The organism is Spongiibacter sp. (genome assembly GCF_041602295.1).
In the GTDB taxonomy this organism is placed as follows: Bacteria; Pseudomonadota; Gammaproteobacteria; order Pseudomonadales; family Spongiibacteraceae; genus Spongiibacter.
The window spans coordinates 1-56,536 of record NZ_JBFIGO010000004.1 but is presented as its reverse complement, the minus strand read 5'-3'; the positions used below and the strand labels follow the sequence as shown (position 1 = coordinate 56,536).

Genomic DNA, 56,536 nt, shown 5'->3' with positions numbered 1-56,536 from the left:
CGCTTGGGCGAAGGCAAATAGCGCCTCGCGGGTGCCATTGACGGGCAACACTTGACTGTCTGGGTCGAGAGCGGCGAGCGCAAAGCGGCGCGTCGCCCAGTCGGCGATGCTTTGGCGCAGTTCCGCAATGCCCTTGGTAGTGGGGTAGTTACTGAGCTTGGCCAATTCCCCGGCCAGGGTGTCGGCGACAAATTGCGGCGCCGGGTGGCGGGGTTCGCCTATCGATAGTGGTATTGGCGACAGGCTGCTCTGGCTGTCGCCGAGCAGGGCGCGCAGCTTCTCAAAGGGATAGGCGTGGAGTGTGTTTAAACGCGGGTTCATTTCGCTTGGTTGCTCGCTTTTTCGTCCAGTTCCCGGCAGATTGCCAGCTGAATTTGCTCGCATAGCTGGGGGTCGTTGATCGGCCGGTTGTCTTCGTCGGTGACGAAGAATACGTCTTCGACGCGTTCGCCGAGGGTGGCGATTTTGGCATTTTGCAGGCGCACGCCGTAGTCGTTAAAGATGCGCGCCAGTCGCGCCAGCAGGCCGGGGCGGTCGGGAGTGATTACCTCCAGCACGGTGTGGCCCTTGTTGAGGTCGGTGGCCATGCTGGTGCGCGTCGGCGTGGAGAACAGGCGCATTTGCCGGGGCATACGGCGGTTGACCAGTTCCTGGGAGTCCTCGGGGCTTTCCAGTTGCTGGGTGAGAAATTCGACAATTTCGCGGATGCGCTCGGGGTTGTCGCCAATCGGCTCGCCGTCTACACCCAGTACATAGAAGGTGTCCAGGGTATAGCCGGTACCGGCGTTATAGATCCGCGCATCCTGAATGCTCAGGTCCAGCTGTTCCAGTGCGCCGGCCAGCAGCGCAAAGGTGCCCTTGCGCGAGGGGGTGTGCACAAAAATCTGCGTGGCGCCCTCGTGGTCCAGCAAGCCACCTTCCTTTACCAACACCAGCGACGCGTCGGGCGAGGTGCGCTGGGCGATAGCGCGGCAGTGCCAGACAATGTCGTCGATTTGTTCGCGGATAAAGTAGTCTTCGCCGGTATTGCCCCACAGCGCGCGAATTTCACTCTCGGTAAAGCCGTAGTCTTCGAGCTTTTCAATCGCGCCGAGTTGGGTTTCGGCGATCCACTCCTGTTTGTCGATGGGGTTTTCCAGACCGCGGCGCAGGGCGCGGCGGGTTTCGGCATAGAGCTGGCGCATCAGCGATGCCCGCCACGAGGTCCATAGGCTGGGGTTGGTGGCATTGATATCGGCAATGGTCAGGCAAAACAGGTAGTCGAGATGTTGCTGGTCGCCCATTTGCAGGGCGAAGTCACGAATGACGTCGGGGTCTTGAATATCTTTGCGCTGGGAAACCGAGGACATCTCCAGGTGTTTTTCCACCAGCCAGGCCACCAGGTTGGTGTCGCGCTTGTTCAGGCCCAGGTATTGACAGAATTCCCGGGCGTCTACTGCGCCGAGGCTGGAGTGGTCGCCGCCGCGGCCCTTGGCAATGTCGTGGAACAGGCCGGCGAGAAATAGCAGCTCCGGTTTGGGCAGGCGCTGCATAATGCGACAGGCCATGGGGTAGACCTTGACCATGTCCGGGTAGCGGAAGCGACTGAGATTTTTGATCAGTTCAAGGGTGTGGGCGTCGACCGAGTAAATATGAAACAGGTCGTGCTGCATCTGCCCGGTGATTTTGCCAAAGGCCGGGATAAATTTGCCCAACACGCCAAAGCGCTTCATGCGGCGCAGGTTCAGCGCCACGCGCTGTGGCGCACACAGCAGCTCCATAAAAAAGCGCTTGTTGCGCGGGTCGTTGCGGAAGTTGTCGTCGATTAAATGGCGCGATTTGCGAATCAGCCGGATGGTGCTGGCGCGCACGCCATCGATGGCGTCGTGGTGGGCCATCAGTACAAAGATTTCCATCAGCGCCGAGGGCGTTTTTTCAAAGACCTTATCGTTGCTGACTTCAATGTGGCCGTTGCGGATGCGAAAGCGTGGGTTTAACTCCAGTACGGTTTCCGCCTCGCAGGCGCGCAAAATGGTTTCGTCAAAGTGCTGCATCAGCACATCGTTGAGTTCGCCGAGGTGCTGGGCCCAGCGGTAGTATTGTTGCATAAAGCGCTCGACGGCGAGTTTGCTGTCGTCGTCTTCGTAGCCAAACTGGGCTGCCAGGGTGCGCTGGTGATCAAACAGCAGGCGGTCTTCCTCGCGACCGGCGATGAGGTGCAGGGCAAAGCGCAGTCGCCAGAGGTAGTTTTGGCCATCCTTGAGGGTGTCCAGTTCTTCCTGGCTGAGAAACAGTCGTTCGCGCAACTCGTCGACAGACTGGGCGCCGAAGTGGCGCTTGATCACCCAGCCAATCATTTGAATGTCGCGCAGGCCGCCTGGTGAACTCTTTATATTTGGCTCTAAATTGTATTCGGTATTGGCGTATTTGCGATGGCGGCTGATTTGCTCATCCCATTTGGCGCGAAAGAATTCGGCGCTGGGCCAGATTTGATCGGGGCCAACCAGTGGCATGAGTTGCTGGTGCAGCGCCGGGTTACCGGCTAGCGGCCGCGACTCCATGAGATTGGTGACCACGGTGATATCTTCGATAGCGGCTTGGCGGCATTCGTCGATGCTGCGCACACTGTGACCAATTTCCAGGTTGATATCCCACAGGTGGGTGATCAGACCCTCGATGTTTTCACGGTAGTTGTGCTTGTTGTCGCTGGTGAGAATGAGTAGGTCGATGTCTGAGCAGGGGTGGAGTTCACCGCGGCCGTATCCGCCGACGGCAATTAGGGCAATATCCTCACCCCACTGGTACTGGTTCCAGAGATCGCTCAGCAGTATATCGATCTTGTCTGAGCGCAGCCGCACGAGCTTGTGGATTGCCTCGTCTGCAGTGAAGCGCTCCCGCAGCTCCTCCTGTAGCTCGCTGAGGTACTGTTTATAGGTCGCAACCAAGTTGTTGGAGCGGGCTGTGGCGTTTTGTAGCGCCTCGGTACTCAGCAGCGTGCTGCTCATGGTGGTTTAACCCTTGTAAAATGGCTCGTCGGGGCGGGCGGTCAGTACTTCGACGCCGTCGGCGGTGACGGCCATGGTGTGTTCCCACTGGGCTGACAGGCGGCGGTCGCGAGTGGTTACTGTCCAGCCGTCTTTTACATTGAGTTTGGTTTGCTTTTTGCCCGCGTTAATCATCGGTTCAATGGTAAAGGTCATGCCCTCGGCAAGCACTAGGTCGTTGCCACGGTTGTAGCCCTCGCCATAGTGGAGTACCTGCGGGTCTTCGTGGAAGCCCTGGCCGATGCCGTGGCCACAGTACTCTTCTACGACGCTGTAGTGGTTGCTGCGGGCGTGTTTGGCTATGACTTTGCCGATGTCGCTGAGCCGGCAACCCGGTTTTACCAGTTCAATCGCCTGATACAGGCACTCCTGAGTGACGACACACAGGCGCTTGGCGTGGTCGGCGACGTCGCCCACATAAAACATGCGATTGGTATCGCCGTGCCAGCCGTCTTTAATGACGGTGACATCGATATTGAGCAGGTCACCGTCTTTGAGAATTTTCTTGTCGGAGGGGATGCCGTGGCAAATCACCTCGTTGACCGAAGTGCATATCGATTTAGGGAAGCCGTTGTAGTTCAGGGGGGCGGGAATGGCCTGTTGCACATTAACAATATAGTCGTGGCAAATGCGGTCAAGCTCGGCGGTGCTGATGCCTGGGCGCACGTGCTCGGCAATCATTTCCAGCACCTCGGCAGCCAGGCGGCCGGCGACGCGCATGGCGGCGATGTCTTGCGGGGACTTGATGCTTACATTCATAGTGGAAAGGTCTGTTCGGATGGTCGGAAAACTCAAAGCAGGGCATTGTAGACCATCACCGCTGTGGAGGCGATTGTTGTGGCTGTGCAGTGCTGTCAAAAATGCCTTTGGGCTTTAGTTTGCAGGGGCGCTGTGGTATAAATACGCGCCCCGAAAGCAGGCCCCCTGCTGGTAGGGCATAAACGACGCGCATTTGCCGACACGTAATCCCGGGTGCTGCAGTATAGCTGTGGTTGGGTTGCGGGGCAGATGCAAGTTCCTAACCCGATGAAAATCAAGGAAAAATCATGTCTCATGTAAGCATGCGTGAAATGCTGCAAGCCGGTGTTCACTTTGGTCACCAAACGCGTTACTGGAATCCCAAGATGGCGCCCTTCATCTTTGGTGCCCGCAATAAGATTCATATCATTAACCTCGAGCACACTGTCCCTGCGATGAATAACGCGCTGGACGCGGTTGCGAAGCTGGCCGCTAACAAGAACAAGGTGCTGTTTGTAGGTACTAAGCGCGCCGCTAGCAAGATTGTTGCCGAGCAGGCGAGCCGCTCGGGTATGCCCTTTGTTAGCCACCGCTGGTTGGGTGGTATGCTGACCAACTATAAGACTATTCGCCAGTCTGTGCGTCGTCTGCGTGAGCTGGAAAGCCAAGCTCAGGATGGCACTTTCGACAAGTTGACCAAGAAAGAGGCGCTGATGCGTCACCGCGATATGGAGAAGCTGGAGCGCTCCATTGGTGGTATTAAAGAAATGTCTGGCCTGCCTGATGCACTGTTTGTGATTGATGTTGATCACGAGCGTATTGCTATCCAGGAAGCCAATAAGCTGGGTATCCCGGTTTTCGGTATCGTAGATACTAACAGCAACCCAGACGGTGTTGACTACGTGATTCCCGGTAACGATGACGCGATTCGCGCCATTAAGCTTTACGTGACTGCTGTCGCGGACGCGATCATCAATGCCAGCGCAAACGCTGCTGTCGCTGCTGACGAGTTTGTTGAAGTGGCACAGGAAGAAGGCGGCGCAGCGGCTGAGTAATCGCCCTGTGTAAACGCTGTAAAAGGGGGCACGGCCCCCTTTTTTTGGATATCTATTGAGCAGGCCTGTTAACCCGGCCCAGCATTAGCCCAAACAAGAGGATTTTAGGATGGCTGTTTCAGCAGCAATGGTTAAAGAGCTCCGCGAGCGTACGGGTCTTGGCATGATGGAGTGCAAGAAGGCACTGAACGAAGCCAATGGTGATATCGAGCTGGCAATTGAAGAGCTGCGCAAGTCCAGTGGTATGAAGGCTGCCAAGAAGGCCGGTCGTACCGCTGCTGACGGTGTTGTTGCCACTAAAGTGGCCGAAGACGGCAGCTATGCGGTTGTGGTGGAAGTAAACAGCGAAACTGACTTTGTGGCACGCGACGACGGCTTCCTGGCTTTTGTCGACCTGGTAGCCAACAAGGCTTTCGCTGACAAGCAAACGGATATTGCCGCACTGATGGCCGGTGAGTTGGAGCAGGCTCGCGAGGCGCTGGTACAGAAAATTGGTGAGAATATCTCTGTGCGCCGCGTAGAAGTGTTGACCGCTGAAGCGGGCGTGGTAGATAGCTACGTGCACTCCAACAACCGTATCGCGGTGTTGGTTGCTTTGAAAGGCGGTGATGCAGAGCTGGCACGCGATGTCGCCATGCATGTGGCGGCGGTAAATCCGCGCGTTGCTAAGCAGGCGGATATGCCTGAGGAAGAAGTGATTAAAGAGCGTGAAATCTTCACGGCTCAGGCGCAGGAAAGCGGCAAGCCGGCTGAAATCATCGAGAAGATGATTGAGGGTCGTATCCGCAAATTCCTGGCGGAAAATGCGCTGGTAGATCAGGCCTTCGTTAAGGAGCCGGATCTGACGGTTGGCAAGTTGCTGAAAAATGCCGGTGCCGACATTCAAACCTTTATCCGTTTTGAAGTCGGTGAGGGTATAGAAAAAGAAGAAGTCGACTTTGCAGCCGAAGTGGCTGCGCAGCTCAAGGGCTGAGTCGCGTTAGCGGGGCCTGAAGGCCCCGTTTTTCTTTGTGTTGAAAGATATGTGCGAAAGCGGGATTTACGGGGTGTAACATGTCTACTCAGAGTCGTGACAAAAAATATAAGCGCATTCTCCTTAAACTGAGCGGTGAGGCCCTGATGGGGCAGCTCGGTTTTGGTATCGACCCCAAAGTGCTCGATCGCATGGCCTTGGAAGTCGGGCAGCTGGTGGGTATTGGTGTGCAGGTTGGACTGGTTGTCGGTGGTGGTAACCTGTTTCGCGGTGCGGCCCTGCAGACCGCTGGCCTGGATCGAGTTACCGGCGACCATATGGGTATGTTGGCGACGCTGATGAATGCCTTGGCGATGCGTGATGCCTTGGAGCGCAGTAATATCAAGTCCTCTGTGATGTCGGCGATTCCGATGAGCGGTGTGGTTGATCACTACGATCGTCGCAAGGCGATTCGCGCGCTGAGTCGCGGCGAGGTGGTGATTTTTGCCGCAGGCACGGGCAACCCATTCTTTACCACCGATTCGGCGGCCTGCCTGCGCGGGATCGAAGTGGATGCCGACCTCGTGCTGAAGGCGACGAAGGTCGACGGGGTTTACAGTGCAGACCCGATGATCGACCCCGAGGCGCAGAAGTACGATCATCTGAGTTACGATGAGGTGCTGGACAAGAAGTTGGCGGTGATGGACTTGACGGCTATTTGTCTGTGCCGCGATCACAATATGCCATTGCGGGTATTCGCCATGGAGCAACAGGGTGCCCTGTTGAATATTGTCGTTGGCGGTAACGAGGGAACTTTGGTGTCGGCGGGCTGAGGCCGCGACGTCAATCGAGGAGAGTGAAACAGTGATAAACGAACTCAAACAAGATGCTCAAGAGCGCATGGCGAGGACCATTGAGGCCTTGGGCTCGAATTTCAACAAGATCCGCACCGGTCGTGCTCACCCTAGTCTGCTCGACAATATTCGCGTGTCTTACTACGGCTCGGAAACGCCGCTCAGCCAGCTGGCTAATATTGGTGTTGAGGATGCTCGCACGCTAACGGTCACCCCTTGGGAAAAAAATGTGGTGCCCGATGTTGAAAAGGCCATCATGAAGTCGGATTTAGGGCTTAATCCCAGCACTGCGGGTGCGGTGATACGCATTCCTATGCCAGCCCTGACAGAGGAAACTCGCAAGGGTTATATCAAGCAGGCTCGCCAAGAGGCGGAAAGCGCTCGTATTTCGATTCGCAATGCTCGTCGCGATGTGCTGGCTGATGTCAAAGAGCTGCTCAAAGAAAAAGAAATCAGTGAAGATGAAGAGCGTCGCGCCCAAGACGATGTGCAGAAAATTACTGATAAATACATCGCTGAGGTCGACAAGGCTCTGGCGGCTAAAGAAAACGATCTGATGGAAATCTGATCGGCTAAGAAGCGGTTTTCATGGCAGTTGATAATGGCCAGTGCGCCTCAGAACGCCCCGTCGCCCCACGTCACGTTGCCATTATTATGGATGGCAACAACCGTTGGGCAAAAAAACGTGGGCTTAAAGCCGCCGGCGGCCACCGCGCCGGCGTAGAAGTGATTCGTGGCTTGCTAGCCAGTAGTCGTAAACGCGGTGTGGAAGTCATCACCCTGTTCGCGTTTTCCAGCGAGAATTGGCAGCGCCCCAGCCTGGAAGTACAGGCGCTTATGCGGTTGTTTTCCAGTTATCTGGAAAGCGAGACCCGCAAGTTGCATGAGGATGGCGTGCGGATGCGCTTTATTGGCGAGCGCGATCGCTTTTCTGCCAGTTTGCGCAAGCAGATGGATTACAGTGAGCAGCTCACTCGTTTCAATCGCGATACTACCTTGGTGATTGCCGTGGATTACGGTGGCCAGTGGGACATCGTTAGTGCCACCCGACAGCTCGCGAAGCGCGTTGAGGCGGGAGAATTGCGCGCCGATGACATCGATATTAGTCTGTTTGATCAGTACACCGCGCTGGCCGACCTGCCTAAGCCTGATTTGTGTATTCGCACTGCCGGCGAGCAGCGCATTAGTAATTTTATGCTGTGGCAGTTGGCTTACAGTGAGTTCTATTTCTGTGATTGCTTGTGGCCCGATTTTGACGAGCTGGAAATGGGGCGGGCGCTGGATGCCTTTGCGAGTCGCGAGCGTCGCTATGGCGGCCGCAATAATGATAATGACAACGGCGAATAAAAACCGGAGATTTACCTTTTATGCTTAAACAGCGGATTATTACCGCCGTGTTGATTGTTGCCGCACTGTTTGTGGCAATGGCCTATTTGTCTGCCAGTCAGCTCGCCTTGTTATTTGCCGCGATTGTTCTGCTCGCGGCCTGGGAATGGGCGGATCTCAGCGACTTGTCAGCAGTGCCCGCTCGTCTTGGCTATGTCGCGCTGATTGCGGTGTTGATCGCCGCCTCCTATTGGCACCTTGGTGCAGTAGGCGAGTGGTCGCCGCTGCGTTTGCGTGAGTTGCTGGTTGCCGCCTGTGTTTGGTGGGCTGTGGCGTTGTTGTGGGTGAAGGCTTATCCGCAGAGTGCCGGGCTGTGGGGGGCGCGGCCGCTGAGAGTGATCATGGGGGTGTTGGTGTTGTTGCCGACCTGGTGGTCGCTGAGTTACTTGCGCAGTCTCGATGGTGGCGTGTGGTTGATCGTGATGTTGCTCGCCCTAGTTGCGGCGGCCGATGTTGGCGCTTATTTCTGTGGTCGCCGTTTCGGCAAGGCTAAATTGGCGCCCGCCGTCAGTCCGGGTAAGTCCTGGGCCGGATTTTGGGGGGGCTTGGTGTGCAGCGTCGTGCTGATGGCGGGGCTGTGGTTTAGTTGGCCTGGCGGTATGCCGGTGAGCTTGCCGGTGATGCTGTTGTTGGCGGCCATTACTGTACTGGCATCGGTGCTGGGCGATTTGCTGGAGAGTATGGTTAAGCGTCATCGCGGTGTTAAGGATAGCGGCCAACTCCTGCCCGGGCACGGCGGCATTATGGATCGGGTTGACAGTCTGACGGCGGCGTCGCCGGTGTTTACTCTGGGCCTGATGTCGGTGGGTTGGTAGGCATGGAACGGGTTACGGTTCTGGGGTCCACGGGCTCGATCGGAGTGAGTACGCTGGATGTGCTGTCGCGGCATCCGGCTGATTTTGAAGTCTATGCGTTAACCGCTAATACCAGTGTCGATGCGCTGTTCGATCAGGCCCTCGTTCACCGCCCCCGCTATTTAGTCTTGCGTGATGCCGCTAGTGCCGAGTTGTTGCAAGCGAAACTGCGCGCGGCCGGCAGTGAGTCGCAGGTGCTTAGTGGCGAGCAGGGGCTTTGCCAGGTTGCCGCCGAGGCCGATACGGTAATGGCGGCGATCGTCGGTGCAGCCGGTCTGTTGCCTACCCTGGCCGCTGTGCGAGCTGGCGGCAAGGTGCTGCTGGCCAACAAAGAGTCGTTGGTAATGGCCGGTCGATTATTTATGGACGCGGTGGACGCCCACGGTGCTACCTTGTTGCCCATCGATAGCGAACACAATGCCATTTTTCAGTGTATGCCGGGGGTGCATCGCGATGGCCTGGACGCCCAAGGCGTGCGACGTATTTTGCTGACCGGCTCCGGCGGTCCATTCCGGCAGCGGCCACTGGATACTTTTGCCTCGGTGACCCCTGATGAGGCCTGTGCCCACCCGAATTGGGAGATGGGGCGAAAAATTTCGGTAGACTCCGCGACCATGATGAATAAGGGCTTGGAGTTGATTGAGGCGTGTTGGTTGTTTCACTGCCCGCCATCGCGTATTGATGTCGTGGTCCACCCTCAGAGTGTGATCCATTCGATGGTGGAGTATGTCGACGGCTCGGTATTGGCCCAGATGGGGCAGCCTGATATGCGCACCCCCATTGCTCACGCACTGGCCTGGCCCCGCCGAATGAATTCGGGGGTGGCGAGTCTCGACTTGATACTGCAGGCGCGATTGGACTTCGAGGCGCCAGATGAGCAGCGTTTCCCCTGTTTGCGCTTGGCTCGGGAGGCGGCTGAGGCCGGCGGGATTGCCAGTGCGAGTCTCAATGCGGCCAATGAGGTGGCGGTTGATGCTTTTTTGAATCGGCAGCTGTCTTTTGCGGCCATTCCCCGACTTTTAGAGCGAGTCATCGAGAACGTTGAGAATGTTGAACCGCAGTCACTGGCTGATGTCCAAGCTGCGGATGCGCTGGCGCGGGAGCGTGCCCAGTCGCTGATCGGTGAATTTGGATCCTGAGGGAATACAGGTGTTGGATCTTTTACAGACCGTAGTGATTACTGTCGTGACCTTGGCCGTGTTGGTTGCCGTTCACGAATTTGGCCATTTTTGGGTGGCGCGGCGCTGTGGTGTGAAAGTGCTGCGTTTTTCGGTGGGTTTCGGCAAGCCGCTGCTTCGCTGGCAGGATGCCCAGGGCACTGAGTATGTTGTTGCCGGCATTCCCTTGGGCGGCTATGTGAAAATGCTCGACGAGCGCGAGGGCGAGGTGCCTGACGAGCAGTTGCATATGGCCTTCAATCGCGCAACACCAGCGCGGCGTATAGCGATTGCGGCGGCTGGACCCGCAGCTAACTTTCTACTGGCGATCTTTGCTTACTGGTTGGTGTTTCTCAATGGCGTCAGCGGCGTGGCGCCGATTATTGCTGAGGTGTTGCCAGGCTCTCTGGCCGAGCGGGCTGGCTTGGAGCGCGGCCAAGAAATCGTTGCTGTTGATGGCGTCGATACGGCTACCTGGGAGACGCTGCAGATGCAACTGTTGGAGCGTATCGGTGAGAGTGGTGAGTTGACTATTACCGTTAAAACGCCCAACTCGGCACTGGAATACCAAAACAGTGTCTATATCGATCGCTGGATGCAGGACGTCGATGAGCCAAAGCCTTTAGATGAGCTGGGCGTGAGTCTGTTTGTGCCGGAATTGTTGCCGGAGATTGGTGAGTTGGTGTCGGGCGGCGCGGCCGCGCGCGCAGGTTTGCAAGTCGGTGATGTGATCGTGGCGGTTAATGGCGAGTCGTTGCCGGACTGGCATAGCTGGGTGCGTATGGTACGCGCCAGTCCCGGTCAGCCCATGGCTCTTGAGTTGCTGCGCAATGGCGTGACAATGCGCTTGACGATGACACCTGAGCGCAAGTTAGAAGATTCCGGCACGGCAGTGGGTTTTGCTGGTGTTGGCGTGGCACTGCCGGAGTGGCCGGAGAGCATGCGCCGAGAGGTATAATACGGGCCAGTTGCGGCACTGCTTGCAGCTGCCGACAAAACTTGGCGAATGAGCCTGTTTACGCTTGAATCGATAAAAAAAATGATCACCGGTTTACTGTCACCGAAAAACTTGAGTGGTCCGATAACCATTGCTAAAGTGGCCGGCTCCTCTGCGCAGTATGGGTTTTTTGCCTGGCTGAGTTTTTTGGGCTTGCTGAGCATCAGTTTGGCGGTATTGAACTTGCTCCCGATTCCGATTTTGGATGGTGGCCATATCGTTTACGCCTCGATTGAAGGACTTATCGGCAGGCCGGTGACGGAACAAGTGCAGGCATGGGCCAATCAGTTGGGGCTGGCGCTGGTGGTTTGTGTCATGTTTTTTGCTTTATACAACGACGTATTGCGCCTCTGATTTTGGGCTTCGCGATATATTTTACCCAGTGCTCTGTCCGTCTTTTAGTGGGATAGGGCCCTAGCCGTGGTTGCTGGTTTTTGATGAAACGCTTTTTTCTTTACGCAGTATTTATTTGTTTGGCGAGCCCGCTGGCCTTGGCCCAGACCCGAATCAATGATATTCGGATTGAGGGATTGCAGCGCATCTCCGCCGAAACGGTGTTTTCGGCGCTGCCGCTGAATGTGGGTGACGTGCTTAGTCAGCAGGCCGTTGCGAAGTCTGCGAGGGCGCTGTTTGCCACGGGAAACTTTGATGATATTCAAATAGGTATCGATGAGGATGTGCTTGTTGTGCAGGTGGTTGAGAGACCTGCCATTAGCAAAATCAATCTCGAGGGTAATAAAGCGCTGGCGAGCGAGGCTCTGCTCGACGGTTTAAAAGGGGCCGGGCTTGCGGAAGGGCAGGTATTTAAGCGCGCGACCCTAGAAAATATGCGCATGGAGCTAACTCGGCAGTATGTGTCGCAGGGGCGCTATGATGCGAGTATCGAAACAGACGTTGTGGCCGAGCCACGCAATCGAGTGTCGATATCTATTAATATCGATGAGGGAAGTACCGCCTCTATCAAGCATATCAACATCGTTGGCAATAGCGTCTATGACGATGAGACCTTGCTGGACGAGTTTGAGCTGAAACCCAGCGGCTTTTTCTCCTTTTTTAGCAGTAGCGATAAATATGCCCGTGAAAAGCTTAAGGGTGACCTGGAAAAGCTTAATTCCTACTATTTAGACCGCGGTTATCTGCGCTTTAATACCGACTCGATTCAGGTGTCAATTAGCCCGGATCGCAAGTCCGTGTACTTGACGATTAATGTCAGCGAGGGCGAGAAGTACACGGTGAGTGGCGCGGAATTGTCCGGTGACTTAGTGCTGCCGGAAGAGGATCTTAAGCGCTTTGTCCTCGTTCGCGAAGGCCAGGTGTTTTCTCAGGCGCTGGTGACCAGTACTGAAGAGTTTTTGGTTAAGCGCCTGGGTAACGAAGGCTACAATTTTGCTAAGGTGCGCGGTATCCCTGAAGTGAATGATGAGGATAACACCGTTGCCTTAAAGTTCTTCGTTGATCCTGGTAAGCGCACCTATGTGCGCCGCATTAGTTTTGAAGGTAATGCCCGGACCTCTGACGAGGTGCTGCGTCGCGAGATGCGCCAGATGGAAGCGGCACCGGCTTCGGCAAATAAAATTGAGATGTCGCGAGTGCGCTTGGAGCGGCTGGGTTACTTTAAAGAGGCTAAGGTCGAGACTCTCGAGGTCCCCGGTAGCGACGACCTGATCGATCTGACCTATTCCGTGGAAGAGCAGAGTTCGGGAAGCCTTGGCGCCAGTGTGGGTTTCTCTCAGGACAGCGGCCTGTTGCTCAGTGCGAATATTCAGCAAAATAACTTTTTGGGCACCGGCAAACAGGTTGGTTTTGGGTTGTCGCGCAGTGATTTCCAGAGCAGCGCCAGCTTTAACTACCTGGACCCCTATTTTACCGAGGATGGTGTAAGTCGCGGTTTCTCAGTTTTTTACCGCGCTACAGACTTTGAAGAGGTCAATGTTGCCAGTTACACCACGGATACGTATGGCACCAGTGTTAACTTCGGTTACCCCATTTCTGAAACAGAACGCTTGGGCTTCGAGTTTGGCTACAGCTTGACTTCGATCGAAGCCGGTGTTCGTGCAGTAAAAGAGATTAAGACCAGTCCCCGTATTTTCGATGCGGTTGACCATTACTTTGTCAGTACTACTGACCCGAATACCGGCCGCTATACCGTCGCTGAAGTGCTCGAAGATATCGCTAATTTGCCGGATAGCGCTTTGACCAATAGTGAAGAGCCAGGTTTCCTTGACGAATTTGGCGACGAGTTTGGCAATTTCACGGCCGGGATCTCCTGGCGTCAGTCGACATTGAACCGTGGCTTGCTGGCAACCCGAGGCGCTTCGCAATCGTTGTCGCTGGAGGCGTCGATCCCGGGCTCTGATCTTGAATATTACCGCCTGACCTACAACGGCCAGCTGTATGTGCCGCTCAGCAGCAGTTTTACACTGCGCTTCAAAACGGAGCTGGGCTACGGTGACGGCTATGGCAACCTCGATAAGCTGCCATTCTATGAGCACTTCTATGCCGGTGGCTTTAGCTCGGTGCGAGGTTTCCGTAGTAATACCTTGGGGCCACGCAGCTCGCCGGCGGATATTTATCGCATTAGTCAGGCGGCGACAGCGATTGACGAAGATGGCAATGCCACGGCACTGTCGGCGCAGGCGGCCTACGTACTGGATCCGGCTACCGGTTTGTTGGTGGTCGATACGGCCGACTCCTTGGGTGATGAGGCCGACCCCTTCGGCGGCAATGTGTTAATGGAAGGCAGTATTGAATTATTGTTCCCGCTGCCTTTTGTCAAGGATCAGCGGTCGGTGCGCAGTGGCTTGTTTATTGATGCCGGTAACGTGTTTAGCACAAGCTGTAGTTCAACGCAGATCAACTGTTCTTCGCCAAATATCGATGAACTGCGTTACTCGGCGGGTTTCGGGGTTACCTGGATTACTGGATTTGGCCCGCTGACCTTCAGTCTGGGGCGCGCCCTGAATGATGTGAAAATCGACGAAACCGAGATATTCCAGTTCTCACTCGGTCGCACTTTTTAATCCACTTAGAATAATGTTTGGGAGTTTTACATGAAGCTGTTTAAATTTGCGGTACTGATGCTGGCCATGGCCTGGGGTTCTGTTGCCTTGGCACAAGGCCGCATAGCGGTATTTGATTTGGAGGCTGCGGTACTGAATACCGATGTTGCCAAGCAACGCTTGAATGCGCTGCGTAATCAAAAAGAATTTAAGAACAACCTTTCAGAGCTTGAGACCGTGCGTAAGGATTACGAAAAGCTGGTGGAAAAACTCCAGAAAGATATTGAAATCCTCAGCGCTGAACAGCGCCAATTGGCCAAGAACAAAATTGACTCCAAGCGCGCAGACGGTGAGCACTTGGCGCGTAAAATTGAAGCGGCTCAGCAGCAAGAAGTGCAGACCATCATGAAAGAGATTGGTCCGAAGCTGCAAAAGTTGTTGCCCGAAATTATTAAAGAAGAAAATATTGGTCTGTTGTTGCCTGCTAAGGCGGTGATGCACGCAGATGCCGGATATAACATTACTGCTAAAGTCGCCGATAAACTTAACCAGGCGAAGTAATGGCTGTGCAGAAATCACTGCGTCTCGCCGAGGTCGCCGGGCTTCTGAACTTGCCGCTGCATGGCGACGGCGACAAGTGGCTACAAGGGCTTGCCGCGCTGGACAGTGCGGGCCCGCAACAGCTGAGTTTTTTGGCTAATGTTAAGTACCGCAGCCAGTTAAACAGCAGCGCGGCCGGAGCGGTAATTTTGCATCCGTCTATGGTAGACGATGCGCTGGCCGCCAAGCCAGACCGCGCGCTGATCGTCGCTGATGATCCCTACCTTGCCTACGCCCGTGCCAGTGCCTTGTTTGATCCTGTGGAAAAACCGCGGGCGGGCGTACACCCCAGTGCTGTATTGGAGTCGGATAATGTGCACCCCAGTGCAAGTATCGGCGCCAATTGCGTTATTGAGGTGGGCGCAGAGGTGGGTGAGGGCAGTGTGATTGCCGCGGGCACTGTGATTGGCCGCGACAGTCGTATTGGCAAGCACTGTTTGATTCACGCCAATGTCAGTATTTATCACGGCGTTAGTATTGGCGATCACTGCGTGGTCCACTCGGGCGTAGTGATTGGCGGAGATGGTTTCGGTTTTGCCCCTTCGTCAGTGGGCTGGGTAAAAATTCACCAGCTGGGCGGTGTGCGGATTGGGAGTCGTGTAGAGATTGGCGCTAACTCCTGTATTGATCGCGGTGCTCTGAATGACACCGTGATCGGTGACGGAGTGATCATGGACGACTTTACCATGATTGCACACAACGTCGAAGTGGGCGACGGGACCGCGATGGCGGCTTGCTCGCAGGTGGCGGGCAGCGCGGTCATAGGAAAAAACTGCACCCTCGCGGGGAATATTGGCGTTGTCGGCCACATCCATATTGCTGACGGAGTCCATCTGACTGCGCGTAGTCTCGTGACTAAGTCTATTGATAAGGCGGGTTCTTATTCCAGTGGCGGTAGTCCATTGATGGAGTCGAACCGATGGCGAAAAAATACCGCTCGCCTGGCGAAGCTTGACGAGTTGTATCGCCGGGTTCAGGCGATGGAAAAACAATTACGAACACTGCACGAGGACGAAAATTGAGCACAGTTATGGACATTAATGAGGTTAAGGAATATTTGCCTCATCGCTATCCGTTTTTGCTGGTAGATAAAGTCGTTGAGTTGACACTCGGCGAGTCAATTGTTGCCGTGAAAAACGTCACTGGCAATGAAAATCACTTCAACGGTCATTTCCCTGGGCTGCCGATTATGCCCGGAGTATTAATTATTGAGGCGATGGCTCAGGCGGCGGGTATTCTCGGTTTTAAAACTCTGGATAAGAAGCCTTCAGACGGCTCGATTTACATGTTTGCCGGTGTTGATAATGCCCGGTTTAAAAAACAGGTCGTGCCCGGCGATCAGCTGATTTTGAAAGCGCAATATGTGTCGGATCGCAAAGGCCTCTGGAAATTTGATTGCCAAGCTTACGTTGACGATGTGTTGGCGTGTTCTGCGACTATTTTGTGTATTGACCGGAAAAAGTGATGGCAGGTCATATTGATGCCAGTGCGGATATCGATCCGCGCGCAATTATCGATCCTACTGCGGTGATTGCTGCCAACGTAAAAATTGGCCCCTGGACGGTCGTTGGTCCCGGCGTCGAATTGGGTGAAGGCTGCGATGTGCGCTCTCATGTGGTTCTCAAGGGGCCCACTCGGATCGGCAAGAACAACACCATATACCAGTTTTCGACAGTGGGGGAAGATACCCCTGATCTGAAATACAAGGGTGAACCCACTGAATTGATCGTCGGCGATAATAATATTATTCGCGAAGGCGTGACGATTCACCGCGGTACTGTACAGGACTTGGGTAAAACCGTTATTGGCAGCAATAACTTGCTTATGGCCTATGCCCACGTCGGTCACGATTCAATTATCGGTGATCACTGTATTCTAGTGAATAATGCCTCGCTGGCGGGGCACGTGGTTGTTGGTGACTGGGCTATTCTTAGTGGCTATTCACTGGTCCACCAATTTTGCGCAATTGGCAAGCATAGCTTCTCTGGCTTCGGCTGCCATATCAGTAAGGATGTGCCGGCCTATGTGACCGTTAGTGGCAGCCCGGCAGAAGCGAAGACAATTAATGTTGAAGGGCTTAAGCGACGTGGTTTCAGCAGTGAGGCTATTGCTGCGATTCGCCGCGCGTATAAAATTATTTATCGTCAGGGCCTGACGGTAGAGGAAGCCTTGAATGCCTTAGAACCGCTGATTGCGGATCACCCTGAGGTGCAGTGTTTAGCCGACTCCCTGAAACAATCACAGCGCGGCATCGTTCGTTAAACGCCGCCAATTCTGAGGCCGGTAACCCCGGTAAAGACTGCGATATGGCTTCTTTGAAAATCGGCTTAATCGCCGGAGAGGCGTCGGGAGATATTCTCGGTGCCGGCCTGATTCAGGCGATCCGTCAGCATTTTCCCGATGCAGAGTTTGAGGGCATTGGTGGCCCACTAATGATCTCGGAGGGTTTCCATAGCATATGTGATATGGATCGCCTTTCCGTAATGGGGCTTACCGAACCCTTAAAACGGCTGCCGGAGCTGTTGCGTATCCGCCGACATCTTAAGCGTCATTTTCTGAATTGGCAGCCCGATGTTGTGGTGGGTATTGACTCTCCCGACTTTACGCTGAATGTTGAGCGCAGCCTGCGCGAGCGTGGCGTGCGCACTGTGCACTACGTGAGTCCGTCGGTCTGGGCATGGCGGCAGGGACGCATTAAAACTATCGCCAAGGCGGTGGACCACATGTTGACCTTATTCCCCTTCGAAGAGGATTTTTATCGTCAGCACGGCGTTCCGGTGACGTGCGTGGGTCATCCTCTCGCCGATCAAATTCCGCTCGAAGATCAGCGTGAGCAGGCTCGTGAGTCGCTCGATATTGGTGCAGGCCACCCGGTAGTGGCATTGTTGCCGGGCAGTCGGGCCGGAGAGGTGTCGCAGTTAATAGGGGTGTTTTTAGATACGGCGCAATGGCTGCGTCGGGCCTTGCCAAACATCGAATTTGTGATCCCTGCTGCCAACGCCGATCGACGTCGACAGATCCTGGATGCGATTGCCAGTCAGACTGCCGATCTGCCTGTGCGGGTAGTGTTGGGCGAGTCGCGCACGGTCATGTCCGCTGCTGATGCGGTGGTAATGGCATCAGGTACAACCAGCCTTGAAGCCTTGCTGTTGCAGCGACCGATGGTGGTCTGTTATCGCTTTAGTAAGTTGAGCTATGCGCTGTTGTCGCGTTTGATAAAAACACCGTTCTTTTCGCTGCCTAATTTGTTGGCGCAGCGATCGCTAGTGCCAGAGCTACTGCAGGATGAGGTGTCTGCGGAGGTGATTGGGCCACTCATTCTCGAGCAACTCAGTAATGCGAATCACCGGGAATCCCTGCTGGCGGAGTTTCGGGCGATTCATGTAGATCTGGCCCGCAAGGCTAGCGAGCAGGCGGCAACTCGGGTATTGGCGGCGGCGGGTGTCGGTTTGGAGGGCGTTGGAGATGCCTGACACCGCTGATCTATTTCGGGCTGATGAATATCCGCGTTTGACTGCCGGTGTCGATGAGGTTGGGCGCGGCCCGCTGTGTGGTGATGTCGTTGCGGCAGCCGTGGTGTTAGACCCTGAGCGGCCGATTGCCGGTTTGAATGATTCGAAGAAACTCAGTGAGAAGCGCAGAGAGGCGCTGTTTGACGAGATTTGTCAACGGGCCTTGAGTTTCTGTGTGGCGCGCGCCAGTGTCGAAGAGATCGATCGCCTCAATATACTGCAGGCGAGTATGCTGGCAATGAAGCGGGCGGTAGAAGGCCTGACTCATGGTGGCGAGGTGCTGGAGCCAGAGTTAGTGCTGGTGGATGGCAATAGGCTGCCACGCTGGCGTTATCGCGCTGAAGCGGTGGTCAAGGGCGATAGCAAGGTGGCGGCCATTGCCGCTGCGTCGATTTTGGCAAAAGTGGTGCGCGACCGCGAAATGTGTGTACTGGATGCAAAGTATCCGGGTTACGGTTTAGCGGGTCATAAGGGCTACCCCACCAAGGTGCATATGGAAGCGCTGCAGCGCTTGGGTGTCACACCTATTCATCGACGCAGTTACGCGCCGGTGAAAGCCTTGCTGGCGGATTCCTGACAAGCGAAAAATAGCGCGGCCGGCGTAACATGTTGCCGGTCAGAATAAGTAATGAGGCGCGACGATGTTGCATGAAAATTTTGTCCACCTGCGCGTGCACTCCGAGTATTCTTTGGTGGACGGCTTGGTGCGCGTTAAAGAACTGTGTAAGCACAGTTCTGCGATGGGCATGCCGGCGGTAGCGCTGACGGATCTGTGTAATTTCTACGCGCTGATTAAGTTTCAGAAGGCCGCTCAGGGGGCGGGGATCAAGCCTATATACGGCAGTGACCTGTTGCTGCGCGACGATGATGACCCCGAGCAAATCAGTACCTTGTGCCTGTTGGTGCAAAACGAAACGGGCTACCGCAATCTCACCGAGCTGATTTCTCGCGCCTATTTGGAGGGGCAGTGGCAGGGTAAGGCCTATGTCTACCGCAGCTGGGTCGAGCAGGCGAGTGAGGGGCTTATTGCGCTGTCCGGCGGTCGAGAGGGCGATGTTGGTCAGCTGCTGATTAACAATAAGCCAGAGTTGGCGCGCCAGCGTTTGGATCGCTGGCTGTCGGTATTTGGTGACCGCTATTACCTAGAGCTGCAGCGCACTGGACGCGCGAATGAAGATGACTATCTTCACGCTGCAGTGAAGCTGGCCGAACACAGTGGCTGCCCGGTGGTGGCCACTAACGATGTACGATTTATCAATAGCGATGAATTCGAGGCCCACGAAGCGAGGGTTTGTATTCGCGATAGCCGCGTACTTGATGATCCGCGGCGGCCGCGCAGTTACAGCGACCAGCAATACTTGCGCAGTCCTGAGGAAATGCTGGAGCTATTTGCGGATATCCCCGAGGCGTTGGAGAACAGTGTAGAGATCGCCCGCCGCTGTAATCTGACGATACATTTGGGTACCTATTATTTGCCGGAATACCCCATTCCGGAGGGCTTGACCCAGGAGCAGTTCTTTCGTGAACTCTGCCACAAGGGCTTGGATGAGCGACTGGATTTCCTGTTTGATCGCAGCGCGCCAAATTACCCAGAGACTGAGAAAGAGTATCGCGACCGGCTGAATTTTGAGCTCGATATCATTTTGCAGATGGGTTTCCCGGGCTACTTCCTCATCGTGATGGACTTTATCCAGTGGGCCAAGGATCACGATATTCCGGTCGGGCCGGGGCGGGGTTCCGGTGCCGGCTCACTGGTCGCTTACGCACTGAAGATCACCGATCTCGACCCCATTGAATACGACCTGCTGTTCGAGCGCTTCCTGAACCCGGAGCGGGTGTCGATGCCAGACTTTGACGTCGATTTCTGCATGGAGGGGCGCGACCGGGTGATCAGCTATGTGGCCGATAATTACGGACGCGACGCGGTGAGCCAGATCATTACCTTTGGCACCATGGCCGCCAAGGCGGTGGTGCGCGATGTCGCGCGGGTGCAGGGCAAGTCTTACGGCCTGGCGGACAAATTGTCCAAGCTGATTCCCTTTGAGGTGGGCATGACGCTGGCCAAGGCTTTGGAGCAGGAGCCGGCGCTGAAGGAGTTTCTCGACAGTGACGAGCAGGCTCATGAAATCTGGGACATGGCCGAACAGTTAGAAGGCGTGGTACGCGGCGTTGGCAAGCATGCCGGTGGCGTGGTTATTGCGCCGAGCAAGCTGACCGAGTTTGCGCCACTGTTTTGCGACGAGGCCGGCGGCGGCCTGGTTACCCAGTTCGACAAGAACGATGTGGAAGACGCCGGCTTGGTTAAGTTCGACTTCCTCGGCCTGCGCACCCTAACCATCATCGATTGGGCGTTGAAAATCGTCAATGCCCAGCGCGCCAAAGTCGATGAGGAGCCGCTGGATATCATGGCGATTCCGCTGGAGGACGCGCCGACATTCAATTTGTTGAAGTCGGCGGAAACGACGGCGGTGTTTCAGTTGGAATCGCGCGGCATGAAGGAGCTGATCAAGAAGCTGCTGCCCGACTGTTTTGAGGACATTATCGCACTGGTGGCGCTGTTCCGCCCCGGCCCACTGCAGTCGGGAATGGTTGACGACTTTATCAACCGTAAGCACGGTCGCGCCGAACTGGCGTTTCCGCATCCCCAGTATCAGCATGAATGCCTGCGGCCGATATTGCAGCCGACCTACGGCATCATTCTCTATCAGGAACAAGTTATGCAGATCGCCCAGGAGATGGGCGGTTACACCCTTGGTGGCGCCGACCTGTTGCGCCGGGCGATGGGTAAGAAAAAACCCGAGGAGATGGAGAAGCAGCGCGGCTTGTTCTTGGCCGGGGCGGTGGAGAAGGGCTTTGATCGAGAGCTCGCCTCCAATATTTTCGACCTGATGGAAAAGTTCGCCGGCTACGGCTTTAACAAGTCGCACTCGGCGGCCTACGCACTGGTTTCCTATCAGACGGCCTGGCTGAAGACGCATTACCCGGCGCCGTTTATGGCGGCGGTGATGAGCTCGGAACTCGATAACACCGATAAGATTGTGGTGTTTATCGAAGAATGCCGGGAGATGAAGCTGGACTACAAGCTGCCCTCGGTCAATGAGGGTGAGTATATGTTCACCGTCAATGACCGCGGTCAAATTGTTTATGGCTTGGGGGCGATCAAGGGGCTTGGCGAGGGCCCTGTGGAAAGTATTATTGCCGCGCGCAACAGCGGCGGGCCGTTTAAAAACCTGTTTGATTTCTGTGAGCGCACCGATCCGCGCAAGGTGAATAAGCGGGCGATTGAGGCCTTGATTCGCAGCGGCGCCTTTGACGACCTGGGTGAGGATCGCGCGGTGTTGATGGCGGCAATGCCCGAGGCGGTGCAGGTGGCTGAACAGGCCGCGCGCAATGTTGAAAGTGGCATGGTGGACTTGTTTGGCGAGACGCTGGCAGCCGATAATCGCGATGTTTACGCGGCGTTTCGCGATGTTCGCCGCTGGACTACCAAGGAGCGCTTGCAGGGTGAAAAAGACACCTTGGGGCTGTATGTTACCGGTCACCCGATTGATGACTACGAGGCTGAGCTGAGGCGCTTTGTGCCGCGGCGCATCGTCGACCTGAATCCAGAAAAACACCCGCAGACGGTTGCTGGTCTTGCGGTTAATATGCGCACGATGAAGAATAAGCGCGGCGACACCATGGCGTTTTTGCTACTCGATGATCGCAGTGCGCGTATCGAGATAGCGCTGTTTAGTGATGTTTATGAAGAGTGCCGGGAGCAGCTAGTCAAGGACGCCGTGCTGGTCGTGGAAGGTGTCTGTAGCTTTGATGAGTACAGCGGCGGTAAGAAAATGCGTGTAAAGTCTATACGCAGTCTTGCCGAAGCCCGAGAACATCACGCCAAGGAACTGGAAGTGGCCTTGGATGCAGCGTGTTGCAGCAGTGAACAGTTGCAGAAGTTAAAGTCGGCGCTGGGCCCGGTGCGAGGGGGGAGCTGTCCGGTGGTGATTCGCTATCGGCGACCCGAGGGTGAGGTGCGCCTGCGTTTGGGGAGTGAGTGGCGGATTCTGCCGCAAGAGGATGTTTTAATCCGCTTGCGTGAAGACTGCGGCGCAAATAACGTGGTGATCAATTACGATTGACGTATAATCACCGCCATGAATAGTCCGAATTTCTTTCTTGAATGCTGTCGGGCTGAAGTCAACAGAGCGAATAATACAGAGCGATGAACCCGAATTATCTCGATTTTGAACAGCCTATAGCCGAACTGGAAGCCAAAATAGAAGAGCTTCAGCTGGTTGGTAACGACAATGACATCAATATTGGCGAGGAAATTGCCAAGCTCAAGGATAAGAGTAGCAAGCTCACTGAGAAAATTTTCTCCTCACTGCGCCCTTGGGATGTGGTGAAGATTGCCCGCCATCCTATGCGCCCGTATACGCTGGATTATATCCGCCGTATTGTCACCGATTTTGACGAGCTGCACGGTGATCGACACTTCGGCGATGACTCTGCAATCGTTGGCGGTATCGGCAAAATTGATGGCAAGCCGGTAATGATTATCGGTCAGGAGAAGGGGCGGGGCGTCACTGAAAAAGTAAAGCGCAACTTTGGTATGCCCAAGCCTGAGGGCTATCGCAAGGCGCTGCGCCTGATGGAAATGGCCGAGCGCTTCAAATTGCCCATTGTTACCTTGATTGACACGCCGGGGGCCTACCCGGGTATCGATAGCGAGGAGCGGGGAATTTCTGAGGCGATTGCGCAGAACTTGGCGGTCATGTCGCGGTTGAGTACGCCGATTGTGTGCGTCGTTATCGGTGAGGGCAGTTCCGGTGGGGCGCTGGGTATCGGTGTGGGTGACCACATTGCGATGCTGCAGTATTCCACTTACTTTGTTATCTCTCCGGAGGGCTGTGCCAATATTATTTGGAAGAGCACCGAGTATGCTCCCGATGCGGCGGAGGCTATGGGGTTGACGTCGACGGTCTTGGAGGAGTTGGGGATTGTTGACGCCACGATTCCCGAGCCGCAGGGCGGCGCCCACCGGGATATTGACGCCAGCGCGGAAAGTGTCAAGGCGCATATCCTGGCGCAGCTGGAGCGTTTGCAGGCTCTGCCGGAAGACGAGTTACTGGAGACCCGCTACCAGCGTCTGATGTCCTACGGCACGGTGTAGTGCGCGGTGGTGCGCGAGCGGGCTGTGGTCGCTAGACCGGATCTGCTCGACGGGCTGCGTGCGTCGCTGGCTGGCGAAGCGTCGCCGCGTCGTTACTGGTTGGCCTACAGTGGCGGTCTTGATTCCCGGGTATTGTTGGAGCTGTTGCTCGCGCTGAGGCGGCAGCAGCCAGATTTCCCCGATCTTCATATCATCCATATTCATCATGGCTTGCAGGCCGAGGCCGATGCCTGGGCGCAGCATTGTCAGCAGCTGTGTGACGCTCTCCAGCTGCCTTGTGAAGTGCGCCGGGTGCAGCTCGATAGTCACGGTGTTGGGGTCGAGGCGGCTGCAAGGCAGGCGCGTTATCAGGTATTTGAGCAGCTGCTTTGCGAAGGCGATGTGCTGTTGCAGGCCCATCACCTCGATGATCAGTGCGAGACGCTGATGTTGCGCTTGCTGCGTGGCGCTGGGCCGGAGGGTTTGGCGGCGATGCCGCGGCGCCGGCCGCTGGGTAGGGGGCAGTTGTTACGGCCGTTGTTGGGCGTTTCCCGTGCGCAGTTGCTGGCCTGTGCCCGGGAGTGGGGGCTGCGTTGGCAGGAGGATCCCAGTAACGCCGACGTGTGTTTTGATCGCAATTATCTTCGCGCTGAGGTCATGCCGAGGTTAGAGCGGCGTTGGCCGGCTTATCGTCGCAGTTTGGAGCGGGCTGCGCTGCTGCAAGCCCGGGCGGCGTCCTTGCTCGACGAATACTTTGAGCAGGATCTTCAGCCTCTGCTGTGTGGAGGGGGCTTGGTCATAGATGACTTGCTGGCGCTGCCGCCTTCTCGCCAGTTGGCGTTGCTGCACTATTACTTGCGCAGTCGTTGGCAGTTGAATTTAGAGCAGGCGCAGCTGCACAGCTTCGCGGAGCAATTTTTGTCGGCGCGCCGGGATGCCGCGCCGGTATTTTGTGTGGGCCCTTGGCGATTTTATCGTTACCGTGGCCGGCTGTTCGGGGAGGCGGTGGAGCTACACACTCGGTCGCATTCTGAGCCCTTGTCGTGGGACTTGTCCGCGCCATTGCCGTTGCCCCAGGGGCGCTTGAGTGCGCATCGCGGGGGGCACTTCGTGCCAGCTGGTCCGCTCACGGTGCGTTTTCGCTGTGGTGGTGAGCGCTGCCAGTTGGCTGGTGAAAGTCATAGTCGCTCGCTCAAGAAACTGCTGCAGGAGTGGGGGGTGCCGCCATTGCGCCGTCAGCGCCTGCCTTTGCTCTACTGCGGTGAGCGCTTGGCGGCGGTTGCCGATATGGCTATTTGCGAGGGATTTTATACCCCGGCCTCCGAAATGGGCTGGCAGCTGAGCTGGCGGGATGCCGCCGGGCGCTGACCGGGGGGCTTGGCTCTGCTAGAATGCGGCGCTCGTAAATAGGGCGCTGATCATGACTCAGGGTAATACTCTCGACAATATTCGTATCGTACTGGTGAATACCTCTCACCCCGGTAATATCGGGGCTGTGGCGCGGGCGATGAAAAACATGTGCCTGTCCCAGTTGTATCTGGTGGCGCCGCGCAAGTTTCCCCATGATGAGGCAACCTGGCGGGCTGCCAGTGCCGGCGATATTCTCGATAATGCGGTGGTCTGCGAGACGCTGGATGAGGCGATAGCCGATTGTCAGCTGGTCGTGGGCACTAGTGCCCGCGAGCGCACGGTACCCTGGCCGTTGTTGGACCCCCGGCACTGTATGCAAGAAGCCTATAAAGAGTCGGTGGGTGGGCACCGGGTAGCGCTGATGTTCGGTCGCGAGGATCGCGGGCTGACCAATGAAGAGCTGCAGCGCTGTAATTTGCATGTGCACATCCCGGCCAACCCCGAATACAGCTCCCTGAATATCGCCATGGCGGTGCAGGTCATGGCCTATGAGCTGCGCATGTTGCAGGTCTCCGGCGACCTGGATGCTAATGCGATGGCTGAATGGGATCAGCCGGTGGCCGATGCGGAAGCCTTGGAGCGTTATTTAGTGCACCTGGAAGAGACGCTCTATGACATCAATTTCCTGCGCCCTGAGGCGCCTAAGAAGCTGATGTTGAGGTTGCGGCGCCTCTACCAGCGAACCCGTCTCGATGAGATGGAGGTCAATATTTTGCGTGGTATTTTGACTTCGACTCAGTCCTGGGTGCGCAAGGTGCGAGAGTCCGAGTCTGGGGGTGGAGACGAAGGCCGCTAGCCGTTATAATGCCGCGCCTTTCTTTGTGATTGCCGTGATCTGCGGTGGTCTCCCCTTCCTAAAGTCCGAGTAATTTAATCGGGTAAATAGTTGATAGAAATACTCGGTTATTGCATAATCTCTATTACGGAGAATAGGTGCAATTATGCGATTGACGACAAAAGGACGATACGCGGTAACCGCGATGCTGGACTTGGCGCTCTATGGTGATCAGGGGCCTATCAGTCTGGCTGATATTTCTAGTCGTCAGGATATTTCGCTGTCTTATTTGGAGCAATTGTTTGCCAAGTTGCGCCGTCGTGAGTTGGTGTGCAGCGTGCGCGGCCCCGGTGGGGGTTATCGCTTGAGCCGCCCTGGTGACAGTATTTTTGTTGCAGAGATTATTGATGCGGTCGATGAGCGTGTCGATGCCACGGGATGTTCTGGTCACAGTGATTGTCAGGATGGTCACACTTGTCTGACTCATCACCTGTGGTCTGATCTGAGTGATCAGATACACCATTTTCTCAGTGACATCAGTCTGGCTAGCCTGGTTCAGCGCCGTGATGTACAGGCGGTGTCGGCGCGGCAGCGTCAGCGTCGCAATGCTGAGCAGGCCATAGTGCTGACCGCCATAGATTAGCTTTTACGCAAGCACCGAGGCTGAGGTCCGGTGCGCAGTGGCCTCCCCAAAGGTGGGGGTTGGTAATTAGGAGAGAGATATGCAGTTGCCGATTTATCTGGATTACTCTGCAACCACGCCAGTTGATCCGCGTGTTGCCGAGAAAATGATGGCTTGCCTGACAACCGAGGGGGTGTTCGGCAACCCGGCATCGCGTTCTCATCTGTTTGGTTGGAAGGCGGAAGAGGCTGTGGAAAATGCCCGCCGCCAAGTTGCCGATTTGCTTAATGCCGACCCCCGGGAAATTGTCTGGACGTCTGGTGCCACAGAATCCAATAACCTGGCGATCAAAGGTGCTGCCCACTTCTACAGCAAGAAGGGCAAGCACATTATTACTTCGAAAATTGAGCACAAAGCCGTGCTCGATACCTGTCGTCAACTTGAACGCGAAGGCTTTGAGGTCACGTATTTGGATCCCAATGCCGACGGTATTATTACGCCAGAAGCCATCGAACAGGTGCTGCGCGACGACACGGTGCTAGTCAGTATCATGCACGCCAACAACGAAATTGGCACGATCAATGATATTGCCGCGATTGGCGAGTTGTGTCGCGAGCGCAAAGTGGTGTTCCACGTCGATGCCGCGCAGACGGCGGGTAAAATTCCGGTGGATATGGCAGCAATGAAGGTTGACCTGCTGTCGGTGTCAGCCCACAAATTATACGGCCCCAAAGGCATTGGGGTGTTGTATGTCAGCCGCAAGCCGCGGGTGCGCCTCGAGGCGCAGATGCACGGTGGCGGCCACGAGCGCGGCATGCGCTCCGGTACTCTGCCCACCCATCAAATTGTCGGTATGGGCGCAGCTTGCGAAATCTGCCGGCTGGAAATGGACAAGGATGCAGCCCACTCGCTGGCGCTGCGCCAGCGCTTCTGGGACGCCCTTAAAGATATTGAGCAAGTGCATGTAAACGGCTCCTTAGAACAGCGTTTGCCGGGCAACCTGAATATCAGCCTGGCCTTTGTCGAGGGTGAGTCGCTGATTATGTCGCTGAAAGACCTGGCGGTATCTTCAGGGTCGGCCTGTACATCGGCCAGTTTGGAGCCGTCTTATGTGTTGCGCGCGCTGGGATTGAATGACGAGCTGGCGCACAGCTCGCTGCGCTTCTCCTTCGGTCGCTTTACCACTGAAGAAGAAGTCGATTACGCCGTTGTCCAGGTCCGCAAGGCTGTGGAGAAACTGCGCGAATTGTCGCCGCTTTGGGATATGTACAAAGACGGTGTGGATCTGGACAGCATTGAATGGGCGGCCCACTAAGGCGGCCCAGCAGGAGGACGAGAAATGGCTTATAGCGAAAAAGTACTCGACCATTACGAGAACCCGCGTAATGTCGGTAAATTTGACGATGCCAGCGACGAGATCGGCACCGGTATGGTGGGTGCGCCCGCCTGTGGTGACGTGATGCGTTTGCAGATCAAGGTCAATGAGCAGGGTGTGATTGAAGACGCCAAGTTCAAAACCTATGGCTGTGGTTCAGCTATTGCTTCCAGCTCACTGTTAACTGAGTGGGTGAAGGGCAAGACGCTGGACGAAGCTGAGCACATCAAAAACACTGAGATTGCTCAGGAGCTGGCCCTGCCGCCGGTGAAAATTCACTGCTCGGTATTGGCAGAGGACGCCATCAAGGCGGCGATTTCTGACTATCGCAAGAAGAAAGGCGCCTGAGTCCAATGGTGGCAGAAGGCATGAAGATTTCGCTGACTGAAGCGGCGGCGGAACATATTAAGCGCCAGCTGGTTGGTCGCGGTCGCGGCTTGGGTATTCGCTTGGGGGTGAGAACCTCGGGGTGCTCAGGTATGGCCTATGTGCTGGAATTTGTCGACGAGGCACAGCCCGAAGACCGCGTGTTTGAAGCCTTCGGCGCCAGCGTCTATATCGACCCAAAGAGTTTGGTATATCTTGATGGCACTGAGTTGGACTTCGTAAAAGAAGGGCTTAACGAGGGCCTGAAGTTTAATAACCCCAATGTGTCCGCAGAGTGCGGTTGCGGGGAAAGCTTCACGGTGTGATGCCCGCATTGGGCAATCGCTGGCGCGTTTCGGCCCGGGCTGATCGCGCCTTTTTGTGTATATGGGGGGCGGGTTTTTTGCCTCTGTGGAGTCGAGTCGTGGCCGATAACAATCGACAGCAGGATCACTTCAGTCTGCTGGGTGTGGAGCGCAGTTTCGAGCTGGATGAGCGCGCATTAACGCTTAGCTACAGGGCCTTGCAGCGCAGTGCGCACCCCGATCGCTTTGCTGGCGATGACGAGCGTCAGCGTCGCTTGGCGGTGCAAAAGTCAGCGCAAATCAATGAGGCCTACGAGACCCTGCGCTCGCCAACGCGGCGTGCGGCGTATTTGTTGGAGCTTGCCGGGCAGGCGGTCGATGGCGCTGCCAAGACGTTTCGCGACCCGGAATTTTTGATGCAGCAGATGCAGTTGCGCGAGGAATTGGCCGAGTTGCACGACGCGGCCGACCCCGAGCAGGCGCTCGATGCATTTTATCGCGATGTCGATTCGGCCCTGGCGGGTCAACGCCGGGCCTTTCAACAGAGCTTTGACGCCGGCGATTTTGACGCCGCCAAAGACGGTTACGCCAAATTACAATTTCTAGAAAAGCTGCGTTATGAGGCAGAGCAGAAAGAAGGTGAATTGCTCGATTTCTAACTTTCGCCACGCGGCGGTAAACGGACAGACGTTATGGCTTTTATGCAAATTTCCGAGCCCGGGCAGAGCCCGGAACCCCATCAGCGCAAGCTCGCGGTTGGGATTGATCTCGGGACGACCAATTCCCTAGTGGCAGCCTTTCGCAATGGCAGCCTGCAAACGCTGAGCGATGCACAGGGGCAGGCGCTGTTGCCCTCGGTAGTTTACTACGGCGAAAACGCTGAGCTTGTCGTCGGCGCCGCCGCGCAGTCGCGAGCCGCAGAGGACCCTCACAACACCCTGGCCTCGGTAAAGCGCTTAATGGGGCGCAGCTATGCGGATATCCAGGCTGGCGAAATGCTTTCCACCTATGAGTTGCTGGATTGCGGCAGTGATATGGTGAAACTACAGACGCGCGCCGGCGATATGTCGCCAGTACAAGTGTCGGCTGAAATACTCAAGGTATTGGCCCAGCGCGCGCAAGACAGCCTCGGCGGTGAGCTGCAGGGGGCGGTCATTACCGTGCCGGCGTATTTTGACGATGGCCAGCGCCAGGCGACGAAAGACGCGGCTAAACTCGCTGGTTTAAATGTCCTGAGATTGCTCAATGAGCCGACGGCGGCAGCGGTAGCCTATGGCCTGGATGAGCAGGAAGAGGGGGCGATCGCCGTTTTTGACCTCGGTGGCGGCACCTTTGATATTTCGGTGCTGCAAATGAGCAAGGGCGTCTTCGAGGTGCTGTCGACGGGTGGCGATTCGGCGCTGGGCGGCGACGATTTTGACCAGGCGATAGCCGCCTGGTTTGTCTCGCAAAGCGCAGTGAGCGGGCTTGATGCCAGTCAGCGCCGTCAGCTGCTGGATGCCTGCCGCGCGGCTAAGGAAAGGTTAAGTGCAGAGGAGTCGGCGGAGATTGTCCTCGGCGACGCCCGGCTGAGTCTGAGTCGCGAGCAGTTTAATGCGCTGGTCGACCCAATGATCGACCGGGCAATCAGGGCCTGTAAGCGCGCGCTGCGCGACGCTAAATTGGCCAATGACGACATTCTCAATGTGGTGATGGTTGGCGGCTCGACGCGGGTGCCGCGCGTGCGCGAGCGCGTTGCTCAGTGGTTTGGCCGCCAGCCGCTGGTCAGTCTCGATCCGGATAAAGTGGTAGCGCTGGGCGCTGCGTCGCAGGCTGAGCAGCTGGTGGGCAATCGCAGTGGCGAGGAGACGCTGTTGCTAGATGTGATCCCGCTGTCCTTGGGGGTGGAAACCATGGGCGGGCTGACCGAGAAGGTTATTCACCGCAACACCACGATTCCCGTGGCAATGGCCCAGGAATTTACCACCTTTAAAGATGGTCAAACGGCGATGGCTATTCACGTTGTGCAGGGCGAGCGCGAGTTGGTGGAGGACTGTCGGTCACTGGCACGGTTTGAGTTGCAGGGGATTCCGCCGATGGTGGCCGGTGCGGCGCGGATTCGAGTGACCTTCCAGGTAGACGCCGATGGCTTACTGCAGGTGGCCGCCCGGGAGGAGACCACGGGCGCCGAGAGCCAGGTGCAGGTCAAACCCTCATATGGCCTGAGTGATGGCGACATTGCCGATATGCTTACCGCGTCATTCGAGGCCGCGGGAGAGGACAAGCAGGCTAGGGCACTGCGCGAGCAGCAAGTCGAAGCTGAAGCGCTGCTGCAGTCGCTGTCGGCGGCACTGTTGGCCGATGGTGAGGCCCTGCTTAGCGACGAAGAGCAGCGCGAGCTGCTGGCTAAGATGGAGCAGTTGCACAAAGAGAAAGAATCGGGAAGTGCGGCCAGCATTGCTCGCCAGATTGAAATTGTCGGCGCGGCCAGCGAAACCTTTGCTGAGCGGCGAATGGACGCCAGTATTAAGCAAGCCCTCGCCGGACGGCGGGTAGACGAACTTTAAGGAGGGCGCCATGCCGCGCATTGTTATATTGCCAAATGAAAATCTCTGTCCAGAGGGCGAGGTGCTGGAGGTGGCCAGTGGCGAAACCATTTGTGACGTTATGTTGGCCAACGGCATCGCTATTGAGCACGCCTGTGAGAAATCCTGTGCTTGCACTACTTGCCATGTGATTGTGCGCGAGGGCTTTGACTCCTTGGGTGAGGCCGATGAGCTGGAAGAAGACATGCTGGATAAGGCCTGGGGGCTAGAGCCGGAGTCGCGCTTGAGTTGTCAGGCGGTAGTGGCCGATAAGGACTTAGTGGTGGAGATTCCCCGCTACACCATCAATATGGTTTCCGAGCGCCACTGAAGCCGGGGCGTACAGTAGAGGAGGGGTGTCATGGGACTGAAATGGACGGATGTGCTGGATATTGGTATCGAGTTAGCGGAAAAACACCCGGAGACTGACCCGACGTATATCAATTTTGTCGATTTGCACCAGCTGGTGGTGGCGCTTGAGGACTTCGATGACGACCCCAAGCGCAGCGGCGAGAAAATACTCGAGGCTATTCAGGCCGCCTGGCTGGATGAGCGCGACTAGCTGCTGTAGATAGTCGCGCAACCGCGGTCTGTGGCTGCGTACCTATTTTGGTGGAATGCGCGTATAATTCCCCCGATTTTTCGGGGGCTTGCCCCAATTTTTGAACTTTAAGCCGGAGATAGTCAGATGGGCGTAGAACGCACCTTTTCCATTGTTAAACCCGATGCCGTAGCAAAAAACGTCGTGGGTGAGATTTACAGTCGTTTTGAGAAAGCCGGCTTGCAAATTATTGCGGCTAAAATGCTGCGCTTGAGCCGCGAGCAGGCTGAGGGCTTTTACGCCGAGCACAAAGGTCGCCCCTTCTTCCCAGCGTTGGTCGACTTCATGACCTCCGGCCCGGTTGTGGTACAGGTGCTGGAAGGCGAAGGTGCAATTCTTAAAAACCGCGAACTGATGGGTGCAACTAACCCAAAAGAAGCGGATGCCGGCACGATTCGCGCCGATTTTGCTGAATCTATCGATGCCAATGCGGTACACGGTTCTGATTCTGAGCAGTCTGCGGCCCGCGAAATCGCCTACTTCTTCGCGACTAGCGAGCTTTGCGAACGCGCCTAAGAGGGCCACGGGTATGGAAGTGCAAGACGCCGTTATTCAGCAAGCCGAGCGGGTGAACCTGCTCGGTATGACACGCGCGAAAATGGAGGCCTGGTTGGTTTCCATTGGCGAAAAGCCCTTCCGTGCCCAGCAAATTCTTAAGTGGATCCACCACTCAGGTGTCGATGATTTCGAGCAGATGAGCAACATTGGCAAGCCCTTGCGCGCCAAGCTGGCTCAGCTCGCTGAAATCCGGCCACCGCGGGTGGTGCGCCAGCTCGAATCCAAAGACGGCACCCGCAAGTGGGCCGTGGAAGTTGGCGGCAACAATTTAGTCGAAACCGTATTTATTCCCGATGGCCAGCGCGGCACCTTGTGTGTGTCCTCGCAGGTTGGTTGCAGCCTGGACTGCAGCTTTTGCGCGACCGGTAAGCAGGGCTTTCAGCGTGACCTGACGGCATCGGAGATCCTTGGCCAGGTGTGGCTGGCAATCAAATCCTACGATGCGTTTGGCCCCGGTAAAAACCGCGTGGTGACCAATGTCGTGATGATGGGCATGGGCGAACCCCTGCTCAACTTCGAAAATGTTGTCGATGCCACCAATCTGATGATGGATGATTTTGGCTATGGCTTGTCCAAGCGTCGGGTTACCCTGAGTACTTCGGGTGTGGTGCCGATGTTGGATAAATTGGGCGATGTTTCCGAAGTGTCTTTGGCGGTGTCGCTGCACGCCCCCAACGATGCGCTACGCAACGAACTGGTACCCATTAATCGGCGCTATCCGATTGCGGAATTGTTGGCGGCCTGTCGTCGCTATCTCGACAAGCAGCCAGATAAACATCGCGTGGTGACGGTGGAATACACTCTGATCGCCGGTGTGAACGACAGCATGGAGCAGGCGCGAGAGCTCGCCGAGGTATTGCGCGAATTGCCGTGTAAGGTCAATCTTATCCCCTTTAATCCTTTTTCCCTGTCAGACTATCGGCGGCCGTCGAACTCTGCGGTATCGCGATTTTGGCAAGTGATGACTGATGCGGGCTATGTGACTACGGTGCGCACGACCCGAGGTGACGATATCGATGCGGCCTGTGGCCAGTTGGCTGGGCAGGTGCAGGATCGCACCCGGCGGGCTGAGCGCCATCGCCGCAAGGCGGAAGAAACGCAAACTATCCGAGTGATTTAAGAGGGAATGCAAGTGCCACATATGTTTACCGAGTACGGGTCTTTACGGCTGAGTTCTAAACGGTATGGTCGCGCACTGCTTCTGTTAATGATCACCGCGACACTGGCTGCCTGCGTGACCACCCATAAGGGCGGCTTTGCGGAAAAGGCTGATCAGCAAAAAGCTTATGAAACGTCGCTGCAACTGGCCAAAAGCTACATTGCCCAGGGAAACTGGGAGCAGGCCAAGCGGCATCTGCAGTTTGTGGAGTCTGTAGATCGCAACAATGCTGAAACACTAGAAGCGTTGGCGCTGGTTTACCAGAATACCGGTGAGCTGGAAATGGCCGAGCAATACTACCGTCGCGCGGTGGCTCAGGCGCCCAAGTCGATGCGAATTCGCAATAATTTCGCAGCATTTCTTTACCAGCAACAGCTTTATCGAGAGGCTGCCGAGCATTTGGAAGTGGTCACTGCCGAGTTGCTGTATGAGCGGCGGGTGGAAGCCTTTATCAATCTCGGTCGCTGTTATTTGAAACTCGATGAGCTCGACCGCGCCGAGGCGGCATTCAAGCGCGCATTGCTAATGCGCAGCGATAGCCCGCAGGTATTGCTGTCGCTAGCCGAGGTGGCGTATCGCCAGGCGCAGTACCCGGAGTCGCAACGTTTTTATGACGCCTTTCGCGATGTCGCGAAGCGCCAGTCAGCAGCTTCGTTATGGTTGGGTATTCGTTTGGCGGATATCTTTGACGATGAAAATGCCTACGCGAGCTATGCCTTGGCATTGAAAAACCTCTATCCGAAGTCAGAGGAATATCTGCTGTATAAAGCGTCGCTAGCAGGGGCTGGGCAATAGCCGTTATGCAACATACGCAGCAGGATAACTATACGGCGCCGCCTGGTTCGGTATTACTCGATGCCAGGTTGAGTGCGGGCAAGTCGGTTGGCGAAGTGGCTGACGCGTTGAACTTGCTGACCAGCCATGTTGAGGCCTTGGAAAGTAACGACTATTCCCGTTTTAACTCGCCGATGTTTGCCCGCGGATATATTCGCAGCTACGCGCGTTATTTTGGCTTAGACGAGGCGCCCCTGCTTAACGACTGCGAACGTATCTGCCGGCGCGACGATGAACAGGCGGAAAAAAAACGCCCGCAGGCGAAAATTCATGCGCCGGGGCAGGCCAAACTGTTATTTGCCCTGCTGGGCACCCTGTTGTTCTGGGGGATTAGCTATTTGTTGTTTAGTGGTCACAGTTCACCAGAGCTGGATGTCAGTTTGATGGAAGACCGCTATGTGCCGTTGCACGAGCTGCGGGCTCAGCCGTCTTTGGGAGAGTCGCTGCTAAAACTCCCGGAGGCGGAGTACCGCGCTGCCGATCCCCAGCTATATCACAATGCCTCGTTGCGTCTCGTGTTCAACGAAGACGTCTGGCTCGAAGTGAGGGACGCCCAGGGAGCGGTGCGCTTAAGTGGGCAGTTTGCCAAGGGCGAGCAGCGTCAAGTCAGTTTGCAGGGGCCGGTTCAACTCGCATTGGCTTACTGGCCTGCCGTAGACATCGAGTACAATCAGCAGCCGGTCGATCTCGACGGCTTGGCAGAGAGCAACGCCGTGCGCGTGCAGATAGGTGAATTATGAAAATGGAATCACCCATTAAACGCCGTAAGTCCCGCCAGATCCATATTGGCAAGGTGGCGGTGGGTGGCGACGCACCCATTTCGGTGCAGAGCATGACGAATACCAATACTTGCGATGTCGAGGCAACGGTGGCGCAGATCCGGCGTCTGGAAGCGGCCTGCGCGGATATCGTGCGGGTGTCGGTGCCGAGTATGGAGGCTGCTGAGGCCTTTAAGAAAATTCGTGAGCAGGTTGAGGTGCCACTGGTTGCCGATATCCATTTTGACTACAAAATCGCTCTAAAAGTGGCCGAGTATGGTGTTGATTGCCTGCGCATCAACCCCGGTAATATCGGTCGTGAGGACCGGGTCCGCGCAGTAATCGATGCGGCCAAGGCGCGAAATATACCCATCCGTATTGGTGTTAACGCCGGTTCGCTGGAAAAAGAATTGCAGCGCAAATACGGCGAGCCGACGCCGGAGGCGCTGGTCGAATCGGCGATGCGCCATATCGATATCCTCGATAGACTCGATTTTCAAGATTACAAACTCAGTGTTAAAGCGTCGGACGTTTTTATGGCGGTGGCGGCCTATCGGCAGATAGCCAGTCAGATTGAACAGCCCCTGCATCTCGGTATTACCGAGGCCGGTGGCCTGCGCGGCGGCACGGTCAAGTCGGCGGTGGGACTGGGCATGCTGCTGATGGATGGCATCGGTGACACTATTCGTGTGTCGTTGGCTGCTGATCCGGTGGAAGAGATTAAAGTCGGTTACGAGATTCTCAAGAGCCTTAAACTGCGTAGCAAGGGCATTAACTTTATCGCTTGCCCGAGTTGTTCCCGACAAAATTTTGATGTGATCGGCACCATGAACGAATTAGAGGCGCGTCTGGAGGATGTGACCACTCCGCTTGATGTGGCGGTCATTGGCTGTATCGTGAATGGCCCCGGCGAGGCGAAGGAGGCCGAGATTGGCTTGACCGGCGGCACGCCAAACAACCTGGTTTACGTTAATGGCCAGAAAGATCACAAGGTGCAGAACCCCGAGTTGGTTGATCATTTGGAAAAACTGATTCGCGACAAAGTCGCCGTTAAACAGCAACAAGACAAGGACCTGATCGCCCGCAGTTAATGTGCCGGGCGCAGCGTTAAAGGTATTCATTTGGCACGTATACAATCCATCCGCGGGATGAGCGATATTCTCCCCGAGGACTCGCCGCTGTGGCAGTATTTGGAGTCGACAGTCGCGACGCTGCTGGGCCGTTATGGTTACCGGGAAATCCGTTTTCCCATTCTTGAACAGACAGAATTGTTCAAGCGCTCCATTGGTGAAGTCACTGATATCGTTGAAAAAGAGATGTACACCTTTGCCGACCGCAACGGCGACAGTTTGACCCTGCGTCCTGAGGGCACCGCGAGTTGCGTCAGGGCCTGCGACCAGAATGGCTTATTGCACAACCAGATACAGCGTTTGTGGTACGCGGGGCCAATGTTTCGTCACGAGCGTCCGCAAAAAGGGCGGTTGCGTCAATTTCATCAAATAGGTGTGGAAACCTTCGGCTTAAATGGCCCTGATATCGATGCCGAGCTGATTTTGCTCAGCGCGCGCTTGTGGAAAGAGCTGGGTATTAGTGACGCGCTGACATTAGAGCTGAACAGTATTGGCAGCAGTGAGTCGCGGGCCCGCTATCGCCAGTCTTTGGTGGATTACTTAAGCCAGTTTAAAGAACAGCTGGACGCCGACAGCCTGCGCCGCTTGACTACTAACCCCATGCGTATCCTAGACAGCAAAGTGCCGGAAACACAGGCGCTGTTGCAGGATGCACCATTGCTGGTGGACTTCTTGGACGAGGCGTCCAGGGCGCACTTCGACGGGCTGTGCGCGCGACTCGATGCCGCTGGCCTGAGTTACACGCTGAACCCCAAATTGGTGCGCGGGCTGGATTACTACGGCCTCACGGTGTTTGAATGGACCACCAGCGCGCTGGGGGCGCAAGGTACGGTGTGTGCTGGCGGCCGCTACGATGGCTTGGTTGAGCAGCTGGGCGGCAAACCGACGCCGGCGGTGGGTTTTGCGATGGGCTTGGAGCGTCTGTGCCTGTTGTTGGAAACTTTACAGGCACTGCCGGAATCTGCGCCGCTTGCCGATGTCTATATCATCGCCAACGGTGAGGCCTGTGAAATACGGGCGCTAAGTTTGGCAGAAACCCTTCGCGATCAGTTACCCGGCGTTAAAGTGGTACTGAACTGCGGTGGTGGCAGTTTTAAAAGCCAGTTTAAAAAGGCCGACAAGAGTGGCGCTGCGCTAGCGGTGGTACTGGGTGAGGATGAGTTGGCGGCCGGAGAAGTAACCGTAAAGCCCCTGCGTGGCGATGCCCAGCAACAACAGTTGGCGTTGACTGCGTTGGCGGACCATATCAATAACACACTGTCTCAACAGTGCTGAGAGCTTGAGGAATAACGTGGATACCTACCGTACAGAAGAAGAACAAGTAGAGGCCATCAAGCGCTGGTGGCGCGAGAACGGCAAGTCGACGGTGTTCGGTGTTGCTATTGCGCTGACTTTAGTCTTTGGCTGGCGCGGCTGGAATAATTATCAGGCCGATCGCGCGGGCGATGCCTCGGTTATTTACGAAAACCTGCTGCAGGCTGACGCCGCAGCAAGTCGCGACAGCAGTAAGCGGCAAACCGCTGAGCATTTGGCTGACACCTTGAAAGATCGTTTCGCGGGCTTTAGTTATGGTCAGTATGCGGCGTTGATTAAGGCCAAGTATGCGGTGAAAGATGGCGATTATGCGGCGGCCGAAGCCGAACTGAATTGGGTGTTGCAGCAGGGGCCGGAATTGGCCGTTAAAGTGCAGACCCAGTTGCGACTGGCGCGTGTAAAGTTTGCCCAAGGCGAACTTGATGAGGCGCTGAATATTGTCGAGCCGCTGCAACAGGGCGCGGCGGCGGTGCAGGCGCTGGAGTTGCGTGGTGATGTACTGCGTCAGCAGGGTGAAACCAGCCAGGCATTGGCTGCTTATCGAGAAGCAAGTGCAATGAATCGCCGGCAAGAAAATCCGCTGAATAATCCGCTGCTGGAAATGAAAATCAACAGCTTGGCGACTCAGAAAATTGCTACTCCGCAAACAGCGGCCCAGAACTAGGGAATGCTCATGTCATTGTTTCGTCCGCTCGCCGTTGTCCTGTGTAGCGCTGTATTGGCCGCTTGTTCGTCTACGCCAAAGAGCAGTGATCCCGCGCCATTGACTGATTTCACTGAAATCAAACAGCTGAAAAAGGTTTGGTCGTACTCCTTGGGTGACGGTCAAGGTGAGGCCTACTATCGCATCGCGCCGGCCATCGATGGCGATGAAATTTTCATCGCCTCCGTGGATGGGGGCGTTGCTGCCCTGAATAAAAAAACCGGCAAGAAACTTTGGAAGAAAGCTCACAAGCTGACTATTTCTGGTGGGGTAGGGGTGGCTTCCACCCAGCTATATGTAGGGACTGCCGATGGCCAGGTCGCGGTACTGGACCGTTTAAGCGGCGATGTTCAATGGACAGCGGAAGTTGGCGGAGAAGTGCTGGGTGCGCCGGCAGGTAATGGCAGTGTTGTAGTGGTACAAACCTATAGCGGTTTGGTACACGGCTTTAACGCGCAAAGTGGTGAGCGGCTGTGGACTTATACTGCGCAGGTGCCGCGGTTGACCATGCGTGGCACCAGCAGTCCACGCATCGTGCGCGGTGTTGCACTGGTTGGCCTTGCCAATGGCCGTATTGTGGCCCTCGATGCCGACACTGGCAGTGTGCGCTGGGAGCAGCGGGTATCTGTGGCCCAGGGCAGTACAGAAATTGAGCGTTTGGTGGACGTTGATGGCCGCTTGTTACTGATCGAAAATGATCAGATCGTGGTGGTCAACGGCTATCAAGGCAAAGTCATCGCTATTGACATCGCCAGTGGTCGCCCCTTGTGGGCCAAGGATAATTCCAGTTATGTCGGTGCCGCCGAGGCACTGGGCAATGTGTATGTTGTTGATGCCAGTGGTGGTGTCAGTGCTATCGCCGAAGGCGGCCGGAGCATCGCTTGGACGCAAACGGTATTGGCCCGCCGTATTCTCACCGAGCCGGCGGCACTGAGTGGCGTGGTTGCGGTGGGTGATTTCGACGGCTACCTGCACTTGCTGGGGCAGCTCGATGGCCAATTGGTTGGCCGCAAGCGTGTAGACAGCGATGGTCTGCGAGCGCCGATGGCGGTCGACAGCAAGCTGCTTTACGTCTATGGCAACAGCGGCAAGCTGGTTGCCTATAAAATCCAGGATCGCTGAGCGCTTGGCTGAGGCGGTGTATTGTCAAATGAGAGAAGTATGGTTCCGGTAATCGCCTTAGTCGGCCGCCCCAATGTCGGCAAATCGACGCTATTTAACCGTTTGACCAAGAGTCGCGATGCGCTGGTGGCAAATTTCCCCGGCCTGACCCGCGACCGCAAATACGGTGATGCGATTCTCGGCGACCGCCATTTTATTGTTATTGATACCGGCGGTATCAATGGCGATGAAGAGGGCATTGACGAAGCCATGGCCCAGCAGTCGCTGCAGGCGATTGACGAGGCTGACGCGGTGCTGTTGATGCTCGATTCCCGCGCCGGTTTGATGCCGGCCGACCAGGGCTTAATCAACCATCTTCGCGGCTGTTCCAAGCCGGTGTTCTATGTAGCCAACAAAGTCGATGGCGCCGATCCCAATGTCGCCATGGCCGAGTTCTACCAGACCGGTGCCGCCGAGATTTATCCGCTTACCGCTACCCACGGCAAGGGGGTGAACAAGCTGATCGACGATGTACTGGAGCTGTTCCCCGAGGCCGATGAAGGTGCCGACAGCGTCAAGGCCACTGGCAAAAAAATTGCCGTGGTGGGCCGCCCCAATGTGGGCAAGTCGACGCTGGTAAACCGCATGCTCGGTGAGGAGCGGGTGGTGGTTTACGACCAGCCGGGCACGACTCGCGATAGCGTGTACATTAATTACGAGCGCGATGGCGAAGCCTATACGCTGATCGACACCGCTGGGGTGCGCAAGCGCCGCCATATCAGCGAGGCGGTGGAGAAATTTTCCATTGTTAAAACGCTGAAAGCCATCGACGATGCCAACGTCGTTATTCTGGTGATGGACGGCCGCGAAAATATCGTCGACCAGGACCTGCACCTGCTGGGGCAGGTGATCGATGCCGGGCGCGCGGTGGTGGTGGCGATCAATAAGTGGGACGGCCTCACCGCAGACCAGAAAAACCGGATTAAAACCGAACTCGATCGCCGCCTGCAGTTTGTCGACTTTGCCGAAGTGCATTTTATTTCGGCCCTGCACGGCACCGGTGTGGGCCACCTCTACGAGTCGATAGAGAAGGCCTATTACTCCGCGACACAGGAGCTGCAGACCCGCCGTTTGACCATGATTTTGGAGGGCGCGGTCTACGACCACGCGCCACCGATGATCAACGGTCGCCGCATTAAGCTGCGCTACGCCCATCCCGGTGGTCACAATCCGCCGATTGTGGTGATTCACGGCAATCAGACCAGCAAGGTTCCCAATAGCTATACCCGCTATCTGGAAAAAGTGTTTCGCCGCGAATTGAAAATGGTCGGCACGCCGCTGCGTATCGAATTCAAGACCTCGGATAACCCCTACGAGGGCAAAAAGAACCAGCTCAGCAAGCGCCAGATCGAGCGCAAGCGCCGTCTGGTCAGCTTTGTTAAGAAAAAAGACAGTAAGAAAAAGCGCGGCCGCTGAGCAATTGCAAGGCGCGCTGGTCTAAGCTGTTATGAGTGAACAATTTCCCAATATCGATATGGATAGCCCGGAGCGCATCGCCGAGTTTGTCGCTGCGTTTTACCAGCGCTTGCTGGCCGATGAGCGCCTGGCTCCTATTTTTGTCGAGGTGGCGGGCATTGATATACGGGAGCATTTTCCGCGTATTCAAGCCTATTGGGAAAAACTGCTGTTGGGCAGCAGTGATTACCAGCGCCACACTATGAATATTCACCGCGATCTACACGGTAAGCAGGCCCTCACCGCCGAAGATTTTCAGCGCTGGTTGCAGTATTTTCACGATACCGCCGATGCACATTTTGCCGGTCCAAAGACCGAGCGCGCCAAGATGATCGCCAGTCGCATTGCCGCCAACATGGAAAAAGCGCTGCATTCTTAACGGCGCTGTCTAGCGCTTTGCGCGCGTTACGGCGTCGCGGCCCTCATTTTTTTCCTTCTTCGTTCTTTTGCCCAGGTGGGCTTATTGTGCTGCCAATACCTCGTTATGGCCTCAGTGCGCGACGAGTGTGCCGCTTAGGGCCAGACAAAAGCCCAGCACGGCGCCCAGTGGGGGTGCCCAGTGTTTCTCCAGGCGCGACTGCGGGGCAATGTCTTGAAAAATTAAATAGAGCAGGCCACCCGAGGCAAAGAGCATGATGGTGGCCAGAGCTTGTGGGTGGCCATTCAGAAAGCTGTAGCCAGCTATCCCGGCGAGTGGTCCCAGCGGTACCAGGGCAGACATCAACAGCAAGTTGCGGCGGCTGTTGTGCTGCACGCTGTCGAGTTCTCGATAGGCATTAAAACCCTCCGGTAGATTCTGCAGGCCGATCAACAGCGCCATCAGCGCGGCGGTTGGCGCCCCGCTGGCCAGCATGCCACCCAAGGCAATGGCCTCCGGGATATAATCGAGCAGCATGCCCAGCAGTTGGGGAGACTCGCGGCGGCGCAGGCCCATGGCGCGTTCAATGCTGAAAAAGCACAGTCCGCCGCTGATGAGCGCGGCGACTGCCCATATCGGCTTGCTCAGGCCATTGAGGCCTTCCGGTACCAATACCAGGCTTACCGCACCCAGTAAGACACCGCCGCCAAAGGCAATGACAAAATGGCGGAATTCGTTCTCCAGCCAACCCGGCCCCAGGTGTTCAAAGCGCGCCAGCAGCCCCCCCAGTGGGATCGCCGCGCCGACCAGGCCGGTGTAGAGCAAAATTTGCAGCATGTCAGACATCGGCTGGCAGCCTCCGGTTGCGCGGATTATTTCTCGCTGCGCTCGGGGTTGGGCTGGCGCAGAATATAGATGCTCACCAGGGCTGCGATACTGCACAGGGTCGCGGTCACCCAGGGAATGCGCACAATCAGCAGGGCACTGCTCAATATCATAATCCACAGCAGCAGCAAAATAAGCACTTTGATCTTCGTGGGAATGCCTCGTCCCTCCATGTAGTAGCGAATATAGCGGCCAAACCAGGGGTGTTGAGTTAGCCAGTGGTAAAAACGCGGTGAGCTGCGCAGAAAACAGGCAGCACTGAGGATGAGAAAGGGCGAGGTGGGGACAACGGGTAATAACAGGCCGATCATGCCCAGCGCGAAAGAAAGCCAGCCAACGGCAATTAAGCTGTAGCGAATGAATAGATTGCTATGCTCGAAGGGTTCTTTCATCAATGTACTGCCCAAGGTTGTTGGTCGTGGTGCGACTGGCGGTGATCGTGCTGATCGTTTTTGTCAGCGCAGTGATCAGCTGCGACATTGTCTGGATTTCGCGCCGCGGAGATACTCGTTCGGCAAGCCAAATCTGCGCCAGTCTCTGCAGCTTCGACCATGGGGTCGTGCTGAGGTTGCGGAGCAGGGCATATTACCAAGGAGAGACGAAATGTCTTCATCGGCTGAAATTTTAAGTCAGGCCTTTACTCTAGGGTATACCTATACCCGTTCTACCGGCCCTATTGTAGGGAAGTTTCTCACTGCTTTACGCGACCGCAAAATGGTCGGTATCAAGGCCAGCGACGGCAAGGTGCTGATGCCGCCGGTGGAGTTTGATCCGGTTAGCGCCGAAGCACTGAGCGAATTCGTTGATGTTGCCGACAGCGGCGTGGTGAAAACCTGGACTTGGGTTAGTGAGCCGCGCAAGGCCCATCCCTCGGATAAGCCCTTTGCCTGGGCGCTGATTCAGCTCGACGGCGCCGATACACCGATGCTGCACTGGGTGGACGCTGGCGATGCCGAGCAGATGTCGACGGGAATGCGTGTCAAAGTGCGCTGGGCGGCTCAGACTCAGGGGTTTATTTCCGATATCAACGGCTTTGTCCCTGAAGCAACCGAGTTGTCGGAGGACTACCAAGCTAACAACGCCGAGGAGCCGGTAACCGGCATCGACTCGCCCAGTTACCTTACCTATAACTTTACGGCCGGTGAAGCGACCGCGCGTTACTTGGCGCAGTTGAAGAAGGGCAAGCTGGTCGGTCAGCGCTGCCCGTCTTGCGAAAATGTCTATATTCCACCGCGCGGCAGCTGCGCGGCCTGTGGGGTGGCTACTACCGATGAAGTCGAGCTGACCAATAAGGCGACGGTTGAGTCATTTACCATTGTCTATATCCCCATTCCCAACAACCCCATTAAGCCGCCCTACGTGATTGCCAACCTGGTACTCGACGGCGCCAATTTGAGCTTCTTGCACCTGCTTAGCGAGTGCAAGAATGAAGATGTGCGTATCGGCATGCGGGTGGAAGCAGTGTGGAGACCCGAAGAAGAATGGGGTTACGCCATGGAAAATATTCAGTACTTCAAGCCCATCGACGAGCCCGATGTTGCGGTGGAAGAAATTGGCAAATTGAAAAAAGGGGGCCGTTAAGATGCGCGATGTAGCTATTGTAGCCTTTGCTCAGTCTGACTGTGTGCGCGACGCCGGCGCTAAAAACGAAGTTGAGCTGATTATGCCGGTGCTGCAGGAAGTGTTTAAGCAGGCCGGAATTACCAGTGCCCAAGATGTGGATTTTACCTGCTCAGGTAGCTGTGACTATCAACAGGGTGCGGCATTTGCCTTTGTTGCTGGTGTCGACGCCTTGGGCGCGGTGCCGCCCATTAAAGAGTCGCATGTGGAGATGGATGCGGCCTGGGCATTGTACGAGTCCTGGCTGAAAATTCAGGGCGGTCAGGCGGAGTCGGCGTTGATTTATGGCTTTGGCAAGTCCTCGCCGGGCGAGTTGCCCATCGTGCTGTCTCAGCAGCTGGATCCTTATTACCTGGCGCCGCTGTGGGTCGATACCATCGCCTTTGCCGCCATGCAGGCGCGGATGATGCTGGATCAGGGCCTGATCACCGAGGCCGAGATGGCCGAGGTGGTGGCGCGCTCTCGCCGCAACGCCCAGAATAACCCCCACGCCCAACTCAAGGGCGATGTCAGCGTTGACGCCCTGTTGGCCGAGCCCGAGTACGAATCGCCGCTGCGTCGTCACGACTGCTGCCCGATTTCCGACGGCGCCTGCGCGATGGTGATTTGTACGGTTGAGAAGGCCAAGGAGTGGGGTAAGCCCTATGCGGTGATTAAAGGTATCGACCACCGCATCGAGACCCACCACATTGGCTCACGGGATCTTACCCAGTCGATTTCGACCAAGCAGGCGGCCGAGGCGGCCGGTGTTGCCCAGGGCCCGGTGGATATCGCCGAGCTGTATGCCCCTTTCAGCCATCAAGAAATTATTCTGCGCCGCGCGCTCAACCTGTCTGACGACACCGAGGTGAATCCGTCTGGCGGCGTGCTCGCGGGCAACGTGATGATGGCCTCGGGCCTGTCGCGTATCGGCGAAGTGGCAATGCGCCTGATCAATGGCGACGGCAAGCGCGGCGTCGCGCACGCGACCTCGGGTCCGTGCCTGCAACAAAACTTGGTAACTGTACTGGAGGCCCAATAATGGCTCAATTAGCTGCTGTGGTCGGCGTCGGTCAGACCAAATACAAAACTAAACGCGGCGATGTGTCGATCGCCGGCCTGGTGCGCGAAGCCGCACAAAACGCCCTGAATGATGCCGGTTTGGGCTGGGATGACATCGATGCGGTAATCCTTGGCAAGGCGCCGGATATGTTCGAGGGCGTGATTATGCCCGAGCTCTATCTGACCGATGCCCTGGGCTGTAATGGCAAGCCGATGCTGCGCGTTCACACCGCCGGCTCGGTCGGTGGGTCGACGGCAATTGTGGCGGCCTCTTATGTGCAAAGTGGCGTGTTTAAGCGCATTTTGACCGTATCTTTTGAGAAACAGTCAGAATCCAATGCAATGTGGGCACTGTCGAATCCGCAGCCCTTTTCACCCCACCTTAACGCCGGTGCCGGCGGCTATTTCGCGCCGATTATTCGCGAGTATATGCGCCGCTCCAATGCGCCCTATGACGCGGGAATTAAAGTAGCGGTAAAAGACCGTTTGCACGGCGCCAAAAACCCGCTGGCTCACTTGCAGCTGCCGGAGATTTCCATGAAGGAAGTCGAAGACAGCCCGATGCTGTGGGAGCCCTTGCGTTTCCTGGAGGCCTGCCCGTCGTCTGACGGTGCCTGCGCGATGGTGATTGCCAACGAAGAGCTGGCCGCGCAGTCGCCCGGCAAGCCGGCGTGGATTCGCGGCGCCGCGATGCGCTCTGAGCCGACCATGTATGCGGGTCGCGAGCAGGTTAACCCTCAGGCCGGCCGCGACTGCGCCAAAGACGTTTACCAGCAGGCCGGCATCAGTGATCCGCGCAAAGACCTCGACTGCGCCGAAGTCTATGTGCCGTTTTCCTGGTACGAACCCATGTGGCTGGAAAACCTCGGTTTTGCCGAAGAGGGCAAGGGCTGGGAGTTGACCATGAGTGGCGCGACCTCGCTGGATGAGGGCGGCGATATCCCCTGGAACTGCTCTGGGGGGGTGCTGTCATCCAACCCGATTGGTGCCTCGGGTATGATTCGCTTTGCCGAAGCCGCCCAGCAGGTGCGCGGTTTGGCCGGTGCCCACCAGGTTGACGGCGCGAAAACCGCACTGGGTCACGCCTATGGTGGCGGTGCCCAGTTCTACTCCATGTGGGTGGTCAGTAGCGACAAGCATTAACAAATGGTCATCAGCCATCCTGCCCAACTCGTCCCTTGGGAGGATGGCTGCTATCAAATACCCTTGCTACTGTGTTTGGCTATGCGCCGCACTGGCGGTTGCCTACCCGAGTATTGACGCAATACAAGACATAAGAATTTAACAAAATTGGCGCTGGCCCGTCTTAGCCGCCAATCTAACAGGGACCCACTATGAGCATGCATTTTAATCTTGCGGACTTGTTTGAAGCCGTTGCCGATAAAGTACCTAGCCGCGAGGCGCTGGTTTGCGGTAGTAGCCGCTCAACCTTTGCCGAGCTGGACGCTGGGGCCAATCGCATGGCCCACTACCTGAGCAGTCAGGGCGTTAAGGCCGGCGACCATGTCGGCCTGTATATGTACAACTGCAACGAATATTTGGAGGCCATGCTGGCCTGTTTCAAAATTCGCGCAGTGCCGATTAATGTCAACTATCGCTATGTTAAAGAGGAGCTGTTGTACGTCTTTGACAACGCCGATATGGTGGCCTGTATCCACCACCGCGAGTTTATTCCCCATATCGCTGAAGTACGCGCTGCGGCCAACAAGCTGAAGGTCTTTGTTTCTGTCGATGATGGCAGTGGCGAAGAGCTGTCGGTGATTGGCGCGGTGGATTATGCCGAAGCGGCTAAAGATCAAAGCGCCGAGCGCGACTTTGGCGAGCGCGCCGAAGATGATTATTTTGTGCTCTACACTGGCGGTACCACGGGCATGCCCAAGGGCGTGATGTGGCCGCATAAAAATGTCTTTTTCGCCGCGATGGGCGGTGGCGGTCACTTCTCCCCGCTGGGCCCCTGTGAAAAACCCGAAGATATTAGTGACCGCGTCGGCGAGCACCCTCTGGTGGGTATCGCACTTGCGCCACTGATGCACGGCGCCTCGTGGTGGTATGCCTGTATTCAGTTACTGGCGGGCAACAAGCTGGTGCTCAATCACAATCGTTCATTCGACGGTGAACAGGTGTGGCAGATCATTGCCGATGAAAAGGTCAACGCTGTACAGATTGTCGGCGACGCTATGGCGATTCCGCTGCTCGACGCCCTGGATGCCAACCCCGATCGCTGGGATTTGTCGGCGGTGTTCAATGTGGGTTCTGGCGGTGCGATCTTCTCTGACGCCAAACAGGAAGGCTTTAAAAAGCACTTCCCCAATGTCTTTATTACCAATGCCTTCGGCTCTTCCGAGAGTGGCCAAATGGGTATGGACAACGGCAGCCGCAAAAACACCACAGGCCTGGGCAATGTCAGTCGCACCGACTTTATGGATGTGATCACCGACGAGCCGGGTGAGCCCCACCGTCATGTCGAGCCCGGTGAAACCGGTATTTTTGCCCGCGCCGGCTATATTCCCATGGGTTATTACAACGACCCTGAGAAAACGGCAAAAACTTTCGTCGAAGTTGACGGCAAGACTTGGTTGCTGACTGGCGATGCTGCGAAGCTGGAAGAAGACGGCTCGATCACCGTGTTTGGCCGCGGCTCCAACTGCATCAACAGCGGCGGCGAGAAAATCTTCCCGGAAGAAGTGGAAGACGCGCTGAAAGCGCACGAAGGCATATTCGATGCGCTGGTTGTCGGCGTGCCCGACGAGCGCTGGGGTAACCGCGTGAGTGCGGTAATACAGGCTCGCAATGGCGTGCAATTGAATCTCGGCGAGGTTCAGGAGCACTGCCGCAAACATATTGCCGGCTACAAGGTGCCGCGCGAGGTGCATATCATTGCGGAAATCCCCCGTGCGCCCAGCGGCAAACCTGATTACAAAACGGCGAAAGCCTTTGCGTTAAGTGGTGAGGGCCAGGCTTCCTGAGCCGCCGGTTAGGGCGGCTTGCCGCCCTAATTCCCCCCTTTTAAATGCCAATGGCCGCCGCTTTTCGAAACAACCTATAACAACGAATAGTGAACGGAGCCAAACATGTCCACAGAACTGCCTATCAGTACCAATAACTGCATCGTCGAAAAAGACGGCCACGTGCTGCTTGTTACCCTCAATCGTCCCGAAGCAAAGAACGCCTTCAGCCCTGAAATGTTACTGGGCTTGTATAAGGCGTGGCGACTGTTGGATGAGGATGACGATCTGCGCTGTGCGATTCTGACCGCCAATGGCGACACCTTTTGTGCCGGCATGGACTTGAAGGCGGGTGCCGATGGCCAGCAGCGCAGCACTGAAGAGTTTATGGAATTGATGGCGACGGTGCCGAATATTCACTGGCAGGCGCTGCTGCGTGACAACCGCCCCTGCAAGCCGCTTATTTTGGCGGTGGAGGGCTATGCGCTTGCTGGGGGCACTGAGATTTTGCAGGGCACCGATATTCGTGTGGCAGCGGAAGATGCCATTTTTGGTGTGACTGAAGTGGCGCGAGGCCTGTATCCCATGTCGGGCTCGACGGTGCGCCTGCGCAAGCAAATTCCGTACTGCATCGCGGCGGAAATTCTGTTGTTGGGCGAGCATGTCAGCGCTCAGCAGGCGCTGGATTTTGGCTTGATCAATCGCATTGTGCCCAAGGGTGAAACCCTGAATGAAGCCAAGAAAATTGCCGCAAAAATTTGTGCCAATGGCCCCTTGGCGGTAAAGGCGGTGACCCGCTCGCTGCGTGAGCACACCGAGCACTTGGCCGAGGACGAAGCCATGCTGAAATCCGATGAACTGGCCGGCCCGGTGTTTGCCTCCAAGGATGCCAAGGAGGGAATGCGCGCTTTCAAGGAAAAGCGCCCAGCCCAATTTACCGGCGAATAGCGCTTGAGCAGCTGCCGCAGAGTGCTTGGTCGGCCCGCTCTCGCTAGCGCCCTATAAATGTGTACCGGTGTTTACCTGGTTAAACGCCGTTAAGAGGAGTTTATTAATGTCTGGCCCACTGAAAGGTCTACGTGTTATCGAAATGGCGGGAATTGGTCCCGGCCCCTATGCCTGTATGTTGTTGTCTGACCTCGGCGCTGAAGTGATTCGCATTGATCGCAGTGGCGCTGTGGGTCAACCCGGCGATGTCAGCACCCGCGGTCGCCGCTCCATCGCCTTGGACCTTAAATCCGAGCAGGGCTTGGCCTTGGCGAGGCAGTTGATCGACAGCGCCGATATTCTGGTTGAAGGCTTTCGTCCGGGGGTGATGGAAAAGCTTGGACTGGGGCCCGATGCCTGCCTGCACAGTAACGAGGGCCTGATCTACGGCCGGATGACCGGCTGGGGGCAACAGGGCCCGCTGGCCAAAACCGCCGGCCACGATATCAACTACATCGCCCTGAGCGGCATGTTGGCCTCTTTTGGCGACGCCGATCGCACACCGCCGGTGCCGTTGAACGTTGCCGGTGACCTCGGCGGTGGTTCGCTGTTTTTGATTATGGGTGTGCTCGCCGCATTGTATGAGCGCGGGCAGTCCGGCAAGGGACAGGTGGTTGACGCGGCGATTTGCGATGGCGCGGTATCGCTGATGACCACCATTCACGGTCTCAAGGGTATCGGCTTTTGGGATGACCAGCGCGATAACAATATGCTCGACGGCGGCGCGCCGTTCTACCGCAACTATGAGTGTCAGGACGGCCGCTATATCTCCTTTGGCTCTATCGAACCGCAATTCTACGCCTTGCTGTTGGACAAGCTCGGCGTCGATTTTGGCGGTACTGACTACAGCGTGCAGCTCAACAAGGCGGATTGGCCGCGTCAGCGTGAAGTGATTGCCGCCAGAGTGAAGGAAAAAACCCAGGCCCAGTGGTGCGAGATTTTCGACGGCAGCGATGCCTGCGTGGCGCCCGTTGTCAGCCTCGATGAGGCGGCTGACCACCCCCACAATGCGGCGCGCGGCAATATAGTGGAGCGCGATGGGGTGATGCAGAGCGCTGTCGCGCCACGGTTGTCGCGCACCCCCGGTGAAATACAGGGCTCGCCGGCGGTAAGCGGCGCGCAGAGTCGGGAGATCCTGCGCGAGTTGGGTTACAGCGACGCGCAAGCGGCGGAGTTGATCGCCAGCGCGGCGGTGGGTGAGGCCTCGGGAGGAGCCTAAGAATGGAACAAACTGAGGCCTTTTATCAAGTGCTACAGCGGCGTCGTTCGGTGCGCGCCTTTCGCCCAGAGCCAGTGGCCGAGGCGCAGTTGCAGCGCATTTTCAGTCAGGCACAGGCGGCGCCGTCGAACTGTAATACCCAGCCCTGGCTGTGTGCAGTGGCCAGTGGCGAGCCGCTTGAAACGCTGCGCAAGGGCATTCCCGAAGCCTTTGCTGCGGGCCAGTGGTCGATGGATTTTCCCTATGACGGTCAGTATGAGGGGGTGTACAAAGAGCGCCAGCACAAGGCCGCTGCTGACCTCTACTCGGCGATGGGGATAAGCCGCGACGACAAAGCGGGTCGCAACGCCCAGTTTATGCGCAATTTCGAGTTTTTTGGCGCGCCCCATGTCGCGTTTATTTTCCTGCCCGAGCCCTTTGGTCTGCGCGAAGCCGCGGACTGCGGCATGTACGCGCAAACGCTGATGTTGGCGCTGGCGGCCGAGGGTTTGGCCAGTTGCCCGCAGACGGCATTGAGCTTTAACGCCGACCTGGTGCGTGAAGTACTGGGCATAGAGGCCGATAACAAACTGTTGTTTGGTATTTCTTTCGGCCGCGAAGATACCGAGGCCAGTGTTAATCAGTGCCGCACCGAGCGCGCCGAAGCGGGCGAGTGTGTGCGGTTTTACGCGTAACTTTATTGAGAAAAAAGTATGAGCAATACCGTACTTCAACAGCTGGACGAGCAGGGGGTATTGCTGCTGACGCTAAACCGCCCTGAGAAGAAAAATGCCTTTAGCAACGAGCAGTGGTTGGCATTTGGTGAAGCCTTGGTCGCCGCCGAGGCCAACCCTGCGGTGGCCTGCGTGGTCGTCACGGGAGCGGGTAGCGATTTTTCCAGCGGTGTGGACCTGAATGATTTTTCAGACTCCGGGGAGGAGCACCCCTTCGAGCGCTGCGCGCGGCGTTTGGTCGATTTCAATAAGCCGGTCGTCAGCGCCGCCAAGGGCGTGGCAGTGGGTGGCGGTGCGACGCTGTTGCTGCATACCGATGTTGTTTACGTGGGCGAGTCGCTGCGTTTGCGTTTTCCCTTCACTGCCTTGGGATTAGTGCCAGAGTGGGGCAGCAGCTACCAGCTGCAGGCCGTGATCGGCGCCCGCAAGGCGGCGGAGCTGATGTACAGCTCGGAGTGGCTCAATGCTGAGCGCGCGGTAGACCTCGGCATCGCCACGGCAGCGTTTAGCGATGAAGAGCTGCTTGGCAAGGCCTTGGCGAAAGCGCGGGAAATCGCCCAGTGGCCGGTGAGTTCACTGGTTGAAACCAAACGCTTGATGCGTGAGGTGCATCGCAAAGCGATCCACGCTGCCATTGATGCCGAGCAAGCGGGCATGGCCAAACTTGCCGGTAAGCCTGAAAATATCGAGGCGGTGATGGCTATCCTGGAGAAGCGCGCGCCGGACTTTTCTCAATTTCGAAAATAGCGGCATTAACCCTCCCCCCCGAGTGGCTGTCGACGCAGCCACTTAATCGCTTCCTCCTGCAAACAGCCGATGGCCAACACTGGCGTTGGCGCCGACAATTCTTGGCCATACAATGAGCAGCCGCGCTGCAGAACCCGGTAGTGAGCGGGGGGCGCAAATGCATGGCAATTCTGGCAAGCGCTTGGCGATCGCCATTGATCAGTGCCTTAATGCAGCCAGTTAACTGGGATAGTTTCGCGCAGTAACAAGCCGGTATCGATAATTTGGCGGTGGCGGATATTGACCGTTGAAGGACATGAATGAATCAAGCAATGAAGAAAATTAAGGCCGAAGCCGTGTTTCAACAGGGCTTGGCGCTACCACCTCAGCTGGGCCCTAAGCGTTTTAAAAAACCACTGCTACACTTTTTAGTGCTGGGCTTACTGTTGTTTGCGGTGGATCAGTGGCGCGAGGTTAGGGAAAGCTACCGTATTATTGAACCCGACGCGGCTACTATCGACCGGGCGGCCCAGCAACTGCAGCAGTTGCAGGGCGCGGTGCCGACGGCGGCGCAGCGCGCGGGCTTGCGCGAGCGGGAGATTGACCAGCGGCTACTGTTTGCCGAGGCATTGCGCCGCAAGCTGCACCTCAGCGATTCTGTGGCCTATCAGCGCCTGCTGCTTAATGCTGAGTTTCTCGGCTTGCAGGGTGACGCCAAGGAGCAGCTCAAGGCCGCCTTGGCATTGGACTTACATCGCGGTGACGAGGTGATTCGCCGCCGTTTAATTCAGCGTATGGAGGAATTGGGCCGGCATTCTCAGCCCATTGCCGAGCCCCGCCGCGCCCAGCTGGAGGCACTGTATGCGCAGAGCCCAGAGCGTTGGCGGCAGCGGGCGATGTACAGTTTTAATCATGTGTTTATCAGTCGCGACAAGCCCGAGATGCAGGGGCGCGCCGCGCATATTGCCAGCGGCCTGCGCCGTGGTGAGTACTCGTTTGAACAGGCTATGGCCCTAGGCGACCGATTTTTACTCGGCCACCGTCTGCCGCTACTGTCGACTAGGGGAGTGGAGCAAAATTTTGGCCCCGGGTTTGTCGAGCAGCTGCAGGCTCAGGCGGACGAAGAGGGTATGTCCGCCGCCTGGTTGGGACCTTTAGTGTCCAGCTATGGTTTGCACATGGTGGAAATGATTGATTACCGCGCGGCGCGTTACCGCAGTGTCGATGAGGTCATGACCACCCTGCGTGACGAGTATCTTCGCGCCGAGCGCGAGCGCGCGCTGGCCGAGTTTGTGAGTGAATTGCGTCAAAAATATGAGGTAATCGCGCCGTGAAAAGCCTTCGACACTGTTTTATTTTACTGTGTGTGGCCTTGCTGGCGGCGCCGGCCTGGGCGCATAAAATGGCGCCTTCACTGTTGGACATTCGCGAATTGGCGGGCGGCGAGTACGCCGCGTTATTTCGCACGCCGGCCGACGCGCGCAAGCCGCCAACGCCGCGCTTTCCACAAGGTTGTGAGCCGGGTTCGCCTGTGGTCAATAGTCAGGGGACGGCACTGGAATGGCGTTGGACAATGACCTGTTCGGCGGGGCTTGCCGGCCTGACTTTTGCCGTTGACGGCTTGTTAGACAGTCAGACCACAGCGCTGTTGCGCATAGAGGGAGGCGATGGCCGGCTGCACGAACAACTGCTGCGGCCCGAGTCGGCGAGTTATACCGTGCCGGAGTCCGGGGTGGGTGCATCGCTGTGGCCACAGTATCTGTCCCTGGGTTTTAAGCATATCTTAATTGGCCTGGATCACCTGTTGTTTGTCACCGGCTTACTGCTGTTGGCGGGCAGCTGGCGACAGCTGTTAAAAACGGTAACGGCGTTTACCGTTGGGCACAGCGTTACCCTGTTGCTGGTCAGCCTGCAATGGATTCCGCACTGGGCGGCGCTGGTCGAATTGGCGATCGCCGCAACTATCTTGCTACTGGCTGTGGAGCTCAGTCGCCCGCGAGCTGATCGTGCGGGTTGGTTGGGGCGTCAGCAGTGGCCGATGGCCGCGGTGTTCGGTTTGATTCACGGTCTGGGTTTTGCCGGAGTGCTTGCCGAATTGGGGCTGCCCAGCGGGCGTCTGGTGGAGGCGGTGTTGGCGTTCAATATCGGCATCGAGCTCGGGCAGCTGGCCTTTGTGGCGGTATTGGCCCTGCTGCTGTTCGCCGCTGCACGGCGCGCCAGCGCGGCGCAGGGGCTGCGTTGGGCGGCGGTATACAGCATGGGCTCGGTGTCGGTGTTCTGGTGCCTGGACCGCGGCGCGACGCTGTTGTCTGAGATGGTGCTGTAGACAGGGCCTCGTCGTTATCGCCCCCGCGGGCTTGTTGCGGGGGCTGGGTCGCCGACTGCTCAGGCCATCAGCGGTGCAAAAGCGGCCATGTCGAAGTAGTCGCGCCAGTGACTGATCAGGCCGTCTCTCATTTCAAATACGCCCATTACCGGCAGTTCAATGCGTTTGCCGGAAAATTCCAGTATATCCAGTCGTTCATTCATCACCACGTCGCCCGCGCAGACTTGCTTGCGCAGCTGAAAGTCGATGTTTTCCGCACCGCTGATAAAGCCTTCAATAAACTCCCGGATTGCCCTTTTGCCGATATGTGCAGGCCCCATTGGCACATTGCAGTAGTGCGCATCGTCGTGGAAGAACGCCATGATGTCGTCGACTTGGCGGGCATTCCAGGCACAGAGGAAGTTGCGTATGAGTGCGTCATTTGAGGGGGTGTTGGTCATTGTCGGAGCTCCGCTCTACCACAAAAGGATTACGATGTTTCAATAATGGTTTACAGTGTAATCATGTGCCGGTACATTGGCAAGCTCACTGATAGCTTGAGAGTTTTGCTATGCGCGATGTTCTATTTCACGGCCGCCGTGTGGTCTTGTCCTACAGTATTCAACAATTGCTGCGACTGTCGGCGCGCCGTCGAGCGGCTCGTGATGGCGAAGTCGCTGCGCCGGCTGAGACGGCTATTCCCGACAATCCGCGTACTCCCGAGGACTTCCGCCCCCTTGAGAATGCCTGTTTCCAAGATCCCTATGCGTTTTATCGTATGCTGCGCGACGAGTATCCGGTCTACCAGTTGGCCAATGGCATTTACTGTGTGTCGCGCTTTGAAGATATCGTAACGGTCAGCCGCGATACGGAAACTTACTCCTCTACTCACCAGGGGGTTATCGCCGGATTGCGCAAGGGTAGCAGTGTTGCCCGCGCTGGCGAAAAACTGGCGGGCCTGGCGCGCCTGGGCATCGTACCTGGAGATGTGCTGGCCTTGTCTGATCAGCCCAAACACACTAATGAGCGCAAGGTTGCGCACCGTGGCCTGAACTCGCGGGTGGTGAAGGCGATGGAAGACGAGGTTGAAGTGCTGTGCCGGGAAATGATGGATGAATTTATCGCTGCCGGCGAAGTGGAATTCATGAGCGAGTTCGCCTGGCGTTTGCCGATGCGGCTAATTATCCGCATGCTGGGCTTTCCCGAAGCCGACTACGAAAAAATCAAAGACTGGTGTGTGCACGGTATTGCCACGCAGAGCGGCATTTCCAGTCCCGCAGAGTTGGCGTACAGCCGATCGGAAATGATGGCGTTTTTCCGCTACTGCTGGCGACAATTCTTGCGTGCCAAGCGCGAGCCGCGGGAGGATCTCAGTGCGATTTTTGTCCGCGGCGTTGCCGACGGTGCCATGGATGAGCAAACGGCCGTCTCCGGCATTCTGCAGCTGTTGTTGGCGGGCAGCGACTCCTCGGCCACCAGTATGGGCAATGCGCTGAAGCTGTTGATTGAAAATCCGCAGATACAGGAGGAAGTGCGCGCCGATATCGACGGCAAGTTGCCGGCCTTTATCGAAGAGGTGTTTCGTCTGGAGGCGGCATTCCAGGGGCATTTCCGCTGGACCAAGTGCGATACCGAGCTGGCGGGTGTGAAGTTGCCTGCCGATAGCCGCATTTTTTTGATGTGGGCGTCGGGCAATCGCGACGAGCGGGTGTTTGACGAGCCAGACAAGGTGCGCCTCGATCGCCCCAATGGCAAGAAGCACCTGACCTTTGGTCACGGCATTCACGCCTGTATCGGTCGCGAGTTGGCACGCACGGAAATTCGCATTGTGCTCAGGGAGTTTTTGCTGCGCACGGATAATCTGCGCATTGCCGGGCCGGCGCCGTTTATGGCGTCGATGTTTGCACACACGCTGCAGTGTTTGCCAGTGCGCTTTGATGCGCGTCACTAGACCGCGGTTGCGCGCTGCGATTTGTGGCGCGTGAATGTGTGCAGGGTGGGGGGCGGGCTGGAGCCCGCCCCCTCAGAAAAAAAAGCCCACGGTTGGTCCGGTGATACAGTTCCAGTCCAGTCGGACTTCGCGGCGCACAATCACAAATCCGTCGCCGCTTTCCTGCAAGATATCCCGGCGCTGACCGCTGTACAGCGTGTTGTCGCGCTCGTAACGACTGAAGTACAGCAGGAAGTTACTCAGTATCTGGTGCTGGCCGTCGCAGCTTTCCAGCCATTCAATATTGCTGATGTGTCGGCGGGTCCGCGCCGGCGGGTTGTCCGCCCAGGAGTGTTGGTGACAGGCGCGGTCGGCACGCAGCTTGAGAATTAGCCAGTTTTCATCGCGCAGCGGCAGGCAGTCGCTGTTCTGCGATTGCAATTCACACTGCTCATCGAGAAAGGCCTGTTGGCCGCGCAATGCGCTGTCGCGTTGGGCGACATATCGTGAGGGCATAAGGTATTGCACCTGTTCGCTGAGTAGGGCCGTCCAGTCCTGATAGCGGCGCTCGTCGAGCATGCGCGCTTCGCGGTAGTAAAACTGCTGAAGTTTAAAGTGGAATTCGGCGTTCATGCGCCCGCCCTCCGTAGACCGTTTTCGATATCTTGTCGCCAGCGCTGGTAGAACGCCCGCGCGTAGTGCTCGCTGTAGCAGGAGCCGATTTGACCCGGCAACTCGGGGTGGGGACCTTCGCTGCCCTGGCCCAACCCATAGTGCAGCGGGCTGTCGTCCATATAGCTGATATTGACGCCGTTGTACTGCTGGCTCCAGGCTTCGCCATCTTCCTGTTCGAGCAGACCGCCGGGGCCAAACATCAGGGTAAAGTTGCTGCGCAGCAATTTGCGTATCCCTTCGGGCGCATCTTTGGGCAGCAGCCACCACGACCAGTAGTCGATTTCACCGGGGCCACGGGGGTGGCTGACCCGCAGGGTCGAGTTTGACCACAGCAGTGACAAATTGGGGTAGACACCGTAGGTCAGGCCCTTGATGCGCGCGCCGACCTTGCCGATGCACTCTTCGGCCATGGCTTGGCGTTCCAGCAGGTATTCGCGGTATTCGGCGTTGCCGCTCAGCGCGGCAATACCTTCCAGTCCCCAGGCGCGGGCGCTGTCGTCGCTGTCTTCGGGCATCAGTCGCACTGCGGCGCCATGGCCGGGGCGGGGGACATGGCGCATCAGGATCTTGCCGACGACGGGGCCGTTGCCGTGGGTGACCACCAGCTCGTTGTCGAGGAGCGCCAGCGGCAGCAGCGCCCGGGCCGTGCTGGCGGCGATCTCCTTCTGCTCCTTCGAGGTGCCCTCGATGTCCTCCGGATGCGTGGCGTTGCCGCCGATGGCGACGAGAATCCGGTTCGGGATGTCGAAGGGGGGAGCCATGGCGCGTCTCTCAGGTT

Annotated in this window: 57 protein-coding genes (1 of these 57 cut by a window edge); 49 read left to right on the top strand and 8 right to left on the bottom strand. The window is 56.7% G+C overall.

Going from position 1 to position 56,536, the window contains the following annotated elements:
* The 3 genes in view from dapC to map are tightly spaced (at most 6 nt apart) and all read right to left on the bottom strand, a layout consistent with a single transcriptional unit that may run on beyond the window.
* Positions 1–321 carry the start of a succinyldiaminopimelate transaminase gene (gene dapC, locus ABYM29_RS01560; protein WP_372861248.1) on the bottom strand. The gene continues 864 nt to the left of window position 1, outside the view, so 321 of the gene's 1,185 nt are visible here — the first part of the coding sequence; its start codon is at positions 319–321; the stop codon falls past the left edge of the window.
* The gene (locus ABYM29_RS01555) at positions 318–2,984 is read right to left on the bottom strand and encodes a [protein-PII] uridylyltransferase (protein WP_372861246.1); all 2,667 of its coding nucleotides are present in this window, start codon (positions 2,982–2,984) and stop codon (positions 318–320) included. Before ABYM29_RS01555 ends, dapC begins: the two co-directional genes overlap by 4 nt.
* 6 nt (positions 2,985–2,990) lie before the next feature.
* Complete coding sequence (gene map / locus ABYM29_RS01550) at positions 2,991–3,782, bottom strand: type I methionyl aminopeptidase (protein ID WP_372861243.1); 792 nt, start codon at positions 3,780–3,782, stop codon at positions 2,991–2,993.
* A 287-nt stretch (positions 3,783–4,069) separates the two neighbouring features.
* Between map and rpsB the strand changes: the two genes are divergently transcribed.
* From rpsB to ABYM29_RS01360, 38 genes are all read left to right on the top strand, one after another.
* Positions 4,070–4,816 carry a 30S ribosomal protein S2 gene (gene rpsB / locus ABYM29_RS01545; protein WP_372861241.1) on the top strand — a complete coding sequence of 249 codons (747 nt, stop codon included), beginning with the start codon at positions 4,070–4,072 and terminating at the stop codon, positions 4,814–4,816.
* A 109-nt stretch (positions 4,817–4,925) separates the two neighbouring features.
* Positions 4,926–5,789, top strand: a complete 864-nt coding sequence (gene tsf, locus ABYM29_RS01540) for a translation elongation factor Ts (protein ID WP_372861239.1) — start codon at positions 4,926–4,928, stop codon at positions 5,787–5,789.
* Between the two features lie 80 nt (positions 5,790–5,869).
* Entirely contained in the window at positions 5,870–6,601 is a 732-nt protein-coding gene (gene pyrH, locus ABYM29_RS01535) for a UMP kinase (RefSeq protein WP_372861237.1), read from the top strand.
* A gap of 31 nt (positions 6,602–6,632) precedes the next feature.
* Complete coding sequence (frr, locus tag ABYM29_RS01530) at positions 6,633–7,190, top strand: ribosome recycling factor (RefSeq protein ID WP_372861234.1); 558 nt, start codon at positions 6,633–6,635, stop codon at positions 7,188–7,190.
* 20 nt (positions 7,191–7,210) lie between these two features.
* Positions 7,211–7,969 (top strand): polyprenyl diphosphate synthase, encoded by a 759-nt coding sequence (uppS, locus tag ABYM29_RS01525; protein WP_372861232.1) that lies wholly within the window; start codon positions 7,211–7,213, stop codon positions 7,967–7,969.
* A 20-nt stretch (positions 7,970–7,989) separates the two neighbouring features.
* Positions 7,990–8,823, top strand: coding sequence for a phosphatidate cytidylyltransferase (locus ABYM29_RS01520; RefSeq protein ID WP_372861229.1), 834 nt, complete (start codon positions 7,990–7,992; stop codon positions 8,821–8,823).
* Between the two features lie 2 nt (positions 8,824–8,825).
* Positions 8,826–10,001 carry a 1-deoxy-D-xylulose-5-phosphate reductoisomerase gene (ispC, locus tag ABYM29_RS01515; protein WP_372861227.1) on the top strand — a complete coding sequence of 392 codons (1,176 nt, stop codon included), beginning with the start codon at positions 8,826–8,828 and terminating at the stop codon, positions 9,999–10,001.
* 10 nt (positions 10,002–10,011) lie between these two features.
* The gene (gene rseP, locus ABYM29_RS01510; protein ID WP_372861225.1) at positions 10,012–10,977 is read left to right on the top strand and encodes an RIP metalloprotease RseP; all 966 of its coding nucleotides are present in this window, start codon (positions 10,012–10,014) and stop codon (positions 10,975–10,977) included.
* 18 nt (positions 10,978–10,995) lie between these two features.
* Positions 10,996–11,370: a site-2 protease family protein gene (locus ABYM29_RS01505; protein ID WP_372861318.1), complete on the top strand. Its 375-nt coding sequence runs from the start codon at positions 10,996–10,998 to the stop codon at positions 11,368–11,370.
* An 83-nt stretch (positions 11,371–11,453) separates the two neighbouring features.
* Positions 11,454–14,036 (top strand): outer membrane protein assembly factor BamA, encoded by a 2,583-nt coding sequence (bamA, locus tag ABYM29_RS01500; RefSeq protein WP_372861222.1) that lies wholly within the window; start codon positions 11,454–11,456, stop codon positions 14,034–14,036.
* Between the two features lie 30 nt (positions 14,037–14,066).
* Positions 14,067–14,576, top strand: a complete 510-nt coding sequence (locus ABYM29_RS01495; RefSeq protein ID WP_372861219.1) for an OmpH family outer membrane protein — start codon at positions 14,067–14,069, stop codon at positions 14,574–14,576.
* Entirely contained in the window at positions 14,576–15,637 is a 1,062-nt protein-coding gene (gene lpxD, locus ABYM29_RS01490) for a UDP-3-O-(3-hydroxymyristoyl)glucosamine N-acyltransferase (protein ID WP_372861216.1), read from the top strand. The genes ABYM29_RS01495 and lpxD overlap by 1 nt, the downstream gene beginning before the upstream one ends.
* An 8-nt stretch (positions 15,638–15,645) precedes the next feature.
* Positions 15,646–16,080 (top strand): 3-hydroxyacyl-ACP dehydratase FabZ, encoded by a 435-nt coding sequence (gene fabZ, locus ABYM29_RS01485; RefSeq protein ID WP_372861213.1) that lies wholly within the window; start codon positions 15,646–15,648, stop codon positions 16,078–16,080.
* Entirely contained in the window at positions 16,080–16,877 is a 798-nt protein-coding gene (lpxA, locus tag ABYM29_RS01480) for an acyl-ACP--UDP-N-acetylglucosamine O-acyltransferase (protein WP_372861211.1), read from the top strand. Before fabZ ends, lpxA begins: the two co-directional genes overlap by 1 nt.
* Before the next feature lie 44 nt (positions 16,878–16,921).
* Positions 16,922–18,088 carry a lipid-A-disaccharide synthase gene (gene lpxB, locus ABYM29_RS01475; RefSeq protein WP_372861209.1) on the top strand — a complete coding sequence of 389 codons (1,167 nt, stop codon included), beginning with the start codon at positions 16,922–16,924 and terminating at the stop codon, positions 18,086–18,088.
* On the top strand, positions 18,081–18,704 hold the full coding sequence (rnhB, locus tag ABYM29_RS01470; protein ID WP_372861207.1) for a ribonuclease HII: 624 nt from the start codon (positions 18,081–18,083) through the stop codon (positions 18,702–18,704). Before lpxB ends, rnhB begins: the two co-directional genes overlap by 8 nt.
* A gap of 64 nt (positions 18,705–18,768) precedes the next feature.
* The gene (gene dnaE, locus ABYM29_RS01465; protein WP_372861205.1) at positions 18,769–22,251 is read left to right on the top strand and encodes a DNA polymerase III subunit alpha; all 3,483 of its coding nucleotides are present in this window, start codon (positions 18,769–18,771) and stop codon (positions 22,249–22,251) included.
* 83 nt (positions 22,252–22,334) lie between these two features.
* On the top strand, positions 22,335–23,285 hold the full coding sequence (locus tag ABYM29_RS01460; protein WP_372861204.1) for an acetyl-CoA carboxylase carboxyltransferase subunit alpha: 951 nt from the start codon (positions 22,335–22,337) through the stop codon (positions 23,283–23,285).
* A 24-nt stretch (positions 23,286–23,309) separates the two neighbouring features.
* A complete protein-coding gene (tilS, locus tag ABYM29_RS01455) occupies positions 23,310–24,632 on the top strand; it encodes a tRNA lysidine(34) synthetase TilS (protein WP_372861202.1) in 1,323 nt (440 codons plus the stop codon).
* A gap of 52 nt (positions 24,633–24,684) precedes the next feature.
* On the top strand, positions 24,685–25,470 hold the full coding sequence (trmJ, locus tag ABYM29_RS01450; RefSeq protein ID WP_372861199.1) for a tRNA (cytosine(32)/uridine(32)-2'-O)-methyltransferase TrmJ: 786 nt from the start codon (positions 24,685–24,687) through the stop codon (positions 25,468–25,470).
* Positions 25,471–25,615: 145 nt separating this feature from the next.
* Entirely contained in the window at positions 25,616–26,092 is a 477-nt protein-coding gene (gene iscR / locus ABYM29_RS01445; RefSeq protein ID WP_372861197.1) for a Fe-S cluster assembly transcriptional regulator IscR, read from the top strand.
* Between the two features lie 79 nt (positions 26,093–26,171).
* Complete coding sequence (locus ABYM29_RS01440) at positions 26,172–27,386, top strand: IscS subfamily cysteine desulfurase (protein WP_372861195.1); 1,215 nt, start codon at positions 26,172–26,174, stop codon at positions 27,384–27,386.
* 24 nt (positions 27,387–27,410) lie between these two features.
* Positions 27,411–27,794: a Fe-S cluster assembly scaffold IscU gene (iscU, locus tag ABYM29_RS01435; protein ID WP_372861193.1), complete on the top strand. Its 384-nt coding sequence runs from the start codon at positions 27,411–27,413 to the stop codon at positions 27,792–27,794.
* 20 nt (positions 27,795–27,814) lie between these two features.
* On the top strand, positions 27,815–28,138 hold the full coding sequence (gene iscA, locus ABYM29_RS01430; protein ID WP_372861191.1) for an iron-sulfur cluster assembly protein IscA: 324 nt from the start codon (positions 27,815–27,817) through the stop codon (positions 28,136–28,138).
* A gap of 98 nt (positions 28,139–28,236) precedes the next feature.
* Positions 28,237–28,776: a Fe-S protein assembly co-chaperone HscB gene (gene hscB, locus ABYM29_RS01425; RefSeq protein ID WP_372861188.1), complete on the top strand. Its 540-nt coding sequence runs from the start codon at positions 28,237–28,239 to the stop codon at positions 28,774–28,776.
* Positions 28,777–28,809: 33 nt separating this feature from the next.
* Positions 28,810–30,663 carry a Fe-S protein assembly chaperone HscA gene (hscA, locus tag ABYM29_RS01420; protein WP_372861186.1) on the top strand — a complete coding sequence of 618 codons (1,854 nt, stop codon included), beginning with the start codon at positions 28,810–28,812 and terminating at the stop codon, positions 30,661–30,663.
* 10 nt (positions 30,664–30,673) lie between these two features.
* Entirely contained in the window at positions 30,674–31,012 is a 339-nt protein-coding gene (fdx, locus tag ABYM29_RS01415) for an ISC system 2Fe-2S type ferredoxin (protein WP_372861183.1), read from the top strand.
* Positions 31,013–31,042: 30 nt separating this feature from the next.
* On the top strand, positions 31,043–31,243 hold the full coding sequence (gene iscX, locus ABYM29_RS01410; protein WP_372861181.1) for a Fe-S cluster assembly protein IscX: 201 nt from the start codon (positions 31,043–31,045) through the stop codon (positions 31,241–31,243).
* A gap of 126 nt (positions 31,244–31,369) precedes the next feature.
* A complete protein-coding gene (gene ndk, locus ABYM29_RS01405) occupies positions 31,370–31,798 on the top strand; it encodes a nucleoside-diphosphate kinase (protein ID WP_372861178.1) in 429 nt (142 codons plus the stop codon).
* Positions 31,799–31,811: 13 nt separating this feature from the next.
* Positions 31,812–32,960 carry a 23S rRNA (adenine(2503)-C(2))-methyltransferase RlmN gene (gene rlmN, locus ABYM29_RS01400; RefSeq protein WP_372861176.1) on the top strand — a complete coding sequence of 383 codons (1,149 nt, stop codon included), beginning with the start codon at positions 31,812–31,814 and terminating at the stop codon, positions 32,958–32,960.
* An 87-nt stretch (positions 32,961–33,047) separates the two neighbouring features.
* Positions 33,048–33,794, top strand: coding sequence for a type IV pilus biogenesis/stability protein PilW (gene pilW, locus ABYM29_RS01395; protein WP_372861173.1), 747 nt, complete (start codon positions 33,048–33,050; stop codon positions 33,792–33,794).
* A 5-nt stretch (positions 33,795–33,799) separates the two neighbouring features.
* Complete coding sequence (locus tag ABYM29_RS01390) at positions 33,800–34,573, top strand: helix-turn-helix domain-containing protein (RefSeq protein ID WP_372861171.1); 774 nt, start codon at positions 33,800–33,802, stop codon at positions 34,571–34,573.
* Entirely contained in the window at positions 34,570–35,682 is a 1,113-nt protein-coding gene (ispG, locus tag ABYM29_RS01385; RefSeq protein ID WP_372861168.1) for a flavodoxin-dependent (E)-4-hydroxy-3-methylbut-2-enyl-diphosphate synthase, read from the top strand. Before ABYM29_RS01390 ends, ispG begins: the two co-directional genes overlap by 4 nt.
* 30 nt (positions 35,683–35,712) lie before the next feature.
* A complete protein-coding gene (gene hisS, locus ABYM29_RS01380; protein WP_372861165.1) occupies positions 35,713–36,996 on the top strand; it encodes a histidine--tRNA ligase in 1,284 nt (427 codons plus the stop codon).
* Between the two features lie 16 nt (positions 36,997–37,012).
* Positions 37,013–37,699: a YfgM family protein gene (locus ABYM29_RS01375; protein WP_372861163.1), complete on the top strand. Its 687-nt coding sequence runs from the start codon at positions 37,013–37,015 to the stop codon at positions 37,697–37,699.
* 9 nt (positions 37,700–37,708) lie between these two features.
* Positions 37,709–38,860, top strand: a complete 1,152-nt coding sequence (gene bamB, locus ABYM29_RS01370; protein WP_372861160.1) for an outer membrane protein assembly factor BamB — start codon at positions 37,709–37,711, stop codon at positions 38,858–38,860.
* A gap of 39 nt (positions 38,861–38,899) precedes the next feature.
* On the top strand, positions 38,900–40,315 hold the full coding sequence (gene der, locus ABYM29_RS01365; RefSeq protein ID WP_372861157.1) for a ribosome biogenesis GTPase Der: 1,416 nt from the start codon (positions 38,900–38,902) through the stop codon (positions 40,313–40,315).
* A gap of 31 nt (positions 40,316–40,346) precedes the next feature.
* Complete coding sequence (locus ABYM29_RS01360) at positions 40,347–40,733, top strand: group III truncated hemoglobin (protein ID WP_372861154.1); 387 nt, start codon at positions 40,347–40,349, stop codon at positions 40,731–40,733.
* Positions 40,734–40,844: 111 nt separating this feature from the next.
* Here the strand turns inward: ABYM29_RS01360 and ABYM29_RS01355 are convergent, their stop codons facing one another.
* Together ABYM29_RS01355 and ABYM29_RS01350 are read right to left on the bottom strand one after the other, a co-directional pair.
* Positions 40,845–41,558 (bottom strand): ZIP family metal transporter, encoded by a 714-nt coding sequence (locus tag ABYM29_RS01355; protein ID WP_372861151.1) that lies wholly within the window; start codon positions 41,556–41,558, stop codon positions 40,845–40,847.
* 26 nt (positions 41,559–41,584) lie between these two features.
* Complete coding sequence (locus ABYM29_RS01350) at positions 41,585–41,989, bottom strand: YbaN family protein (protein WP_372861149.1); 405 nt, start codon at positions 41,987–41,989, stop codon at positions 41,585–41,587.
* Positions 41,990–42,200: 211 nt separating this feature from the next.
* On the opposite strand from ABYM29_RS01350, the gene ABYM29_RS01345 reads away from it, so the two are divergent.
* From ABYM29_RS01345 to ABYM29_RS01300, 10 genes are all read left to right on the top strand, one after another.
* Entirely contained in the window at positions 42,201–43,178 is a 978-nt protein-coding gene (locus ABYM29_RS01345; protein ID WP_372861147.1) for a Zn-ribbon domain-containing OB-fold protein, read from the top strand.
* Between the two features lies 1 nt (position 43,179).
* Entirely contained in the window at positions 43,180–44,238 is a 1,059-nt protein-coding gene (locus ABYM29_RS01340; protein ID WP_372861145.1) for a thiolase domain-containing protein, read from the top strand.
* Positions 44,238–45,401, top strand: a complete 1,164-nt coding sequence (locus ABYM29_RS01335; RefSeq protein WP_372861142.1) for a thiolase domain-containing protein — start codon at positions 44,238–44,240, stop codon at positions 45,399–45,401. The genes ABYM29_RS01340 and ABYM29_RS01335 overlap by 1 nt, the downstream gene beginning before the upstream one ends.
* Positions 45,402–45,592: 191 nt before the next feature.
* Positions 45,593–47,224: an acyl-CoA synthetase gene (locus ABYM29_RS01330; protein WP_372861139.1), complete on the top strand. Its 1,632-nt coding sequence runs from the start codon at positions 45,593–45,595 to the stop codon at positions 47,222–47,224.
* Between the two features lie 105 nt (positions 47,225–47,329).
* Positions 47,330–48,151 carry a crotonase/enoyl-CoA hydratase family protein gene (locus tag ABYM29_RS01325; RefSeq protein ID WP_372861136.1) on the top strand — a complete coding sequence of 274 codons (822 nt, stop codon included), beginning with the start codon at positions 47,330–47,332 and terminating at the stop codon, positions 48,149–48,151.
* Positions 48,152–48,257: 106 nt separating this feature from the next.
* Positions 48,258–49,409: a CaiB/BaiF CoA transferase family protein gene (locus ABYM29_RS01320; RefSeq protein WP_372861134.1), complete on the top strand. Its 1,152-nt coding sequence runs from the start codon at positions 48,258–48,260 to the stop codon at positions 49,407–49,409.
* Positions 49,410–49,411: 2 nt separating this feature from the next.
* Positions 49,412–50,083: a nitroreductase gene (locus ABYM29_RS01315; protein ID WP_372861132.1), complete on the top strand. Its 672-nt coding sequence runs from the start codon at positions 49,412–49,414 to the stop codon at positions 50,081–50,083.
* 18 nt (positions 50,084–50,101) lie between these two features.
* On the top strand, positions 50,102–50,869 hold the full coding sequence (locus ABYM29_RS01310) for an enoyl-CoA hydratase-related protein (RefSeq protein ID WP_372861130.1): 768 nt from the start codon (positions 50,102–50,104) through the stop codon (positions 50,867–50,869).
* 299 nt (positions 50,870–51,168) lie between these two features.
* Positions 51,169–52,182, top strand: a complete 1,014-nt coding sequence (locus ABYM29_RS01305; protein ID WP_372861127.1) for a hypothetical protein — start codon at positions 51,169–51,171, stop codon at positions 52,180–52,182.
* Entirely contained in the window at positions 52,179–53,174 is a 996-nt protein-coding gene (locus ABYM29_RS01300; RefSeq protein WP_372861125.1) for a HupE/UreJ family protein, read from the top strand. The genes ABYM29_RS01305 and ABYM29_RS01300 overlap by 4 nt, the downstream gene beginning before the upstream one ends.
* A 59-nt stretch (positions 53,175–53,233) precedes the next feature.
* Here the strand turns inward: ABYM29_RS01300 and ABYM29_RS01295 are convergent, their stop codons facing one another.
* Entirely contained in the window at positions 53,234–53,614 is a 381-nt protein-coding gene (locus ABYM29_RS01295) for a nuclear transport factor 2 family protein (protein WP_372861123.1), read from the bottom strand.
* Between the two features lie 110 nt (positions 53,615–53,724).
* On the opposite strand from ABYM29_RS01295, the gene ABYM29_RS01290 reads away from it, so the two are divergent.
* Entirely contained in the window at positions 53,725–55,104 is a 1,380-nt protein-coding gene (locus tag ABYM29_RS01290; protein ID WP_372861121.1) for a cytochrome P450, read from the top strand.
* 72 nt (positions 55,105–55,176) lie between these two features.
* Here the strand turns inward: ABYM29_RS01290 and ABYM29_RS01285 are convergent, their stop codons facing one another.
* Together ABYM29_RS01285 and ABYM29_RS01280 are read right to left on the bottom strand one after the other, a co-directional pair.
* On the bottom strand, positions 55,177–55,716 hold the full coding sequence (locus ABYM29_RS01285) for an aromatic-ring-hydroxylating dioxygenase subunit beta (RefSeq protein ID WP_372861119.1): 540 nt from the start codon (positions 55,714–55,716) through the stop codon (positions 55,177–55,179).
* Positions 55,713–56,536: SRPBCC family protein (locus tag ABYM29_RS01280; RefSeq protein ID WP_372861116.1), on the bottom strand; the 824-nt coding region annotated here is incomplete at its 5' end. The genes ABYM29_RS01285 and ABYM29_RS01280, both read right to left, overlap by 4 nt.

What these genes read in the sequence shown, in the direction of transcription:
- tsf (WP_372861239.1), top strand. Translation starts at nt 4,926, where the DNA reads ATGGCTGTTTCAGCAGCAATGGTTAAAGAGCTCCGCGAGCGTACGGGT.
- ispG (WP_372861168.1), top strand. Translation starts at nt 34,570, where the DNA reads ATGAAAATGGAATCACCCATTAAACGCCGTAAGTCCCGCCAGATCCAT.
- ABYM29_RS01325 (WP_372861136.1), top strand. Translation starts at nt 47,330, where the DNA reads ATGTCCACAGAACTGCCTATCAGTACCAATAACTGCATCGTCGAAAAA.
- der (WP_372861157.1), top strand. Translation starts at nt 38,900, where the DNA reads ATGGTTCCGGTAATCGCCTTAGTCGGCCGCCCCAATGTCGGCAAATCG.
- iscR (WP_372861197.1), top strand. Translation starts at nt 25,616, where the DNA reads ATGCGATTGACGACAAAAGGACGATACGCGGTAACCGCGATGCTGGAC.
- ndk (WP_372861178.1), top strand. Translation starts at nt 31,370, where the DNA reads ATGGGCGTAGAACGCACCTTTTCCATTGTTAAACCCGATGCCGTAGCA.
- bamA (WP_372861222.1), top strand. Translation starts at nt 11,454, where the DNA reads ATGAAACGCTTTTTTCTTTACGCAGTATTTATTTGTTTGGCGAGCCCG.
- ABYM29_RS01555 (WP_372861246.1), bottom strand. Translation starts at nt 2,984, where the DNA reads ATGAGCAGCACGCTGCTGAGTACCGAGGCGCTACAAAACGCCACAGCC.
- ABYM29_RS01345 (WP_372861147.1), top strand. Translation starts at nt 42,201, where the DNA reads ATGTCTTCATCGGCTGAAATTTTAAGTCAGGCCTTTACTCTAGGGTAT.
- ABYM29_RS01520 (WP_372861229.1), top strand. Translation starts at nt 7,990, where the DNA reads ATGCTTAAACAGCGGATTATTACCGCCGTGTTGATTGTTGCCGCACTG.
- bamB (WP_372861160.1), top strand. Translation starts at nt 37,709, where the DNA reads ATGTCATTGTTTCGTCCGCTCGCCGTTGTCCTGTGTAGCGCTGTATTG.
- ABYM29_RS01390 (WP_372861171.1), top strand. Translation starts at nt 33,800, where the DNA reads ATGCAACATACGCAGCAGGATAACTATACGGCGCCGCCTGGTTCGGTA.
- fabZ (WP_372861213.1), top strand. Translation starts at nt 15,646, where the DNA reads ATGGACATTAATGAGGTTAAGGAATATTTGCCTCATCGCTATCCGTTT.
- ABYM29_RS01495 (WP_372861219.1), top strand. Translation starts at nt 14,067, where the DNA reads ATGAAGCTGTTTAAATTTGCGGTACTGATGCTGGCCATGGCCTGGGGT.
- ABYM29_RS01355 (WP_372861151.1), bottom strand. Translation starts at nt 41,558, where the DNA reads ATGTCTGACATGCTGCAAATTTTGCTCTACACCGGCCTGGTCGGCGCG.
- hscA (WP_372861186.1), top strand. Translation starts at nt 28,810, where the DNA reads ATGGCTTTTATGCAAATTTCCGAGCCCGGGCAGAGCCCGGAACCCCAT.
- rlmN (WP_372861176.1), top strand. Translation starts at nt 31,812, where the DNA reads ATGGAAGTGCAAGACGCCGTTATTCAGCAAGCCGAGCGGGTGAACCTG.
- ABYM29_RS01285 (WP_372861119.1), bottom strand. Translation starts at nt 55,716, where the DNA reads ATGAACGCCGAATTCCACTTTAAACTTCAGCAGTTTTACTACCGCGAA.
- uppS (WP_372861232.1), top strand. Translation starts at nt 7,211, where the DNA reads ATGGCAGTTGATAATGGCCAGTGCGCCTCAGAACGCCCCGTCGCCCCA.
- ABYM29_RS01295 (WP_372861123.1), bottom strand. Translation starts at nt 53,614, where the DNA reads ATGACCAACACCCCCTCAAATGACGCACTCATACGCAACTTCCTCTGT.
- iscA (WP_372861191.1), top strand. Translation starts at nt 27,815, where the DNA reads ATGAAGATTTCGCTGACTGAAGCGGCGGCGGAACATATTAAGCGCCAG.
- ABYM29_RS01290 (WP_372861121.1), top strand. Translation starts at nt 53,725, where the DNA reads ATGCGCGATGTTCTATTTCACGGCCGCCGTGTGGTCTTGTCCTACAGT.
- ABYM29_RS01310 (WP_372861130.1), top strand. Translation starts at nt 50,102, where the DNA reads ATGAGCAATACCGTACTTCAACAGCTGGACGAGCAGGGGGTATTGCTG.
- iscX (WP_372861181.1), top strand. Translation starts at nt 31,043, where the DNA reads ATGGGACTGAAATGGACGGATGTGCTGGATATTGGTATCGAGTTAGCG.
- iscU (WP_372861193.1), top strand. Translation starts at nt 27,411, where the DNA reads ATGGCTTATAGCGAAAAAGTACTCGACCATTACGAGAACCCGCGTAAT.
- lpxD (WP_372861216.1), top strand. Translation starts at nt 14,576, where the DNA reads ATGGCTGTGCAGAAATCACTGCGTCTCGCCGAGGTCGCCGGGCTTCTG.
- ABYM29_RS01350 (WP_372861149.1), bottom strand. Translation starts at nt 41,989, where the DNA reads ATGAAAGAACCCTTCGAGCATAGCAATCTATTCATTCGCTACAGCTTA.
- ABYM29_RS01330 (WP_372861139.1), top strand. Translation starts at nt 45,593, where the DNA reads ATGAGCATGCATTTTAATCTTGCGGACTTGTTTGAAGCCGTTGCCGAT.
- rnhB (WP_372861207.1), top strand. Translation starts at nt 18,081, where the DNA reads ATGCCTGACACCGCTGATCTATTTCGGGCTGATGAATATCCGCGTTTG.
- ABYM29_RS01460 (WP_372861204.1), top strand. Translation starts at nt 22,335, where the DNA reads ATGAACCCGAATTATCTCGATTTTGAACAGCCTATAGCCGAACTGGAA.
- fdx (WP_372861183.1), top strand. Translation starts at nt 30,674, where the DNA reads ATGCCGCGCATTGTTATATTGCCAAATGAAAATCTCTGTCCAGAGGGC.
- rpsB (WP_372861241.1), top strand. Translation starts at nt 4,070, where the DNA reads ATGTCTCATGTAAGCATGCGTGAAATGCTGCAAGCCGGTGTTCACTTT.
- ABYM29_RS01440 (WP_372861195.1), top strand. Translation starts at nt 26,172, where the DNA reads ATGCAGTTGCCGATTTATCTGGATTACTCTGCAACCACGCCAGTTGAT.
- map (WP_372861243.1), bottom strand. Translation starts at nt 3,782, where the DNA reads ATGAATGTAAGCATCAAGTCCCCGCAAGACATCGCCGCCATGCGCGTC.
- ABYM29_RS01340 (WP_372861145.1), top strand. Translation starts at nt 43,180, where the DNA reads ATGCGCGATGTAGCTATTGTAGCCTTTGCTCAGTCTGACTGTGTGCGC.
- ispC (WP_372861227.1), top strand. Translation starts at nt 8,826, where the DNA reads ATGGAACGGGTTACGGTTCTGGGGTCCACGGGCTCGATCGGAGTGAGT.
- dnaE (WP_372861205.1), top strand. Translation starts at nt 18,769, where the DNA reads ATGTTGCATGAAAATTTTGTCCACCTGCGCGTGCACTCCGAGTATTCT.
- ABYM29_RS01360 (WP_372861154.1), top strand. Translation starts at nt 40,347, where the DNA reads ATGAGTGAACAATTTCCCAATATCGATATGGATAGCCCGGAGCGCATC.
- trmJ (WP_372861199.1), top strand. Translation starts at nt 24,685, where the DNA reads ATGACTCAGGGTAATACTCTCGACAATATTCGTATCGTACTGGTGAAT.
- ABYM29_RS01315 (WP_372861132.1), top strand. Translation starts at nt 49,412, where the DNA reads ATGGAACAAACTGAGGCCTTTTATCAAGTGCTACAGCGGCGTCGTTCG.
- pilW (WP_372861173.1), top strand. Translation starts at nt 33,048, where the DNA reads ATGATCACCGCGACACTGGCTGCCTGCGTGACCACCCATAAGGGCGGC.
- ABYM29_RS01320 (WP_372861134.1), top strand. Translation starts at nt 48,258, where the DNA reads ATGTCTGGCCCACTGAAAGGTCTACGTGTTATCGAAATGGCGGGAATT.
- lpxA (WP_372861211.1), top strand. Translation starts at nt 16,080, where the DNA reads ATGGCAGGTCATATTGATGCCAGTGCGGATATCGATCCGCGCGCAATT.
- ABYM29_RS01305 (WP_372861127.1), top strand. Translation starts at nt 51,169, where the DNA reads ATGAATCAAGCAATGAAGAAAATTAAGGCCGAAGCCGTGTTTCAACAG.
- lpxB (WP_372861209.1), top strand. Translation starts at nt 16,922, where the DNA reads ATGGCTTCTTTGAAAATCGGCTTAATCGCCGGAGAGGCGTCGGGAGAT.
- ABYM29_RS01335 (WP_372861142.1), top strand. Translation starts at nt 44,238, where the DNA reads ATGGCTCAATTAGCTGCTGTGGTCGGCGTCGGTCAGACCAAATACAAA.
- pyrH (WP_372861237.1), top strand. Translation starts at nt 5,870, where the DNA reads ATGTCTACTCAGAGTCGTGACAAAAAATATAAGCGCATTCTCCTTAAA.